Below are 57,671 nucleotides of genomic sequence, written 5' to 3'. Positions count from 1 at the left end.
CACCAAGGCACATCAGGTCCACGGCTACGGCCAACCCAAGGACGCTTGGAAGCAGCTCATCTCCCACGAGGACTACCCCCGGGAAGCCACGCTCCCTGCGGCCCCCACCCACCCCGCCCCGCTCCCAACCGAGAACTGGGAGTACTGCGCTCCGCTCCGCCGTGCCGACCGCGAGGCGGAAATGCGTGCGGCTCACGCCGAGTTCACCCGTCGCTTGCGGGCCGCCGGCTGGGAGCCCGGGATGTCGCAGGCGCCCGGTACCGTCGGCAGTGACGACACCAGCACGGACACCGCACCCCAGGAGGGCACCCCCGCATCATGAGGCCGACTCTCGCCGCGCAGGCCCTCCAGGAGACGCTGGTCCAGTACCTCGGCACCACCTTCGCGCTCGCGGACGACCGTACCCGCGAGGCGTTGGAAGGGTTCTTGAACGACCCGGCCGACGGGCTGTTCCGCGGTCCGTACCTGCGCATCCGTCGGCCGTTCAAGGCGGCGAACGATGGTTGGCAGCAACATCTCGACTGGTGGCCGGCGGGCTTCCGACCCTACGCCCACCAGGCTGAGGCATTCGCGCGGTTGAGTACCAAGACGGGCCCGGCCGAGCCGACAATGGTCACCACCGGTACCGGCTCCGGCAAGACCGAGTCCTTCCTCATCCCGGTGCTCGACCACTGCCGCCGGGCACGACTCGCGGGCCGCCCCGGGGTCAAGGCCGTCCTGCTCTACCCGATGAACGCCCTCGCCGGTGACCAGGCCGACCGTATCGGCAAGCTCCTGGCGGACGACCGGGTGTCGGAGGTCACCGCCGGCCTGTACATCGGTGACAAGCCAGGTGGCGGCAGCAAGGCATCGCCGTACGGCCGGGTGATGACCAATCGTCAGGAGATCCGCCGCAACCCCCCGGATATCCTGATCACCAACTACAAGATGTTGGATATCCTGCTGCAGCGTCAGCTGGACGCCCCGCTTTGGCAGGACGCGGATCTCGCCTACATCGTCATCGACGAGTTCCATACCTATGACGGCGCTCAGGGCACCGACGTCGCCATGCTGCTGCGCCGCCTCGCCTCCGTCGTCGGCGCCTCGAAGGACGGTCGGCCGCTGGGCGCGATCTGCCCAGTCGCCACCTCAGCGACCCTCGGTGCTTCGTTGTCACAATCCGGGGAGATTCCGCAGGCGGATGGCACAGCTACGGCGCCCGGCGCCGACCCTGCTAGGTCCATGCTTCACGTCGCCTCACAGGTCTTCGGTACGCGCTTCCCCGCCGACTCGGTGATCGGCGAGGATCGTCGTGACCTGAATGCGTTTCTCCAGCCCGAGGACCTGACCCTTCCGCTCCCCGGTCCCCAGGAGCTTGCCGCCCTGCCCGACCCGTCCAGGAGTCCTGAGGGGTTGGCCGCCGTCGCTGTGGCCGTTCTCGGTTGCGATCTGACGGACAAGCAAGAGATTGCCCGCCGGCTCCTTCGCCACCCGATCACCCACGCGCTGTTGCGGAGGGAGATTGACGCCCCTCTGACCTCGCCCCAGGTGCTGGCGGCATTCGATTCCACGTCCCTCTGGCGCAACGCCGCCGAGCAGTCTCCCGAAGTTGCAGCGACAGCCTTGGCGCGGTTCATCGCGCTGATCTCGGTTGCTCGGGACCCGGACGCTCCAGAGCATGAAAAGCGGCCATTGCTGCAGGTGGAGACCCATCTGTGGGTACGAGCGCTGTCCCGTGTGCTCCGTACGGTCTCGACCGTTCCCGACTTCGCCTGGAGCGACGCGGACCGGGCCACGCCGACGGCCAGGGCATCGGCCGCCATCGGCCGCAGGACTGCTGCCTCGCGGGGCCCGGGAGGCGCGCGTCTGCCTGCGATCTACTGCCGCCACTGCGGGCGGTCCGGCTGGTCCGCGATCTCGCCCGAGCGCAATCCCGGGGCACTGGTCACGGCTTCGGACGAGATCTACCGCCGTAGCGCGGCAGGTGGCACCAACAAGGCGCGGGTGCGTGCGCTGATCGCGGCCAGTGCGGCCGAGGCGGCGGACCAGGCTCGTTTGATAAGGGACAGCCGGGCCCGTCGCGGCCGTCGAGCAGCCGACGCCGAGGCCACTGTTCGCCTGCTTGAATCCTCGGGCGCGGAACTCTCGAAGTTGGACCCTGACGAGATGCTGGCCACAGACGGTACCGCCCTGCCGGCCCCGCGCGGCGGCGTCTACGTCAAAGTCAAGTTCGAGGGCGCAGAAGCCGACGCGGCCGCCAAGGATGACCAGTGCCCGGCCTGCGGGCAGGCCCAGGGCATTCGCTTTCTCGGTGCCGGTGTGGCTCCGCTGACCTCGGTCGTGGTCACCCAGCTGTTCACCGGCGGCGAGTTGCCCAAGAAGGACCCGAAGGACCCGGAGAGCACTGACCGCCGCAAGACCCTGATCTTCAACGACTCCGTCCAGGACGCCGCGCAGCGCGCGGGCTTCGTCGCCAGCCGGGCCTGGAAGTTCTCGCTGCGCTCGCTCATCACCGAGCAGCTGCTGCAACCTCGCGCCACCGGAGCGCAGCCGGACGATCCGCTGCAGCTGGACACCGGCGATCCAGACGGTGTGCCGCTGAACCACCTGATCGCTGCGCTGGTACGCCGGGCCGCTGCGCCGCAGGAGCACTTGCTGGCCTCGGTGATTCCGCCGGACCTGCATGACCTCGACCGGGTCGGAGCCCTGCTGCGAGGCAACAAGCGTATCCCGTACCCCACGTGGTCGCTCGTAGGTGAGCGGCTGGCGCTCAACACGCTGCTGGAGTTCGGGCTGTACTCCCGGCAGGGCCGCACGCTGGAACTGACCCGCACGGTTGCCGCGGAGGTCCACCTGACCGACGCCCGCAAGGCGGCGGAGACCGCCCGAGCCATCTACCAGAGACAGCTGCTCGACCTCCTGCCGCAGGATGTGGACGACAAGGACACTGCCTCGCCGATTCCTGCGGGAGACCAGGACGCTCTGCGGCACTTCGAGGGCTTCGTCCGGGGACTGCTCGAGCACCTGCGTGAAGGAGGTGGCATCCACCACCGCTGGCTGGACCAGTTCATCGAGGGCGAAGGCCGGAATCGCCACTCGGTGTGGTCGGGCCGCCCTGAAGGCATGCAGGCCTTCGGGAAGAACGCCAACGCTCCCGCCTTTCTTGTGCTCGGGGCCCGACCCGGCCCGACGGACTTCGACCGGGTCGACTCCAAGGACAGTTGGTATGCAGACTGGACGCACCGGTGCCTGGGCCTGGACCGGACGGCGGCGGCGACTTACCTGGCCGAGCTGATCCCGGCGCTGGCGAACGAGAGCATCGGTGCGATCGCCGCCCACAGGCCCAAGGGCGGCCAGGCAGTTCGCGCCCCTGGTGCGGCGGCCGGCGTCTACGGACTGACCGCCGGCCATGTACGGGTGCGACTGCTCACGGATGCTCAGGTGGGCAGGGCTGGTGTGGGCTGCCCTGAGTGTGGGTGGACCCAGACGGTACACCCGGACCGGATCGAGATCTGGATCGGCCTGCCGTGCCCGCTGAAGCGCTGCAGTGGCTACCTCATCGGCTCGTTGGGCCAGTCGCAGGAGGCTGATGCCGGAGCGCCTTCGCCCGCATCGCCCGCCGGCCGCACGGCCCGAGACCACCGCGAGGACTACTACCGCACCCTCTACCGCAAGGGCGGCGCATACAGCGTGGTGGCCGCTGAGCACACCGGTGTGCTGACCCGCGCAGAGCGCGAGGCCGTGGAGAGGGGTTTCCGCGAGGGCCTGCGACACACCGACCCCAATGTCCTGTCCTGCACGCCGACTCTTGAGTTGGGCATCGACATCGGCGACCTGGAGGCGGTGATCCTTGCCTCGCTGCCGCCCGGCACCGCCAACTACGTCCAGCGGGTCGGCCGAGCCGGCCGCAGCACCGGCAACGCGCTGTTGGTCAGCATCGCGGACAACAGTCCCCGTGCGCTCTATCATCTGTCCGACCCCACGCAGTTGATTGCGGGTCGGATTCTTCCCCCCGGTTGCTTCCTGTCCGCAGTGGAACTGCTGCGCCGCCAGTACACGGCTCACCTGGTCGACCTGGCCGCGCGCGTCCAACTAGGCGATCTGCTCCCGATGCCGGAACGGGCCTCGCAACTGACCGGCCGCACCGGTTGGCTGAAGGCCTTCGCCAAGGCGGCCACAGAACGGCACGAGCTCGTTGAGACGTTCATCGGGCTGTTCCCCGCGCTCGACGGCGTCCTCGACTCGGGAGTGTCACCCGAGGCGGCGGACGCGCTGCGGAAGTACGCCGCAGAGGAGTTGGCCGAGCGCTGTGCCGACGCCGAGGAGGCGTGGGAGGCTCAGCGGCGTCAGCTGATCGAACGCAAACAAGTCATTGATGACGCGGCGGAGGCTCTTCTCGACCAAGTGGAGGACCAGGCACGGGAGAAGCGTGGACTGCAGCGCGAGGCCAGCGCTGTCGCGGGGCGCATCACTGAGCTGGGTAAGGCCAGTGCCCAGGCATTCCTCGTCGAGCAGGGCCTGCTGCCCAACTACAGCCTCGTCGACAACGCTGTGGCCCTGGAGGCGGTGCTCACCCGCAAGGAGCCGTCAAAAAAGCAGCAGGCAGTGCAGGGGATGCCGGATGGCGGGAAGCCCCGGGTCACCTACCGCTCCGAGTTGCGCACCTACGAGCGTCCGGCTGCGATGGCCCTGGCCGAGCTGGCGCCCGGCAACTCGTACTACGTCAACGGCTACCGGCACGAGATCGATGGCATCGACCTCGGTCTTCGAAGCAAGTCTGACAACAGCAGCTCCGACGCTGTGCAGACCTGGAGAGTCTGTCCGGAGTGCGGGCATGTCCGTACGGAGCGCGCCGCCGAGGATAGAAGCGCATGCCCACGGTGCAGCGGCTCGGGTATCGGGGGCCGTTCCGCCGCGATGGACGTTATCGTGCCCCGCAAGGTGACCGCCCGCGACAAGCGTGACGATGCCCGTATCGTTGACGACCAGGAGAATCGCAAGATCGGCCGCTACACGTTTGCCGCAGCCGTGGACGTCGACCCGGACGAGATCAAGGACTCTTGGCGGCACAGCCACGCGACCTTCGGCGTCGAGCACATCCGCGAGGCCGTCATCCGCCGCTTCAACCTCGGCCCCACTCGTTACGGCCGCCGCGCTGACCGCTACCTCGCAGGTCAGGCCGTCCATGTCACCGGCTTCACCCTCTGCCCCGACTGCGGTGGAGCCTCCGACCGCGAGCCCGGAAACGGGCCCGTGCAGGAGGAGCTCAGCGAGTCGCTGGCCGGCCGGCCGGAGCTCGCGCACCACCGGCCCTGGTGTCCCACCCGCCGCCCCGGACGCCCGAAGACCCCGGATGACCGACGAGTCGTCACGGCTCACGAACACCACACCGAGGCACTGCGCATCCTGCTGCCCGCGGCCACGTTCCAGGTCGAGGAGCGGCTCGCCTCGTTCTCCGCCGCCCTGCACCTCGGCCTCGCGCTGAGCTACGGCGGCGATCCGGCCCACATCAGCTCCACGACCTCCACCCGCCCCGACCGGGAGACCGGCCTGACCCAGCATTTCTTGGTCCTCTACGACGCGTTGGTCGGCGGAACCGGCTACCTGCAGCGCTTGGTCGACCGTGAGGGTGAGGAACTGCGCGCCGTCCTCGCACAAGCACAGGCCGCACTGAATGCCTGCCCCTGCGCGAAAGAGCCCCGTAAGGCTTGCCATCTCTGCCTGCTGAGCTATGTCGACCAGCGTGACTTCAAGCTGGTGGATCGTCAGGAAGCCCTGTGGATGCTCAATGAGCTGCTCGGCCGGGACGGCTCCAGCGGCTGGTCCGTCAGTCATGAGCCGAGCTCCGCGGCCCGCTTCGCCGAGCAGGCGGAGAGCGACCTGGAACGTCGATTCCTGCACACCCTGGACCGCTGGCTGGAGAGTACGGCCGTCAAGGCGGGCGAGGTTCTGCACGAGGAAACCCCGACCGGCCGGCTGGGAAAGCAGTTCGACCTGCTGCGCCATGACGGCGCTCGGGTGCCGTGGGAGGTCGTCGCGCAGAAGGACCTGCCTGAGCACCGCACTCGCCCCGATCTGTTGTTCCGCCCCCGGGCCGGCTCCGGAGACGGTGAGACTCCGGCCGTGGCGGTCTATCTCGATGGCTACCGCTGGCACGCCAGCGAGCGCACCAACCGGATAGCGGGCGACGCCGCCAGGCGGGCTCGCGTGCGGGCCGACGGTACGCTCGTCTGGCAGATCACCTGGGATGACGTTGTCGCCTGGGACAAGCAACTCAAAACGGACGAGGGCGTCCAGGCCGCGGACCCCGACGCGGAACCGCGGCCGGATCCGCTTGCGGCCACCCTCGCCGGACCCGCTGCGGAGAAGGCCTGGCCGCCGTACGACATCGTCGGAGGCGCTGGGGCGCGCGTGCGTGCCCAGTGGCAGCAGCAAGGCCATCGTCCTGAGGACCTGGACTCCGTAGCCTTCGCCGGAGCGATCCCGAGCCTGCTCGACTTCCTGCGAAATCCTGATCCGCAGCACTGGCAACGGATCGCCAAGGCGGTGCTGTCCGGTCTTGTTCTGACTACCCCGCCCGACAAGCGGATCCAGGCCGCTCGTTCCGAGCTTCCTGGTCTGGTCGGCGCGGTACTCAGCGACCGGCAGCCACCCCTGACAACGGGTGGGGACATCCGTCTCTTCGCCGCTCGCGACAACTCCGGACTGCCCATCACGCTGATCGCCGACCCGACCGGGGGACCGGCCCAGTTGACTGCCCTCGCCGTTCTCGACGACCGAGCTGACGCGCTGGCCGGGGACAACGACCTGCACCGCCGGCGCTGGAAGGCGTGGCTATGCTGGGGCAACTTGATCCAGTTCCTCAACCCGTACGGCCTCGGGCGAGTCGACGGTCTGCTCCTAGCGCGGACCGCTCTTGACGGCTTCGACGTCCGTCTCCTCGCCGCGGCTGACGAAGTGGGCACCGGCGTGCTCGGCGCTGTGCGCGAGGCGGCGCCGGGCACGGGACTTGTCATCCCGTCGGACCTGGAGCTCCCAGCGGCTGATCCGGCCGCAGCTCCGGCCGAGAGCCCTGTGACGACGCAGGCCGCGGGCGTCGCCGCCTGGAAGACCGTTCTCGACGGGCTCGCGCGCGTCGGCGAAACCGCCCTGGAGGAGTTGGCGCGTCAGCTCTGCGAGCGTGGAGACGTCCCGGCCGGACACGCGGGGTACGACGCGATCGACATCAAGGGCGTGCCGATCGAACTGGCCTGGCCCGAGTCGCGTGTTGGTGTGGTCCCGGAGGAGGACGCAGCGGACGAGGATTTCATGAGGCGCTGCCGTCACGCCGGTTGGGAGGTTCGTGCCCCAGGGGGATGGTCCGTAACGGAACTCGCTGAGAGAATCAAGAACAGCAGTCCGCCCCGGACGGACTCCGTCCCGTCCTGAATCCTGCTCGCGGTGCCGCACCAGCGCCGTCCCGCACAACCTCTTGACGAAGCCTGAAGGAGCCGCACGTTGAGCAGTAAGACCGATGTCCAGGTCTCCCCACAGGCAGATGCGGACATGCGGCGGCTCGGGCGGGGCGCCAGAAACGCGGTACTCGACTTCGTCCGTCGAGTCCGGGAGGACCGGACCAATCGCTCTCTGCTGCTGAGGCCGCTGCGGAGGGTCGGCAGCAACGGCACGCTGTACACCGCAGTGGTGGACGAGCAGCTCATGGCCCTCCTGCTTGAGACCGAAGGCACCCACTTCGCTGTTCTCGCTATTCGGTATGGACCTCAGGTGTACGAGGTGCTGAAGGGCATCCAGGTCGAGGTCAACCAGGTTTCGGGTGGGATCGAACTCATTGATCCCACCCAGGTCACGGCCAACGTCGTCATCCTGGCCGAGCACTCCTCGAAGGCATCGGACGAGGCCTCGCAGGTGCCCGAGGATGCGCCTGCGAGGTCCGGGGCAGTGACGTTGTCATCCTTGGCATCGATCGAAGGCCAGGTGCCGCTCCGTCTCCCGGTACCCCTGTTCGCAAAGCACGATGACGAGACGCTGATCAGGCTCGGACTGATCGCCAGTCTACTCCCGTCGGTTCGACGGCTCACCAATGAGGACCAACTCCTCGCCCTGGTCGAGCAGAACATCCCCCAACTGTCTAAGGAGGTCCTGCTCTACCTCTACGACGGCAAGGATCCGGAGCAGGTACGTGAGCAGGTCACCAGACTCTGGGAAGCACCGGAGGCGGTGGACCCCGCGGACTGGGCCCGAGCCGCCCGGCGGCCGGTGTCCCAGGTCAGTACGGAAGATCCTGCTGTTCTGGCGGCGCTGGGCGAGGGTTTTGAGGCATGGCGGCTCTTCCTGCACCCTGAGCAGCAGCGCCTCGCGACCACGGATTTCAAGGGTTCGGCGAAAGTCACCGGCGGTCCCGGCACAGGCAAGACGGTGGTGGCACTGCATCGTGTCCGCCACCTGGTCAGCAAGCTACCGCCCGGACACACCAAGCCCGTGCTGTTGACTACGTTCAACCCGAACCTCGCGGCCGACCTTAAGCAGCGTCTGGACAGCCTTGGCGGGCGCGAGTTGCTCGCTCGAGTGGACATCAAGTCCGTGGATCAGCTGGCGAGGGAGGTTGTGGTTCAGGACCCGCATGCTCGCATCGGCAGGCCGATCGATGACAACGCCGTCCGCGACCACTGGTTCGCTGTCCGGATTGAGGCTGGGGAGGATGAGTTCGACCCCGAGTTCCTGGACGCCGAGTGGAAGCACGTGATCCTTGCCCAGGGCTTGGGCAACCTGCGGGCCTATCTGCGCGCCGACCGAGACGGGCGTGGCGGACAGCTCCAGCGACCCCAACGGATCCGGATCTGGAACCTCGTCGAGGCGCTCACCGAGCGCCTCGTACGAGTCGGACAGGTCACCTGGGCTCAGCTCGCGAGTCAGGCCGCGGACATCGAACACCACCGCATGGCGCGAGTTGAGGAGCAGGCGCACTACAAGGATGAGCACGGAGGCGTGGACCTGATCCACCGTGAGGCCAGTAGTGGGATGTGGCTCAAGCCCCGTTACCGCCACATCGTGGTCGATGAGGCTCAGGACCTGTCTGCCTCGCACTGGCGGATGCTGCGTGCGATGGTCGCGCCGCTGGCGAACGACATCTTCCTGGTGGGGGACGCCCATCAGAGGATCTACGCTCATCGCGTCGTCCTCGGACGGTACGGCATCCTGACCAAGGGGCGCAGTTCGAGGCGCCTGACGCTCAACTACCGGACCAGCCGTCAAATCCTCGGCAGTGCAAGGGGCCTCATCGAGGGCGAGCAGTTCGACGATCTCGACGAGGGAAGAGACAGCCTCGACGGTTACCGCTCGGTGCTCTCGGGTCTGGGCCCCCAGTACTACCGCTCACCGGATTGGGTAAGCGAGCAGCGAACGATCGCCGAGCTGCTCCGGGATCGATTCGAGCAGCACGGCACCCCCTGGGAGGCTATGGCGGTGAGCGTGCCTGACCGGGACTCCGTGACCCAGCTCGCCACTACCCTGAGCCGCTCCGGAATCCCCGCGACCGAGATCGGCCCTGACGGCCCGAAGGGCCGCGAAGGCGTGCGGATCGGGACGATGTTCCGCTTCAAGGGGCTGGAGTTCCAGCGAGTTTTCCTTGCCGGTGTAGCAGCTGGTCTGTTCCCTGACCAGCGGGTCGAGCAGTACCGACATGTGGACCCGAAGCGCTACCAGAGTGAACTCCAGCGCGCCCGGTCGTTGCTCTTCGTCGCCGCCACTCGGGCGCGGGACGAACTAATCATTAGCTGGAACGGCCGCCCGAGCTCCTTCCTGCCTCCGGATGCGGTAGCCCGGGCGATCACCCGCAGCCCGGGAGATCTCGCGGATGGTCCGTCGTCAAGCTCCGCGGCTTGATCAGGCGCTGGCTACTTGAGATCGGCTCGAGCCGGAGCTTTCAGCAGAAGGGGAGGGATCCCTGTTCGGAGGGCGTGAACCGGGGGGCGACTAATTGTGCGCTTCGGTTGCTGGCAGGCCAAGAAGAGGCTGTCTCTGTATGACGTTGGCCGTCCTCCGGCGCCAGATCGACGCAGTACGTCCACGACCCGTGCCCGGCCTCCTCCAACAACCGGACACACCACGCACCCAACTGCCGCCCGCCCTCGTCCTTGCACCCGCACCGTTGGTACGCCCTGCCCCGCTGCGCCCGCTGTCCCATGTGCTTCTCCTTTTTGAACGCGGTGACCCTGGTCCAAGGCTTGCCGTTCGGCCGGGCGTGGCGGCAGAGCGTGCGGGGCGGTGCGCGAGGCGCGTCAGAACCAGCCGGCGAGGACACGCTCAAGACGACACACCGCTCGGGAGATCACCATCCGTATCCGGCGGGTAGTCGACCTTGATCCGCCCGGGGCGCCCAGGCTGGTCAGTGGCAACGCATCATGGGTCACGGCTGCCTGCGAGCGGGCTCTTCTGAAGGGCCGACAGATTGCTGTTACTCGCGGTGACCAAGGCCGGTCCGGGGGCCTGGGGACCATTTGGGGACCAGTTCGGGACCGCGCCTGGTGAGCGCCCGTGAGCGCCCGTGGACGATAACGGGCATCTATGTACGAACTTGCACCCGACTGAGCATCGAGAGGGATCGAGTCCTGCCGACCATGGATCTCCGCCACGAGTCTCAACGTTCCTTGTTCTAAGCATAGTTGGGCAACAAAAGAGCCGAGGCCTCAAGGCGTCGGCTGCCGACAATAGTTGAATCCCTTGACTGGGGGTCAAGGGGTCGCAGGTTCAGATCCTGTCGTCCCGACTGTGAAGTCGGTTGTGGGAGCCGGTGCTTGGGAAGCCGAGCGCCGGTTCTTTTTGCTTCTGTGTCAGTTGGTGGTCGCACGGTGGTCACCGGGCCACATCGGCCAGGACGTCGCTGGCTCTGCTGTTCGGGTGTGCTGGTAGGCAGGCAGTTGCCGGTGAAGGCGCGGGCGCGATGTTCGCGGTCGTCGACAGGGCGCGGTGGCGCAGGGTCTTGGAGACGACGGGCAGGGGGACGCCTGCGGCCAGGGTGAAGCTGGCGGCGAGGTGGCGCAGGTCGTGCAGGGCGATGCGGGGGACGCCGGCCTTGTCGCAGAGCAGGTGGAAGCGGTCGAGGACGCTCTTGGGGTGCAGGGGGCGGCCGTGGCGATGGAAGACGTATCCGTCGGCAGGGGTGATCTCGCCGAAGGACCGTGAACCCGCGCGGTCTTCGAGGGTGTCGACGACGCGGGCCAGGCCCTCGTTGAAGCGCCGCAGCGCGATGTGGGCGCGGGGTTCGTCGGGGAAGCCGGCGCGGCGGACGGTGCGGTGGTGGCCGTCGACGGGCGGGGTGTCGACGGCGAAGGCCCAGGTGCCGTGGTGCGGGTCGGCACGGTGAGGCGGGGGCAGCGGGTGCCGAGCCGGCGGTGGTGGTCGTGGCGGCAGCCGCAGCGCCGGTAGACGCGGCCACGGTCGTCCGAGGGGGTGGGTGAGCAGCGCCTGGTGATCGTCTCGGGAGGATCGTGCGCGAGTCGTTCGTGCTTCCAGTGTGGGCCCGCGGGGCACACCGTGCGATCACGAGACAGTGAAAAGAGCCGCTGACCTGCTGATCTCCCTTGACCGGAGGCCAAGGGAGATCAGCCCCGGGGAAGGGTGCAGATGAGTGGTTCGCGGTGGGCGGCGGTCTCACGGACGGGCCGGGCGAAGCGCTCACGGCTGCGCTTCGGGTGCAGGGCGGCCGTTCGGGTGCCGGCGTCGGGCGGGCTCCGGTCGGTCATTCGTCGTCCGGCGCCCCTGTTGGTGTGCCGCCGGTGAGGCCGGCGATCATCCGGGCGTAGGCGTGTTCGGCGCGTTCGTCGAGCTCGTCGAGGGGGATGCCGGTGTCGCGGGCGTACGCCTCGCGGAAGATGACGTAGCCGACCAGGGCGGATGCCGCCATGACGTGGGCCGCCACCGCGTCGGCGTCGGGCGGCAGTGCGCCTTCGCGCTGGTCGCGCTCCAGGCTGCGGCGGGTCCGGGCGAACCGGGGCAGCGCGTTGACGCCCTCGTCGCCGTCGAGGGCCAGCAGGGCCTCCAGCCGGACGACCTCGGGCTCGGCCAGCCGGTGCCGGAACATCGCGGCCCTGCGCTCGGCGAACGGCAGGTCCCAGAACTGCGGCTCCTTGTCCGCTGCCTGACGGTCGACCAGGTCTGCGACCGAGGCCCGCAGCAGGGCCTGCCGGCTGCCGAAGTACTGGTAGATCTGCCCGTGGTTGACCCCGGCCTCGGTCGCGATCTCCCGCAGGTTCACGCCCGCGAGGACGCCGTCGCGCTGGAGCAGGCGGCGCGCGGCGTTGAGCAGGTCGGCCTCGGTCTCCTGCCGGCTGCGGCGCCGTCGCCGTGGCCGGCCGGTGTCGTTCGCGTCCGGTTTCTCGTCCATGGGCCGGGCTGTCTCCATTCGCCGCGATGTGCTTCCGGGGTCTTGCCCCCGCGCGGGTCCTAGCCTAGGGTCCCGCTAACAACGTTCCGTTAATAACGGAACGTTACGTAAAGCTTAGGGGCATCGCATGGCGACTCTTCCACTCGCGGGCATCCGCGTGCTCGACCTGTCCACCGTTCTCGCGGCGCCGGTCACCGCGACCTTCCTGGGCGACTTCGGGGCCGAGGTGATCAAGGTCGAGGAGCCCGGGCACGGCGACTTCACCCGGGGCGGCGCCGGCGGCGGCCGCACCCCGTACTGGGCCCAGGAAGCCCGCAACAAGAAGTCCGTCACGCTCGACCTGCGCACCGCCCGCGGGCAGGAAATGGCACGCGGGCTGGTCCCGCACTTCGACGTGGTCATCACCAACTACCGGCCCTCGACCCTGGAGAAGTGGGGCCTGGACCCGGACTCCCTGAGCGTCCTCGCGCCGGACGCGATCCTCGTGTACGTCACGGGTTACGGCCTGACCGGCCCGTACCGCGACCGCGGCTCCTTCGACCGGATCGCCAGCGCCTTCGCCGGGTTGACCCACGTCACCGGCGACCCCGACCGCCCGCCGGTGCGCAGCGGGTACTCGACGATCGACTACATGGCCGCCTACCTCGGCGCCTTCTCGGTGGTCACCGCCCTCTACCACCGCGACACGGCGGGCGGCGGCGGCCAGGTCGTCGACCTGGCGCTCTACGAGGCCGGGTTCCGCGCCTCTGAGGACGCCCTGGCGGCGTACGCCACCACCGGCCGGGTCCGTGAGCGGCTCGGCAACCGCAACCCGCTGATCGTCCCCGCCTCCGACTTCACCACCGCGGACGGCCGCCGGCTGTCGCTGCACGCGGGGACCGATCCGCTGTTCCGCCGGCTGACCGCCGTCATGGGCCGCCCGGAGCTGGCCGACGCGCCCGAGTACGCCACCCGCCTCGCGCGCAGCGAGCACGCCGACGGCCTCTACGCGATCATCGCCGAGTGGGTCGCCGGCCACACCGCCGACGACCTCGCGCGGCTGCTCAACGACGCTGGCGTGCCGGCCTCGCCGCTCATGAGCATCGCCGACATCGCGGCCGACCCGCACTACCGGGAGCGCGGCAGTGTGGTCCAGGTCGAGGACGCCGAGTTCGGTGAGCTCCCCATGCCCGCCCCCTTCCCACGCCTGTCGCGGACCCCCGGCAGCATCCGCAGCACCGGGCCGGCGCTCGGTGAGCACAACGCGGAGGTCTACCGGGACCTGCTCGGCCTCGGCCCCTCCGACCTCGCGGCCCTGCGGGCCGGGGGAGTGATCTGATGAGAGCGGTCGAACCGGCGGCCTTCGGCGCCCGCCTCGACCGGCTCCCGCTCAGCGCGTTCCACCGGCGGCTCGTCCTGGCCCTGGCCGGCATGATCCTCTTCGAGTGGGTCGAGACCTACTCCTTCGCGTTCGTCGCCCCCGCGCTTCGCTCTCAGTGGGGCCTGTCCCTGGGGGACATCGCCGCTGTCGCCGGCGTCGCCTCGCTCGGCGCGTTCGCCGGCGGCATCCTCGCGGGCCGGCTCGCCGACCGTGCCGGGCGCCGCCGCACGATGCTCGTCTTCGTCACGGTCTACTGCGCGGCGACCGTGCTGTGCGTGCTGGCGCAGAATCCCTGGCAGCTCGTGGTGGCGCGCTTCGCCGCCCACTTCGGCACCCAGGGCATGGCGGTGGTGGCCATCGTCGTCCTGACCGAGTTCGTCCCGGCGGCCCACCGGGGACGGTTGCAGACCTACAAGGTGGTCATCGGCTCGCTCGGCATTCCCGTCGCCGGATGGTCGGGCTACCTGCTCGTGCCGTACGCGGACTGGGGATGGCGGGCGGTCTTCGCGCTCGGGCTTCTCGGGAGCGTCTTCGCCTGGCTGATCCGCCGGTGGGTGCCCGAGAGCCCGCGCTGGCTGGCCGCCCGGGGCGACCTCGTGCGCGCGGAGACGATCGTCCGCCAGATCGAGCGCCAGTGCGGGGTGGACACGGCGGAACACGGGCCCGCGGCCCAGGCCGCGACGGCGGCCGGGTCCCCGCCCGCCGCGCCCGCGCCCGCGCGCCTGCGGGACCTGCTGGCCGGCACCCGCCGCCATACCTTCCTCACCGTGTCGGCGATGTGGACGGCCGGGCTGCTCGCCTATTCGGCCTTCCAGACCTGGACGCCCACCCTCCTCTCGGAGAACGGTCTCGAACTCGACGACACCCTCCTCCTGTCGGCCGTCCTCGCCACCGCGGCTCCGCTCGGCGCGCTGCTCGCCGCACCGCTCATCGACCGCTGGGACCGGCGCGTCAGCCAGTTCGTCCTCGGCCTGCTGACCGCGTTCGCCCTGGTGCTCTTCGCGCTCGTCCGGTCCCCGGCCGCCGTCCTGGTCCTCGGCTGCGCCGTCAACCTGCTCTTCCAGATGGCCATTCCGTTCCTCCAGGTGTACTCCGCCGAGGTCTTCCCCACCCGGATCCGCGCGCTCGGCTCCGGCACGGCCAACGCGCTGTCCCGGGTGGTCAACCTCGCGGCGCCCGCGCTGATCGCCTTCCTCTACACCGGTGTCGGCTACACGGCCGTCTTCGTCTTCCTGGCCTGCCTCGCCGCCGCGGGAGGCGTCATCGCCGTCACCGTCGGACCCCGGACGACCGGACTCAGCCTCGAAGCCGCCGCCCACGACGAACCCCACACCCCGTCCGCCGGCACCCCGCACTCCGCGCCCCATCCGCACCCAGGAGCACCCCGCCCATGACCGTCACCGACCTCTCCTACGCCTCGGCCACCGAACTCCTCGCCCTCATGCGACGCCGCGCCCTGTCGCCCGTCGAGCTGATGCACCACACCCTCGACCGGATCCGCACCCACGACGGCGCGCTGAACAGCGTCGTCCGACTCGACGCCGAACGCGCGCTCGCCGAGGCCGCCGACGCCACCGAGCGGATCGCCCGCGACGACGCCGCACTCGGGGCGCTCACCGGACTGCCCGTCCTCGTCAAGGACGGTGAGGACGCCGCCGGCCTGCCAACCAGCCACGGCACCCGCGCCTTCCGCGACAACCCGCCCGCCGCACACGACAACCTGCACGTCGCCAGGCTCCGCGCGGCCGGCGCCATCATCGTCGGCAAGACCAACATGCCGCCCATGGGCGCGGGCGTCCACACCGCCAACGAGGCGTTCGGCACCACCCGCAACCCCTGGGACACCACCCTCTCCCCAGGCGGCTCCAGCGGCGGTTCGGCCGCGGCCGTCGCCGCCGGACTCGTCGCCCTCGCCACCGCCGGCGACGGCGGCGGCTCCACCCGCATCCCCGCCGCCCTGTGCGGGGTCGTCGGCCTCAAGCCGAGCCGCGGTCGCATCCCGCAGGGGCCGGCCCGCACCACCCACTGGCCCCGCAACACCGTCCTCGGCTGCGTCACCCGCACCGTGCGGGACACCGCACTCCACCTCGACGTCGCCGCCGGACACCACCCGGCGGACCCGTACTCGCTGCCCGCGCCCGCCGCCCCCTACCTCGACGCCCTCGACCGGCCCGTCCGGCGCCCGCAGGAACTGCGCGTCCGCGTCATGCGCACCTTCGGCGTCGCCGAACCCGCCCAGCCGCAGCTCGCCGCCCTCGAACGGACCGTCGACACCCTGTGGGCCCTGGGCTTCCGCGTCGTGGACGAGGACGCCCCGCTGCCCGGTGCCGACGACTTCCCGTTGTTCGCCCAGCTCCGGCAGAAGGTCCTCGCCCGCGCCCGGCTCACCAGCGTCCTGGACACCTACACCACCCGCCCGCAGGACTTCGAGCCGTGGTTCGCCGCCGCCCTCGACCAGGGCCGCGCGGTCACGATCGAGGAACTCGCCCGGTACTGGGAGCACCGAACCCGCCTCGACCGATGGGCGGCCGCCCTGTTCACCGACCACGACCTCCTGCTCACCCCCACCGTCCCGACCACCGCCTGGCCGGCCGAAGGCCCCGACATCGAAAAGGCCCTGCGCGAGCGGACCATCCCGATCGCCTACACGTCCGTCTTCAACGACACCGGACACCCGGCGATCAGCGTGCCTTCCGGGCCCGCCCCCGGCGCCGCGGGGCCGCCCTGCGCCGTCCAGCTCGTCGCACCCCACCACCGCGAGGACCTGCTGCTCGCCGCAGCGGCCCTGCTGGAAGAGGCCAACGGGGTCCGCCACCCCTGAGCGCCACCGGAAGGACCACCTTGTCGGGCCGGCTCGATCCCGCTCGCGGAGACCGGCCACCAGGGCCTCCCGCTCACCGGCCCGCCCTGGCGGCGGGCCCTGCAGCTCGGCACCCTGCTCAACGCCGCAGCCTGACCGAACTGATCGTCCTCAACCGGCCCGAGACGGTGACGGGCAACTCGGCGGTGACCGGGCCCTCGGTGATGACGGCCACCGCCAACTCGACCAGCGCCGAGGGCACCCCGACGGCGGCGCCGGCTACGACGACGGGCGTGGCCCCGGTCAGTCCCGGGAGGAACGAGGCTTGTGGCCAGCGGGTTTGGAGAGCAGACCGGGGCCCTGCGCATGGGGGACGGCGAGAGGAAGCGGGGATGCGCCAAGCAGCGCTCCGGCAGGCGGGGACGGGTGTTCATTCCGTCCAGCGCCTTCGGTTGCTACTCGTCGTGCCGTTCTTCCTCGCCGCCGTGCCGGCGCAGGCCGCCGGCGGCTCGCTGAACGTGTCGGTGGAGGCGGTCCCGGGGACCGTGAAGTCCGGTGAGGGCGCGTCATTCCGGGTGCAGTGGACGTGCAGCGGCAGCGGAACGTGTGACGACGCGAAGATCTCGGTTCCGGTACCGACGGCGCTGGCGTCGTCGAACGCGTTCCCCACGCCCACCCCGTCACCGCCGGTGACGGGCTCACCGTGACCGGACCGGCCGACGGCACCCTGCTCATCAAGGGGACCGTCGCACCCGGTCAGACCGCGACCGTGACGTATCAGGTCAAGGTCAAGGCCCACGGTGGCCAGGGCGACCACCGCCTCGGGAACTTCCTCGCCCCGGCCGGCCGGGAGCCGCCGACCGCGTGCGTCCCGCAGAACCCCCTGTGCACCGAGAACCCGACCCGCCCGTCGGCCACGCCGGGGTCCGAGGGGCCGGGTGGGATCCTGCCCAGGACCGGTGCCCAGATCTCGGCCGCCGCACTCGCCGCAGCCCTGCTGCTCGGGTTCGGCGGCTGGATGGTCGTGCGCAGCCGACGCCGCCACCCCGGCGAGGGCGCCGACGAGTCCTGACACGCGGCCCCGGGCCCCAACCCTTGTCGGGTTGGGGCCCGGGGCCGGGGTTCCCGCGTGCCGTCCCACGCGCCGCGTGGCTACCGGCGCTTCGCGGTGGGGGCGCGGCGCGCGGGGTGTTCGAGCTCCTTTCGGCGGTGGAGGCCGAGGGGGTTCGTGGCGGTGCCGCTCGGAGGGGGATCCGAGCGGCACCGGTGGCGAGGGGGTGTCGAGGCCCTGGCTCAGAGGACCTCGTAGTTGGCCATCATGGCCATGTCCTCGTGTTCGAGGTTGTGGCAGTGGAGCATGTAGCGGCCTCGGTAGCCGTCGAAGCGGACGAGGACCTCGACGACCTCGTAGGGGCGGACGTCGACGGTGTCCTTCCAGCCGGCGTCCGTGGGGGCCGGGGGCCTGCCGCCGCGGGAGAGGACCAGGAAGTGGGCGAGGTGGAGGTGGACCGGGTGGTGGAAGTCGCTGCTGAAGCGCCATCGCTCGACGGTTCCCAGGCGGGGGTTCGCCAGGGACTCCGAGCTGTTGAAGGGCTTGCCGTTGATCGTCCACATCGCGTGTCCGTCGTCCCCGCCGCTGCGGCGGAAGTCGAACCGGCGGGTCTTCGTGGCGGTCCTGGGGTCGGGCGAGGCGGGGGTTCCGGAGAGCTGGGTGGGGATCCGGCTGGTGTCGTTCTCCTTGCGGGTGACGCGGAAGCGCATCACCTGGCGCATCCTCCCGTCGGCCAGGGTGTTGACCAGGGTGACGTGGCTGCCGACGGGGCAGGCGGCGAAGTCGACGACGACGTCGAAGCGTTCGGCGGGTGCGACGGGTATCGCGCTGAGGGTCCGCGGCGCCGGCAGGAGGCCCGCATCGCTGCCGACCTGGACGAACGGCAGGTCGTCCCCGTGTTCCCGCTCCAGTGCCAGGCGGTAGCGGCGGGCGTTGGAGGCGTTGAGCAGCCGGAGCCGGTAGCGGGTGGCCGAGACCTCCAGGACGGGCCAGGGGGCGCCGTTGACGAGCTGGACGTCGCCGAGTACTCCGTCCATGTACGCCTCGTCCACGCCGGGTGTTCCGACGCAGCCCGGTGAGACGGCGGGGTAGCGGAACGAGCCGTCCTCCTCGAAGGCCCGGTCGCACAGGAGGAGGGGAAGGTCCTTCTCGCCCTTGGGCAGGGGGAGGGCGTCCTCCTCGTCGTCGTGGACGAGGAACATGCCGGCCAGTCCGCGCCATACCTGCGGTGCGCTGAAGTCCATGCGGTGATCGTGGTACCAGAGCGTCGCCGCGCGTTGGTTCAGCGGGTATTCGTAGGACTTGTAACCCTCCATGACGTTCCAGTCGGAGGCCGCCACGTTCATGCCGTGGTCCGCCTGGTGCGACTTGTAGCTTCCGTTGCGCAACTCGGCGCCGCACTGCGCGGGGAGGAGCAGGTCGGTGGGGTAGCCGTCCGAGTCCGGTGGTGTGACACCCCCGTGGAGGTGCATGGAGGTGGGGACGGACAGCTTGTTGGCCAGTTGGACGACCATCGGCCGCCCCGACCGGCCGACGAACGTCGGACCGGGGAAGATGCCGTCGTACCCCCACACGGTCGTCTTCGTGCCGGGCACGATCTCGACGGCGGCCTCGCGTTGGGTGAGGTCGTAGTAGTCCGTGCCGTTGACGGTGCGGACCGGGGTCGCGACGGGCGGCAGGGCCAGCGGCACGGTGAAGGCCTCGGGCGGTCGCAGTGCGCTGGTCAGCACCTTGCCGGTCTTCTCGCCCGTCACCGCGGCGTACGTGGCCGCGCCGAGGGGGACGGCCAGGCCCGCGCCGGCGCCGGCCGCGAGGGTGAGGAACCGTCGGCGGGAGGTCACCGGCCGTCCTCCCACGCGGGCTTCCGGGGCCCGGGCCGGCCCGGGCGGAAGGTGAAGGCCCAGTACGTCAGCGCCGCGCCGAGCCCGAAGATGGCCATGCCCAGGGGGAGGTGGCCTCCGAGCATCCGGGCTGCGCCCAGCCCCTGCTGGGCGCTGAGCAGGCCGAGCAGGCCCACCGCGCCGAGCAGGGGCCACAGCGGTCCGCGCAGCGCCCGCCACACGGCGGCGGCGGCGAGGGCCTCGACGACGACCAGCGCGCTCAGGAGCTGCGCGTTGGCCGCGTGCCAGGCGAGGAACTCGACGTCGCCGGTGACGAAGAGACCAGCCAGGGCCGCCTGGAAGAGCGTGTCGAGGAGAAACAGGACGGAGACGGCTCTGAACAGGGTGACTGCCCGGATCCACGGTGACCGGGGTGCGTCGGTCACCAGGAGGGCCTGTCGGGCGAGAGACTCGGCTCGGGCCGGAACGGATGCCGGCGCGGCATCGCGTGTGTGGGCCATCTGCGTTTCTCCGATCTTCGTGGTCCGGCCCCGTCCTGTCACGGGGACGCTAGTGCTGTGGTGCGGGCGCGGCTGCTCGGGCCGGGTCCGCACGGAGTTGGCGGGAGGCGAGGAGCGTGAGGGCTCCGGCCGCCGCCAGGACCCCGAAGGCCAGCCGGTAGGACGCGCTTTGGGCCTCCGCGCCTCCGAGGTGTTCGGCGGCGTTCAGCTGGATGGTCGCGATCAGGTTCACGCCGACGGCGGCACCGACGTTGCGGCACAGCGTCACGGCGCCGGTGTAGGAGCCCAGCTGTTCGGCGGGGGCCGTGTTCTGGACCTGGACCAGGCAGGTGGCGGTGGTGAAGCCGGTGCCGAGCCCGACGCAGAGCTGGGTGACGACCGCGAGCGGCAGCGACGGGTGCGTCGTTGTGATGAACAGCAAGGGGCCCAGAGCCAGCAGCACGGCTCCGGAGGTGGCGACCGTCCGGGCGCCGAACCTGCTGATCAGGCCTCCGCAGACGGCGGCGCCGCCGACCCAGCCGAGCGCGCCGACCATGACCACGAGACCGCTCGCGGTCTCCCCGGTCGCGCCGCTCCGGGTGAGTGCCAGCGGGAGCTGGGTGACCGAGGCGTAGAGCACGACGGAGGCGCCGATCGACACGACCGCCGCGGCCCGGATCTCCCGCCGGCGCACGAACGCCACCGGGACCAGGGAGGCCGCCGGGTTGCGCCGTACCTGGGCGATCTGGAGCGCGGCAGCACCGATCAGGACCACACCGGCCAGGACCAGGGCGGGCAGGGCCGGGGAGACCAGGAGCGTCAGCAGTGCGGTCAGGCCTGCGGAGAAGGTCACCAGGATCGGGACGTTCAGCCGCGCCCGGGCCCGCGTGCCACGGCTCGCGCCCGGTGCCAGGCGTGCGACGACCAGGGCGGTGCCGAGCGCGATCGGCAGGTTGAGGGCGAAGACCCAGCGCCAGCCGACCGTGGCCTGCGCCGCCGACCCGAGGGCCGGCCCGACGACGGCGGCCAGCCCCCACACGCCGGACAGCAGCCCCTGCATCCGGGCGCGCCCGGCGGCGTCGAAGAGCTGGCCGACCAGGACGTAGGACAGGGTGACGACGGCTCCGGCCCCGAGCCCCTGCAGGGCCCGGGCGGCGATCAGCAACGGCATGTCCGGGGCGGCGGCCACGCCGGCCGAGCCGGCGGCGAAGAGCAGCAGGGCGACGCTCATGGTCGCCTTCGACCCGAACCGGTCGGCGGCGGCGCCGGCCACCGCGGTGGCCAGCACGCTGCACAGCAGGAAGCCGGACACCAGCCACGGGTAGAGCTCTTCGTGGCCGAGCGTGCGGGCCATGGTCGGCAGCAGCGAGCCGACGACGGTCGAGTCCGCGGCGGCGAGGAAGAGCGCCAGGAGCGCGCCGGCGATCAGGGCGCGGCGCCCCGCCGGGGCGCCGCCTCCCGTCTTCGCCGTCTCCGGCGCCTCGTCGAGGAGGGTCACCGGGCCCCGCCGTCGGACTTGAGGCTGCGCTCGAACTCCTGGAACCCGTCCTCGATGCCGATGTGGATGTCGTTGAGCACGAGGTAGCCCTGGGCGACGAGCGGGGAGTCCCGCAGTTCCTCGACCAGGAAGTAGTACGCCTTGAGGTCCTCGGTCTCCAGGAGCGCGAAGTCGGTGAAGGTGGTGTGGAACGCCTCGGCGTCGAAGAAGCGGGCCTTCACCCGGTCCGCGTACTTGCCGAAGACGGGGTGGATGTGGGCGGCCTCCAGGGCTCCGCGCTCCTCGCGGGGCAGGTTCAGCCAGGCCGGCGTGAACGAGTACTTCAGGATGACGGCGTACTTCATCAGGGGATCCTTCGCTTGTGGGGCTTCAGCGGACTTCAGCGGACTTCAGGGGACTGCAGAGGACTGCAGCGGGCTTCAGGGGTCTTCGGGGTCTTGCGGGTGGGGCCACGGCTCCGGGACCCGTCGGGGGACACGGGCCCCGGAGCCGTGGAGCTCTGTCAGACGTGGATCGAGGTGGCGCCGCTGAACCTCTCCAGGAGGGCGCGCGTCTCCTCGTCGATCGCATCGTCGAGCTTGGTGATCGGCCCGGACAGGGCGTGCTTCGAGAAGGCGATCCCCAGCTGGGTCTGCATCTCGTGGATCAGGTTGCCCTCGGTGTAGTCCAGGCCGAAGACCGTCTTCGCCTGCTGCTCGAACAGCCCGGCCAGGCGGAAGTTCAGCTCCTCCGTCGCGGTGATGATGCGTCGCATCGCCGCGTGCTCCTCGGCGTCGAAGGACGGGATGAGCTGGTCGATCACCCAGTGGTCGGTCCGGATGTGACGTTCCTCGTCCAGGTTGTGCAGGTGGAGCAGCTTGGACAGGAAGTACTGCATCTGCGGGTCGTGGGACCGCGTGCGGCGCTCGATGACGGTGATCAGCGACTCGCCGATGTACGCCGTGCAGCAGAGCGCCGCGAGCTTGACGTACGGGGACTCGTCGCCCAGGAACAGCGCGAGGCGCTCGGCGAAGAGGTTGTCGGGCAGGGTGAAGTCGGTGCCGCCGAGCTCGCGCACGTACCGGTAGAAGGCGTTGGCGTGGTTGAGCTCCTCCGAGGCGAAGCAGGAGAGCGCGTCGTGGAGGCCGCGCCCCTCGGTGAACGGGTCCTCCTTGCCCTGGACCTCGGACAGCACGATGGACATGACCGCCGAGACGTGCCGCTCGATCTCCGCGAGCTGGGCGAGCTCCTTGACCGCGTAGGCGACGGCGGCCTGCTCGTGGCCCTCCTCGGCGAAGCAGACCCGGGACAGGAAGGCCAGTTCGGCCTCGCCCCGCGCCTTCTCCCAGGGGAGGGCGTTGGGGTGGAAGGTGTTGATGTGGGCGAGTTCGTTGACCCGCTCCAGCGCCTGGGCGGTCACGCGGCCTCCACCTCGATGTAGCTGAGCGCGTTGTAGATCGTGCGGGCGGTGTCGACGATCTCCCGACGGCCGTGCATCACCCGGGTGTTGTCGATGAGGGCGACGTCGCCGTCCTGCCATTCGAGGTTCTCGGTGAGCCGCTCGGTGACCTCCTCCACCTCCGCCAGCAGGGCGGGGGCGAACTCGGTGCCGTCGGCGAACGTGATGCGGGGCTTCTCGTAGTTGGTGGAGGGCCCGAGGATCGAGTTCGCGAAGGCGATCCGGTCGCCGAACAGGGTGGACGCCGCGGCCGGCGTGCGGAACGCGTAGGTGATCCCGCCGTCCTGCTGGAGGGCGACCTCGGTGCCCGGGGCGGCGGCCGCGAGGCTCAGGAGGTGGTCGAAGGTGATCTCCTCCTGCGGCACCCGCTGCTGGAGCATGTGGAAGGCCATGGCCCGCCACTGCTTCTCGCCGACGTACCGGGAGTAGACGATGTCCTGGGCCGAGAAGGCGGCCCTGGCCTCGTCGGAGAGCGCCTCCCACACCCGGTGGCCGTCGCAGACGGTGGTCTGCGAGCCCTCCCGGGCGGCCTTCTCGGAGAAGAACCAGGCGAGGTGGGAACGGAACGGGTTGTTGCCGTTCTCGGTGTGCAGGCCGATCGGGCCCGTCCCGGCGTCGACCTTCTGGGCGACCTCCGAGTAGAAGTCCCGCGCCGGGTCGATGGTGGTGGAGACGCTGGTGTTCTTCACCAGTGCGGTGAACGACTCCATGTCGGCGCCGAACCCGCGCAGCAGGAGGAAGCCGGACTCGGCGAGCAGCTTCAGCAGGTGGTCCCGGTCGATGTCGGCGATCGAGCCGGGGCCGGCCGGCGTGATCACGAGGCCCCGGCCGTGGCCGTAGGGCGCGGTCAGCAGTGCGGTGGTCATGCGTGCTCCTCGATCAGGTCCTGCTGCAGCAGGAACTCGCGGACGGCCGGCCGCTTCGGGCGGCCGGTGACGGTGAAGCAGGTGAGGTAGCGGGGGTCGGACTCCCGCATCAGACGGATCTCGGTGACCCGTTCGACGTCGGACAGGTGCTCCTGCCCGAAGGCGGCGATCCGGTCACGGATCTCGTCGTGGTCGCCGTCGTCGTCCACGACGAACAGGCCCCGGACGGTGTCCAGACCGTCCGCCAGGACGACGGCCTCCCGGACGAACCCGAGCTGCCGGTACTGGCCCTCGACCCACTCCGGCGAGATGTTGCGGCCGCCGGCGGTGATGATGATGTTCTTCTTGCGGCCGACGATCCGGATGTAGCCGTCCTCGTCGATCTCCGCCAGGTCGCCGGTGTGCAGCCAGCCGTCCTCGTCGACCGCACAGCTGGACGGGTCCTCGACGGTGTACCCGGCGAACAGCGAACTGCTGCGGACGTACAGCTCGCCGTCCTCGGCGAGGCGTACCGAGACGTGGTCGAGCGGCTTGCCGACGGTGCCGGGGCGTACGTTCCCGGGGAAGTTCCACGCCACCACCGAGCTGTTCTCGCTCAGGCCGTAGCCCTCGTAGAGCGGGAGCCCGTACTCCTGCAGCCGGACGAGCACCTCCGGCGGCACCGGGGCGCCCCCGCAGGCGATGAAGACGCTGTCCGGGTGGCCGAACAGCCGCTCGCGTCGCTGCGCCAGGCTCTCGTCGGGTCGGGCGTCGCACACGGCGAGCAGCAGGGCCGCCATCGTCGGCGGGACCACCATGGCGGTGGGCCGGGCCGAGCGCAGCAGCGCGAGCATGCGCGGCGCGGCGTCGCCCGAGGTGCCGACCAGGGCGGTGCCCGGCGGCAGGAACGCCACCGATCCGCCCGCCAGGAAGGGCATGTACAGACCGGTGACCTGCTCCACGAGCAGGCTGAGCGGCACGATGGACAGGTACCGGTGGAACACCTGGGGGTCCGTGCGGGCGGCCAGCGAGGCCAGGAGCGACTCGACCCCGTGACGCCTGATCATCACACCCTTGGGGACCGAGGTGGTCCCCGAGGTGTGGATGATCTTGAAGACGGCGTCCTCGTCCTCGGAGGGCGGGGCGGCGGGCCCGCGCTCGCCGCGGTCGGCGGCGGACAGGAGTTCCGGCAGGTCGACCGGGAGGACCGGGCAGTCCCGCGTGAACACGTTCTCCGCGCCCCACTGCGCCAGCCGTTCGCGGCCTCGCCCGTCGACCAGGCAGGCGTCGGCCGTGGCCAGCAGCGAGGCGGCCTGCTCCGCGGAGAACGCGGTCGGGACGGGGACCTCGACCGCACCGGAGAAGAGCAGCCCGAGGTCGGCGACGACCCATTCGGCCGAGTTCTCGGCCAGCAGGCCCACCCGAGGGGCGCGACCGATGCGGGCGGCCAGGGCGGACAGTTCGGCGGCGAGCTCCCGTGCGGCCCCGATGATCTGACGGTACGTCCAGGTCTGCGAGGCGCCGCCGGTGGCGGAGAGCACCTCCACCATGGTCCGGTCGCTCTCGGCGCGGGCCAGCAGCCCGCCGATGAGGGAGGCGCGGGGCTCAGACACCGGCGAGCTCCCTGCGGCTCGGGATCAGCTTCATGTCGATGGAGTTGAAGTGGTAGCGGCCGACGCCGTTGACGAAGGACGAGGTCTGGTCGGCGATCACCGCGTAGACGACCAGGGGCTTCTGGTCGTAGAAGGTCCCCCAGTTCTTCAGCTCCTCCGGGTCGAGGCGCCCCGGGTCGGCCTCGCCGACCGGGTTGAAGATGATGCCGAGCCGGCGCTGGAGGGCCAGCGAGCGCTGCGTCGAGGTCATGACGGCGTACCGGCAGCCCCGGCTCCACAGGACGACGGCGAGTGCCTTGAAGAGTTCGGCTCCGGCCGTGGCGCGGACCGAGGCCACGGACCCCAGCTGGATGATCTCGCCACGGTTGACCGGGACCTGCCGGTGCGAGGAGATCAGGCTCTCGACCGGGACGTCCAGGTACGTCTCCAGGAAGAGCGGGTCGGCGCCGGCGACGGTGATCCCGGTGCAGGCCAGAACCTCTTCGGCACCGGACTCGGAATCCTTCTCCAGATAGGAGAGGAAGAATTCGGGGTTCACTTCGACATTTGCGCCGAAGCTGTCGGAATAGACCTTCTGGACGAGCTTGGCGGATTCCATCCACCATTTTGATCCGCGTTCAGACAGAAGAATTCTCATGAGATTCTATCTCCCCGTTGATGTGCGCGTTTCTTGATGCGGCAGCGAGGATCTCTCCGGGTCGCTGCCGGGTGAGCCGCCGCCGACCATCACTGGAGAGCGGCGACAGTGATGTCGTCGAGACCGTGCTCGGTGGCGTTGACGTGCTGATTCGCCGGCCACCCGGCCAGTGGCCCACGTGGCCCACGTGGCCCGCGCGGTGCGGCGGAAGCGGCGAAGAGGCCCAGGGCCAGCGTGGCCGGCGACAGGAACTCTGCGGATTCGATGGGTTCCGCGAACATTTCTCACCCCCCAGGGAAATGTCGTGACGCGCCTGGGGTCTGCACTCTCGCCCCCCCTGGCGATGAGGAAACCATACCGCACCAAGCGGAAGGTCCCAAGCGATTTACGGGTGGATCTCCGTGCACGCAGCAGCCGTTGAAAAATTGACTTCCCGAGCCCCGTCGGGTGCCTTCTCCATTGCCCTTTTTCGGACGATTGGCCGCGCCGCTTCCCCGATGCCTACACGCCGGCGCGGACGCGCTCGCCGACGGACGCGGACGGGGGCTCCGCGTCCTCGCTCTCGCGCACGCCGTGCCGCTGCCACCACCGGGCCATCGGGGCCGGGGCCCACCAGGCGGCGCGCCCCAGCAGGCGCAGGACGGCGGGCATCAGCAGCAGCCGCACGATCGTGACGTCGAGGACGATCGCGACCGCCATGCCGACACCGATCATCTTCACGAAGCTGATGCCGGAGGTGGAGAAGGCGGCGACCACCACGACGAGGAGCAGCGCGGCACTGGTGATGATGCGGGCACTGCGCTGGACGCCGGAGGCGACGGCCTCGACGGGGTCCCCGGTGCGGTCCCACTGCTCGCGCATCCGGGCGAGCAGGAACACCTCGTAGTCCATCGACAGCCCGAACAGCACCGCGAGCATCAGGATCGGCTGGCTGGCGTCGATCGTCCCGGTCGCGGTGAAGCCGAGCAGGGAGTCCCCGTGCCCCTGCTGGAACACCCAGACCACGACACCGAAGGCGGCGAACAGCGACAGCGCGTTCATCAGCACCGCCTTCGCCGGCAGGACGACCGAGCCGAAGGCGAGGAAGAGCAGCAGCATCGTGGCGAGTGCGGCGGTCAGCGCCATCCACGGGAGGTGGGATCCCAAACTGTCGAGCTGGTCGACGAGTTCGGCGCTGGTCCCACCGACCAGCGTGGCGGAGTCCGCCGGCGGCTGCACACCGCGGATCGCGGTGACCAGGCCCCGGGCCTCCTTGCTCATCGGGTACTGCGAGTATCCGACCCGGACGAGGGCCGAGGAGCCCGCGGCGGAGACCACCCGCGCGTCGTCGACACCGGGGACCTGGGCGACCCGCTGGGCGAACGCCGCCAGCTCCGCCCGGGACTCCGGCCGGTCGGCCGGCCGGTCGCCGTTCAGCGTCACCACGACGGACATCGGCGAGGTCAGGTTGCGGGCGAAGTCGCGGTCGAGCTTCTCGCTCGTCACCCGGCTCCCGGTGCCCTCGGGCAGCACCTTCTCGGTGACGCCGCCCCAGTTGGCCTGCAACAGCGGGAGACCGACCGCGAGCAGGAGCGCGACCACCGGCACGGCGACCAGCACCGGCTTCGCCATGACCGCGCGTGCGGCGCGGTACCAACGGCCCTGCTGGGAGCGCTCGCCGGCGTGGGAGCGCCCCCCGGCGCGGCCGGAGCCCGGCAGGGGGATCCGCAGCGCGTTGACCCGTGTCCCCAGGGCGGCGAGCAGCGCCGGAAGGACGGTCAGCGACGCCGCCATGGCGATCGCGACAGCCGCGACGCCGCCGTAGCCCATGGACCGCAGGAAGCCCTGCGGGAAGATCACCAGACTGCCCACCGAGACGGCGACGGTGACACCGGAGAAGGCGACGGTCCGCCCGGCCGTCGCCATGGTGTTGCGCACGGCGGCGGCGACCTCGCGCCCCGCGTCCAGCTCCTCCTTGAACCGGCCCACCATGAACAGCGCGTAGTCGATGGCCAGGCCGAGGCCCAGCATCGTCACGATGTTCAGCGAGAAGACCGAGACGTCGGTGACCCAGGTCAGCATCCGCAGGACCGTGAAGGACCCGAGCACGGCCACGGCCCCGATCACCAGGGGCATGGAGGCGGCGGCGAGACCCCCGAAGATCAGCACCAGGAGGAGGAGCAGCAGCGGCGCGGAGAGCGTCTCGGCGCGCGACGTGTCCTCCTTGGTCAGCGCGCTCACATCGTCGAAGACCACCGCACGGCCGGTCAGGCCGAGGGTCACGCCCTCCGCCGCGAAGGAGCCCTTGATCCGGCCGAAGAGCTCCTTCGCCCCGTCGGCGTCGGGGGCGTTGAGCCGGAGCGAGGCGAAGGTCGCGTGCTGGTCGTGGGAGACGAACGCCGGCGAGCCCGTCGTCCAGAACGTGCGGACCGCGGCCACGTCGCTGCCGGACAGCCTGCGCAGCGAGTCCTCGACGGCCGTACGGAACTCCGGGTCCTGCACGGTGCGCCCCGGGTCGCTGAACAGCGCGATCACGTCGGTGCGTTCCCCCGGGAACCGCTGCTCGATCCGTTGCGCGGCCCGCTGCGACTCGCTGCCGGGAGTGTCCCAGCCCCCGCCGCTCAGCCGACTGCCGACCTGCCCGCCCCAGACCACTCCCACGGCGACGACGACGAGGCCCAGTACGAGCACGAGCCGCCTTCGCCGGACGACCAGGTCCCCCCAGCGCGAAAACACGACACCCCCATCCCCCGGCACTGAACGCAGCGCCGGGAAAGCGCAGTTAACAGTGTTCGCAAACGCCGTTAGCTAAAGCTATCTGCGTTAATCTTGTCAAGTGCGGGCACGCGCCGGTGCCCGTCCGGAGAACAGGAGCCACATGACCGCCCAGAGCGCCGCACTGCAGGACCGGAGGGCCCGGTTGCGCGAGGAGACCATGGCCGAGATCCTCCGCACGGCGAGGAAGCTGCTGGTGAACGAGGGCCCGAACGCCGTGTCGCTGCGGGCCATCGCCCGCGAGATGGGCATGACCGCCCCGAGCCTCTACCGCTACTACGGGCATCACCGTGACCTCGTGCAGGCCCTGACGGCCACCCTCTACGACGATCTGGCGGCCCATCTCATCCAGGCCAGGGACCAGTCCGAGGACTCCACGCCCGCGGGGCGGTTCCTTGCCTCCTCCCGCGCCATGCGGGACTGGATCCTCGGGCACAAGGCCGAGTTCACCCTGATCTTCGGCAAGCCGGTCAGTGATGCGGACTGCAGCCCCGGCGATCCCTGTCATGAGGCCAGCTGGCGCTTCGGGGGTGTCTTCGTCGGCCTGATGATGGAGTTCTGGAGGGCGGGAACGATCCCGACGCCCGCCCCCGGCACGCTCGACCCGCAGTGGTTGAGTCAGCTGGAGGAGGTCCGCGAGCACGTGGGCGCGGAGCCTCCCCTGGAGGTCCTCTGCGTCTTCGTCCAGGCCTGGGCCCGGCTGTTCGGGATGGTCTCCATGGAGGCCCTCGGCCACCTGGCCTTCGCCCTGTCCGACCCGGAGCCGATGTTCGAGCACACCCTGCGCGAGATCCTCGCCATGCTCCACCCGGCTCCGGCCGGTGCGGGCTCGGAGTTCGAGGCCGGGGTGGTCACCGTTCCCGCCTGATGTTCCCGCGAGCCGCCGGCGGCCTCGGCCCCGTCCGGACCGTCGTCCTGGCAGGTTGCGGCGGCAGGCCGGCGTGCAGGCTGAACCCGACGGGCACCGCACGGCGGACGGCGGACAGCGGGGCCCCGGTGGTGCCGGGGCCCCGCTGTGGTTGCGGGCGTGGTCACGGGCGGGGGCGGCGGCGGGGTGGCGGGGGGAGGGCGGTGCGGTCGGCCTTGCCGTGGGCGGTGGTGGGGATCGCGGCGAGCGGGACGATGCGGGAGGGCACCATGTGCTCGGGCAGGTGGTCGGCGAGGTGACCGCGCAGGGCGGTCTCGTCGAGCTGGTCCGGGGCGCCGTCGGCGGGGACGGCGTACGCGACCAGGGTCCGGCCGTCGCGGAGGACCGCGACCGCGTTGCGGACCCGGGGGTGGCGGCGCAGGGTGGCCTCGATCTCGCCGAGTTCGACGCGCTGGCCGCGGATCTTCACCTGGGTGTCGATCCGGCCGAGGTAGTCGAGGTGGCCGTCGGGCGACCAGCGGGCCAGGTCCCCGGTGCGGTAGACCCGTTCGGTGCGGCCGGCGATCGGCAGTTCGACGAAGCGTTCGGCGGTGAGGTCCGGGCGGCCCGCGTAGCCGCGGGCCAGGGAGGGGCCGGCGAGCAGGAGTTCACCGGGGACGCCGACGGGGGCGAGGTCACCGGACTCGTCGACGACGTAGGCGCGGACGTTGGAGAGCGGGCGGCCGATCGGGACCAGGTCCCCGTCCTCGTGCGGGCGGCAGGCCCAGCCGGTGACGTCGATGGTGGCCTCGGCGGGTCCGTACATGTTGTGCGCGGCGGCCTGCGGCAGGGTGGCGGTCAGGGTGTTGGCGAGCCCGGGCGGCAGGGCTTCGCCGCCGCACAGCACCGTGCGGAGGGTGGTGCAGCGCTCGACGCCGGGCTCGGTGACGAACAGCCCGAGCATCGACGGCACGAAGTGCACCATGGTGACCCCGTGCCGCTGGATCAGCTCGACCAGGGCCTGCGGGTCGCGGTGGGCGTCCGGCGGTGCGACGGCCAGGGTGCCGCCCGCCAGGAAGGCGAGCAGGAGTTCCCAGAGGGAGACGTCGAAGGTGTACGGGGTCTTCTGCAGGAGGACGTCGGCGGGGCCGAGGCGGTGGCGGTCGAGCATCCCGGCGAGCCGGTTGGCGAGGGCGGCGTGGGTCAGTTCGACGCCCTTGGGCTCGCCGGTGGAACCGGAGGTGAAGATGACGCAGCAGAGGCCGTCGACGACGGCGGGCTCCGCGCGGTGGCGCTGCCAGTCGAAGGGGGCCGGGGCGGGGGCGGTGGCGGACGGTACGCCGGTCAGCGGGAGGACCGGGACCGGGTGCCCGTCCGGCAGAGGTGGCGCGGTGGCGTCGGTGAGGAGCAGCGCCGCCCGGGTGGAGTCCAGCATGGCGCGCAGCCGGGCCGGCGGGTGTTGCGGGTCCAGCGGGACGTACGCGGCGCCGGAGAGCAGGATGCCGAGGACGGCGGTGACCAGGTCGGGGCCGCGGCGGGCGGAGAGGCCGACCACAGCGCCGGGGCCGATGCCCCGGGCGATCAGCCGGCCGGCCAGGGCGGCGGCGTCGTCGAGGAGTTGGCGGTAGGTGAGGGTGTCGTCCCCGTACCGCAGGGCGATCGCGTCGGGGGTGCGTGCGGCCCGCCGGCAGATCGCCTCGTGGACGGGGGTGCGCGGGGCGGGTGTCGGGTCGGGGTTGAAGCCGAGCAGGGTCGGCAGGTCGGTGCGGTCGCTCATCCGGCCACCGCCTGGGCGGCGATCGCGCGCGGGGTCGGGGACCCGGCGAGGGCGGCGATGTCGATCGGGGTGGCGAGTGCGCGCTGGACCTGGGAGATCATCCGGATGAAGAGCAGGGACTCCCCGCCGAGGGCGAAGAAGTCGGAGTCGGCGCCGATGTCGGGGACGCCCAGCAGGGTGCGCCAGATGTCGAGGACCCGGCCGAGCGGTGCGTCGACGGAGGCGACGGGGGAGGCGACGGCGGCGGCGGCGGCGGCGGAGGGGGAGGGGGAGGGGGAGGGGGAGGCGTCGAGCCAGTGCCGGGTGGCGGCGAACGGGTGGGTGGGCAGGGCGGCCCGGTGGGCGGGGGCGCCGGCCCGGACGGCGGGCCAGTCCAGGTCGACGCCGTGCGCCCAGAGCTGCCCGAGGCCGCCGAGCAGGTCGGCGCGCCGGGGCTGCAGGGCGACCATGGCGGTGTGCCGGGCCGCGGGGATCTGCCGGGCGCTGCCGATCAGTCCGGTGCCGGGACCGACCTCGACCAGCACCAGCCGGGCGCGGTCCGCGACGGCCTCCACCGCGGCCTGGTAGCGGACCGGGCTGCGCAGCTGCTCGGCCCAGTAGCCGGCCCGGCGGACGCCGCCCACCGGCAGCAGGCCGCCGTCGACGCTGCTGACCACCGGGACGGTGGCGGGGCGGGCCGGGACGCCCGCGGCGACGGTGCCGAGGGCGGTGGCGGCGTCGGCCATCATCCGGGAGTGGAAGGCGCGGCGGGCGGGCAGCGGCCGGTGCGGCACGCCGTCGGCTTCGAGCCGTTCGCGCAGTCGGTCGATCGGGGCGACGGGGCCGGAGACCACCACCACCTCGGGGGCGTTGAGCGAGGCGAGGTCCAGCTCGTCGAGGTCGGCGAGGTGGCGGCGGACCGTCGCTTCGTCGGAGAGGACGACGAGCATCCGGCCCTCGGGGGCGCGCTGCATCAGCGCCCCGCGTTCGACCACCAGCCGCAGCATCTCCTCCGGGGTGAGTTCCCCGGCGAGCGCGGCGGCGGCGAACTCGCCGACCGAGTGGCCGATCAGCGCGGCGGGCTTCACCCCGAGGGAGAGCAGCAGCCGGCCGAGCGCGTACTCGTGCAGGACCAGGGCGGGCTGGGTGAGGTCGGTGCGGTGGACCAGTCCGTCCGGGTCGCTGCCGAGCAGCAGGTCGCGCAGGTCGACGCCGAGCAGGCCGTGGACGTGGTCGGCGCCCCGGTCGAGGTCGGCGGCGAACCCCGGGAAGCGGCGGTACGGCCAGGCGGCCATGCCGGGGGCCTCGGCGCCCTGGCCGGGGAAGAGCAGGACCACCTCGGGTCGGCGCAGCGCGGTGCGGCGGGGAGCGACGGCCAGCGCCCGGGCGGCGGAGGCCGGGTCCTCGGCGACCACGGCGAGGCGGTGCGGGAAGTGCCGGCGGTGTTCGCGGCCGGTGGCGGCGGCGTCGCGCAGCGGCAGCTCGGGCCGCGCGTCCAGGTGTGCGGCGAGTCGTTCGGCGGCGGTCCGCAGGGCGTCGTCGCCGCGGGCGGAGAGCACCAGCAGCTCGGGGCCTTCGGCCGGGGGCGCCGGTGCGGCGGCGGGCGGGGCCTCGGTGAGGATCACATGGACGTTGGTGCCGCCGAGGCCGAAGGAACTGACGGCGGCACGGCGGGGCGTCCCGGGGACGGCGGGCCAGTCGCGGGCGACCGTGTCCACGGTGAACGGGCTTGCCGGGTCAAGCAGTTCGGCGCGCGGTTGGCTCACCCCGGCGAGTGGCGGGAGCTGCCGGGTGCGCAGTGCGAGCACGGCCTTGATCAGCCCGGCCACCCCGGCGGCGGCCGACAGGTGCCCGATGTTCGCCTTGACCGAGCCGAGCGAGCAGCGGGCCCCGCCGGCCTTGAACACCTCCTGCAGGGCAGCGAGTTCGATCGCGTCGCCGACCTCGGTGGCGGTGCCGTGCGCCTCCAGGTAGCCGACGGTCGCCGGGTCGACACCGGCCCCGGCGTAGGCGCGGGCCAGGACGTCGACCTGGCCGGCCACGCCGGGAGCCGTGTAACCGACCTTGGCGGCGCCGTCGTTGTTGATCGCGGAGCCGGAGATCAGCGCGTGGATCAGGTCGCCGTCCCGGCGGGCGTCCTCGGCGCGTTTGAGCGCGACCACGCCGACGCCGCTGCCGGGCACCGTCCCGTTGGCGCCGGCGTCGAACGGCCGGCAGCTGCCGTCCGGCGACATGATGCCCTTGGGCTCGTACTGGTAGCCGGACTGCTGGGGGAGCGCGAGGTAGGCGCCGCCGGCCAGGGCGAGATCGCAGTCGCCGGTGCGCAGGCTCTGGCAGGCCAGGTGGACGGCGGTCAGCGAGGTGGAGCAGGCGCTCTGGACGGTGATCGCCGGGCCGCCGAGGCCCAGCCGGTACGCGATCCTGGTCGCCAGGTGGTCCTTCTCGTTGGCGAGCACCACGGAGAGCAGACCGTCCGTCTCCAGCACGGCCGGGTCGGCGAGCACGTGCTGCTGGAGGTAGTAGTTGTAGCCGGTGCCGGCGAACACGCCGACCCGGCCCGGCGGAGCGTCGGTGATCAGGCCGCCGGACTCCAGGGCCTGCCAGGCGGTCTGCAGCAGCAGCCGGTGCTGCGGGTCCATCAGGTCCGCCTCGCGCGGCGGGATGCCGAAGAAGGCGGAGTCGAACAGCTCCGGGTCGGCGAGGGTGCCGCGCACCGGGACGTAGCCGGGCTCGTCCAGCCGCTCGGCGGGGACGCCGGCCGCGAGCAGCTCGGCGCGGTCGAGCCGGCTGACGCTGATCCGGCCGGCCACCAGGTTCGACCAGTACTCGTCCAGGTCGGCGGCGCCGGGGAACCGGCCGGCCATGCCGACGACGGCGATCTCCTGGCTCATCTGGGTCCTCCCGTGGTCGTCGCGCGCAGGTGTGCGGCCATGGTCTGCACGGTGGGGAAGCGGTAGAGGTCGGTCAGCGGGATCGGGCGGCCGCCCAGCTGCTCCTGGAGCCGGCGGCGGACCAGGGCGACGCCCAGTGAGTCGCCGCCGACGTCGAAGAAGCCCTCGTCGGTGTCGAAGTCATCGGTGCCGAGCACTCCGGCCCAGACCTTGGAGATCAGCTCCTCCAGGTCGCCGGCCAGGACGGCGGAGGGGGTGGCGGCGGCGGTGGCCGGGGCGGAGGGGCCGGCGGGAGCGGACAGCGCCCCGAGGGCGCGCAGGTCGACCTTGCCGTTGCGGTCCAGCGGGAAGGCGTCCACCGCGAGCCAGCGCTGCGGGCGCTCGTACGGGGCGAGCCCGGGTTCGACGGCGGCGCGGATCCCGGCGAGCAGGTCGGCGGGCGCCTTGACGGCCGCGCACAGCCGCTCGGCGGCGACGAACACCACGGCGTCCAGGACGCCGGGCCGCTCGCGGATCCGGCGCTCCACGTCGACCGGTTCGACCCGGTGGCCGGCGATCTTCACCTGCCGGTCGGCGCGGCCGAGGAAGCGCAGCCGCCCGTCGGCGCCCCAGCGGACCAGGTCGCCGGTGCGGTACTCGCGTTCGCCGGAGCGCTCACCGGGGCGTTCGACGAACGCCGCGGCGGTGCGCTCCGGGTCGCCGAGGTAACCGTCGGCGAGGCCGGCGCCGGTGGTGCGCAGTTCGCCGACGGCGCCGGGCGGTACGGGGCGGCCGGCGTCGTCGGTGATCCGCACGCCGGTGCCGAACACCGGTGAGCCGATCGGGAACGGGTCGGGCACCTCGTGGGCGCCGTCGGCGTGGAAGACGGTGGTGAAGGTGGTGTTCTCGGTCGGCCCGTAGCCGTTGGTGATCCGCAGCCCGCCGCACTGCCGCAGCACCCGGCGGACGTGGTCGGGCGAGACCACGCCGCCGCCGGTGAACAGCTGGCGCAGGCCCGCGAAGGCCTCCGGCCGGTGGTCGGCGACCAGGTGGAACAGGCCGGAGGTGAGCCAGGCGTGGGTGGTGCGGGAGGCGGGGAGGAAGTCGGCCAGGCCGCCGGGGGTGGGCTCCCCGGGCGGGTGCACGACCACCGTGCCGCCGGCGGCGAGCGGTACCAGCAGCTCCAGGGTGGAGGCGTCGAACGCCAGCGGGGAGAGCCGCAGCATCCGGGCCCCGGCCGGGCGGGCGAACAGCTGACCGTCGTCGGCCAGCCGCAGCACCGCCCGGTGCGGGACCACGATGCCCTTGGGCTCGCCGGTGGTGCCGGAGGTGAAGGAGATGTACGCGGCCGCGCCGGGCCCGGCCGGTGCGCCGGTCCGCGGCGGGGCGGGCGCGGTGTCCGCCGCGAGGTCGGCCGGCGGGCACCGGGGGACGGCGGCGAGGGCCGGGTCGTCCGGGGCGCCGCCGATGCGGGCGGTCGGGGCCACGGTCTCGGCGATGCGGGTGCGGCGGTCGGCGGGAACGCCGGGGTCGACGGCGACATAGGTGGCGGGCAGGCTCAGGACACCGAGCACGGCGACGGCCTCGGCGGCCGAGCGGGGCAGCTCCAGCACCACCCGGTCGCCGGGTCGGACGCCGAGGGCGCGCAGCCGGTCGGCCTGGGCGAGGGCGCGGTCGAGGAGTTGGCGGTACGTCAGAACGGTTCCGCCGTGCGGATCGTCGACGGCCACCGCGTCGGGCTGCCGCTCGGCCTGCCGCTCGAAGCGGGTCCACAGGTCGTCCTCTCCGGTGAACTCGCCGCCCCCGCCGAGCTGGTGGAGCCTGAGCAGCTGCCCGTCGGAGATTCCGGTGACCTCGCCGAGCGGGGCGTCCGGCCGGGCGGCGAGTTCGGCGAGGACGGTCCGGAAGGACTCGGCGAGTTCGCCGGCGTCGGCCGCGTCCTGCGCCGAACTCGCGTACTCCAGGGCCAGCCTGGGCCGCCGCGACCAGTCCTGGACGAACAGCACGGCGTCGAAGACGGAGCCGTGGCAGTGGCCCTCGTGCACCCGCCACTCGCCCTCGGCGGTGTCGAAGCGGTCCGGGACCAGGTCGTGGTGGGCGGCGAAGCCGAGCTGGGCGACCGGGTTGCGGGCGGCGTCGACCTCGCCGGCGAGCGCGTCGACCACCCGGGCGAAGGGCAGGTCGGCGTCGCTGACGGCGTCGGCGAGCGCGGCCGCGGTGGCGCGCACGTAGGCGGTGCCCGGCTGCCGGTCGTCGATCCGGCAGCGGACCGGGACGATCCGGGTGCACAGGCCGATGAGGTCGGCCATGCCGGCCTCGGACCGGCCGGCGGCGGCCACGCCGAGCAGCAGGTCCGAGGTCCGGGCGCGGCGGGCGGCGGCCAGGGCCCAGGCGGCGAGCAGGACGGCGGTGACGGTGGTCCGGGCGCGGCGGGCGAGCCCGTCCACGCCCTCGGCGACGGCGGGCTCCAGTGCGAAGACCAGTCGTTCGCCGCGTCCGTCGGCCTCCTCCGCGCGGGGGCGGTCGGTGGGCAGGGTGGCGACCAGCGGGGCGCCGGCCAGCCGGGCGGTCACCCGCTCGGTGGCGGCGGTGAGCTCACCGGCGGCGTCCTTGGCGGCGAGCCGGGTGGCGGTCCACTCGGGGGACGGCGCGGCGGCGGGCAGCGCGCCGGGTCCGTCCTGGTAGAGGCGGGCGAACTCGCGCCAGAGCACGCCGATGCTCCAGCCGTCGGCCAGCGCGTGGTGCAGCAGCACGGTGAGCAGGGTCCGGTCCCCGGCGTCGGTGCGCACGAACACCACCGGCGGCTGCTCGAAGGGGCGCAGCAGTTCGGCGGCGCGCCGCCCGTACAGCTCGTGCACGGCCCGGACCGGGTCCGTGCCGGCGGGCAGGCGCTGGTGCAGCAGCCGCGGGCCGTGCTCGGGGGGCAGGACGCTCCGGCGGGCGCCCCGGCCGTGTTCGCTGAACAGGGTGCGCAGCGACTCGTGCCGGGCGGTGAGCGCGCGCAGGGCGGCCTCGGTGCGGGCGGGGTCCAGCCCGCCCGGCGGCTGCAGCGTGAACATCAGGTGGTACGACTGGTCATGGCCGGCCAGATGGGCGGCCAGCATGGCCTTCTGGCCGGGCAGCAGTTCCCGGTCGAGCGCCTCGGCGGCCGGCTCGCGCGGCGCGGGCTCGGTGCGGACGTAGTCCGTCGCCCCGGCCAGTGCCTCGGCCAGCGGGAGCGCCCCGAGCAGCCGGGCGACCTCGACGTCCTTGGCCAGTGCGCGCTGGCCGCCCGCGGTGAGCGCGATCGCCTGCAGCGAGGTGCCGCCCAGGGCGGTGAAGGACTCCCGGGGCGACCGGGCCGCCACCTCCTCGGCCGGAAGGCCGAGGAGGTGGGCGATCAGGGGCGTCCACTCGGCGAGCGGGCCGACCTGCAGGGTCATGCCCGGCCGCCTTCGGACACCCGCTCCGGCCCGACCTTCTCCGCGACGGCCAGCAGGTCGCCGAAGCGCGGGTTCTCCAGCACGTGGTTGAGCTCGACGGCGATGCCGAGCTCCTGGCGGGCCAGCATGGACAGCCGCAGGGCGCTGAGCGAGTGTCCGCCGAGGTCGAAGAAGTCGTCGTCCCGGTCGACGGCGTCCACGCCCAGGACCTCCATCCAGATCCGTTCGAACTCGGTGGCCAACGCGGTGTCCCGGTGCTCGCTCATCACAGGTGCCTCTCCTTGGCCGTGGGCGGGATGTCGAGGTAGTGGCGGGTGGGGGCGAAGGGGTAGCCGGGGGCGGGGACCCGGCGCAGGCCCCGGTCCAGTTCGGGGTCCCAGGGGCCGCCGATGCCGATCTCCCAGAGCAGGCCGACCGAGGCGAGCAGCTGGTCGTAGCCGTTGGACAGCGGTGGCGGCTCGACGTCGAGACGGGGCAGCACCTGGGTGCCGATCTCCAGCCAGGCGGCCGGGTCCGGTCCGGTGGCGGGCGGGGCGAAGCTCCGGTCGTGCTCCTCGTGCAGCCGGGCCGCCCAGTAGCCGGGGTCGACGGCCTGCTCGGCACCGACCGGGGTACCGTCCGGGGTGTACAGCGGGACGGTCGGCGCGGCGCAGCGCAGGCCGTCGGCGGGCCGGCCCAGCGTCAGGCCGATCGCGTCGGTGAAGTCCAGCACACCGGCGGCGCAGGCCGCGGCGAGGGCGCCGACGCCCTGGCCGACCAGGGCGGACGGGCGCACCCCGCGCCGCCGCAGCGCGTCGATCCAGGCCTGGGCGACAGCGAAGCGACCGGCCAGCTCCCGGGTCTCCAGGTCCGGATCGCCGTCCACGGTGCGCAGTTCGGCGTAGCCCCGGTCGACGATCTGCCGGAAGTGCGGGTCCAGGTAGTAGGTGTGCGTGCTTCCGGGCAGGCGTCCGCCGCCGGTGAGGAAGTAGCCGACGCCGCGCTCGGCCTGCCGCGCGGTGGCGCGGCGCACCGGGCGCAGTGGTTTGAACTCCTCGTCGGGCGTGCGGATCAGGCAGCCGCGCCAGGGCAGCTCGGCCCGGCCGGTGCGCAGGGTGTACCCGAGGTCGGGCAGGTCCGCGGCCGGAACGCCGGCCAGGTGCTCGTTGACCCGGGCGAGGCTCTGCGTGGCGGCCTCCTCGGTCTTGGCGGAGACCAGCAGCAGTTCGCTGCCCTCCCGGCGCCTCGGCCCGCCGCCGCGGACGGGCGGGGCCTCCTCCAGCACGACGTGGGTGTTGGTGCCGCCGATGCCGAAGGAGCTGACACCGGCCCGGCGCACGCCGTCGATGGCCGGCCACGCGTGCGCCTCGGTGGGCACGTACAGCACCGACTTGTCGAGCCCCAGCGCGGGATTGGCCTCGGTGAACCGGGCGACCGGCGGGATGGTGCGGTTCTTCAGGGCGAGCACGGTCTTGACCACGCCGACCACGCCGGCCGCGGTGTCCAGGTGGCCCATGATCGACTTGAGCGCGCCGAGGGCGACGGGTTGCCGGTCCGGGCGGTCGGTGTCGAAGACGGTGCGCAGCGCGGAGACCTCGATGGGGTCGCCCAGGACGGTGCCGGTGCCGTGCGCCTCGACCAGGCCGATGGAGTCCGGTTCGAGCCCGGCGACGGCCAGCGCCGAGCGGACCGCGGTGGCCTGGCCCTCCGGTCCGGGGGCGGTGAAGCCCGCCTTGCGGGCGCCGTCGTTGACGGCCGCGGTGCCGGCGATCACCGCGTGCACGGTGTCGTTGTCCCGGATCGCGTCCTCCAGCCGCTTGAGCACCAGGATGGCGCCGCCGTCGGCGTCCACGGTGCCCTGGGCCTGGCTGTCGAAGGTCCGGCAGCGGCCGTCGGGGGAGAAGATCCCGCCGGGCTCGTGGAAGTGGCCCCGCCGGGTGGGCGGCCCCACCGAGGCGGCGCCGGCCAGCGCGATGTCGGCCTCGTGGGTGAGCAGGCTCTGCACCGCCAGGTGGACCGCGACCAGCGAGGTGGAGCAGGCGGTCTGCACGGTGAACGCGGTGCCCTGCAGGTTGAGCTTGTAGGCGATCCGGGTGGCGGCGAAGTCCTTGTCGCTGGAGACCAGGATCTGCAGGCCGCCGGCGGACTTCACCGCGCGGGCGTTGGGCCACAGGATGTCCAGCAGGTACACGTTCAGGCCGGTGCCGACGTGCACGGCGATCCGGTTGCCGTCCGGGGCGATCGGTGGGTAGCCGGCGTGCTCCAGGGCGCTCCAGGCGCACTCCAGCAGCACCCGCTGTTGCGGGTCCATCAGGACGCAGTCCTGCGGGGAGTAGCCGAACAGCCGGCCGTCGAAGCAGTCGTAGTCGTCCAGCACCGAGCGGGCCGGGACGAAGTCCGGGTGGTCGATCACCTCGTCCGGGTAGCCCCAGCTGCTCAGCTGCTCGCGGTCGAAGAAGCTCATCGCCTCCACGCCGTGCTCGATGTTGTGCCAGAAGCGGTCCAGGTCCCGGCCGGCGCCGGGTAGCCGGATCCCCATCCCGATGATGGCGATCCGGTCCTGCCCCAGGTCGTCAGGCATGCTCGTCCCCTCTCATCAGTCGACGCCGGCGGGCGAGCTGTTCGCGGCCCTGCCGGCGCTGTGCGAGCCGTTGGTCGACGACGGGTGCGGTCGCCTCCGGCCGGAAGTGGGCGGCGCAGGCCGCCGCCGTGCTGAAGCGGAAGAGGTCGGTCACCGAGATCTCCAGGCCGATCTCCGCCATCCGTTGCTGCACCGTGATCAGGGCGAAGCTGTGCCCGCCCACGTCGAAGAAGTTGTCGCCGGGCTCCAGGTCGGGCCGGCGCAGCACCTCGGCCCAGAGCGCCCGGATCCGCTCGGTCAGCGAGTCGTCGCCGGACCGCACCGGGGCGGGCGCGGGCGACGGCGCGGTGCGCTCGGCCAGCAGCCGGCGGGTGTCGACCTTGCCGTTGGCGTTCAGCGGGATCCGCTCCACCGGAACGATCCGGGAGGGCACCATGTAGCCGGGCAGCTCCTCGCGGACCAGGGCGCGCAGCTCGCGCTCGCCGCCGGCGCCGGGGTCGGCGACCACGAAGGCGAGCAGTTCGTCGCCCTCGGCGGTGGCCACGCAGGAGCGCACACCGGGTTGGCGCAGGAACGCGGCTTCCACGTCGGCCAGTTCGACCCGGTAGCCGCGGACCTTGACCTGGTCGTCCTCCCGGCCGAGGTAGACCAGCCGGCCGTCGGGTGCCCACTTGGCGAGGTCCCCGGTCCGGTACAGGGTGCCGGGGGCGTACGGGTCGGGGCCGAAGCGCTCGGCGGTCAGCTCGGGCCTGCCGAGGTACCCGGCGGCGACCAGGTCGCCGCCGACGTACAGCTCGCCGGGCACGTTGACCCCGGTCGGGCGCCCGCGGGCGTCCAGGACGTAGCAGCGGGCGGAGGGCAGCGGCACGCCGATGTCGCCCTCCCGCACCTCGCCGAGCCCGGCGGCCGGGACCTGGGCGACGGTCACGTGGATGGTGCCCTCGGTGATCCCGTACATGTTGACGAAGACCGCGGCCAGCCGCTCCGGGTCGACCAGCGAGGCCAGCCGGGACCAGCTGAGCGCCTCGCCCGCCAGCACCACGTACCGCACCGGGGACTTGCCCGGGCCGAGGGTGTCGAAGAACGGCGGCAGCACCCGGTACAGGGCGCCGGGGGTGAGGCTGAGCACCGTCACCTGCTCGGCGTGCACCAGCCGGGCCAGCCGCGGCGGGTCGACCAGGTCGGCCTGGTCGGCGATCACCAGCCGGGCGCCGGAGGAGAGCGCGCCCCACATCTCCCAGACCGAGACGTCGAAGGAGAAGGAGTGGGCGCCCAGCCAGCGGTCCTCGGGGCCGGTCTCCAGGCCGGCCGGGGTCGGGTCGCAGAGCGCGTCGAGGCCGCGGTGGCGGACCATCACGCCCTTGGGCACGCCGGTCGAGCCGGAGGTGTGGATGAGGTACGCGAGGTCGTCCGGGTCGGGCAGGACCTCGGGCGCGGGCCGCGGGCCGTCCAGCGTGCGGGCGTCCAGCAGGGTCCGCCGCCCGGCCAGCTCGCCGGCCGGGCCGAGGGTGTCCGGCTCGACCAGCAGGACGGCGGGCTCGGCGCTCGCCAGGATCAGCTCCAGCCGCTGCTTCGGGTACTCGGGGTCGAGGGGTACGTACACCCCGCCGGCCTTCCACACGCCGAGGATCGCGGCGACCACGGCCGGCGAGCGGCCCAGCAGCAGGCCCACCCGCTCGCCGCGGGCGAGGCCGGTGCCGGCCAGCCCGGCGGCGATCCGGTCGGACCAGCGCTCCAGCTCGCCGTACGTCACCCGGTCGCCCCGGTGCACCAGTGCCACCGCGTCCGGGGTGCGGGCGGCATGGCCGCGGAACGCGCCCAGCACGGAGGGGTGTTCGGCGCGCCGCTCGGGAACGGGCGGGTTCCACCCGAGGGTGAGCAGGTGGTGCTCCTGTGCGGAGACCGGGCCGGGCTCGCCGTCGCCGACCACCGCGGCCAGCAGGGTGTGGTACTGCTCCAACAGCCTTTCGGCGGTGACCGGTTCGAACAGTTCGGTGGAGAACTCGGCGCGCAGGAACGGCGCCCGGGTGGAGACGTCCACGGTCAGTGCGAGGTCGAACTTGGCGGCCTCGATCTCGACGTCCACCTCGGTGGTCCGCAGCGCGGCGAACTCCGGCACGGTGAAGCTGAAGTTCTGCACCGTCAGCATGGTCTGGAACAGTGGGGCGTGGCTGAGCTGCCGCTCCTCCCCGACGGCCTGCACGATCTGCTCGAACGGCACGTCCTGGTTGCCGAGCGCGGCCAGCGCGGTGCGCCAGGTGCGGGCGGTCAGCTCGGCGAAGTCCGGGTCGCCGGACAGGTCGACCCTGATCGGCAGGGTGTTGACCAGGCAGCCGACCAGCCGCTCCTCGGCCTCGTCCAGCCGGTTGGCCACCGGGACGCCGATCACTACCTCCTGCTGGCGGGCGTAACCGGCCAGCAGCTTGGCGTACGCCGTGAGCGTCACGCCGAACAGGGTGGTGCCGCGCTCCTTGGCCCAGGCGGTGAGCCGGGCGACCAGCTCCGGGGCGAGGGGGCGGCGCAGCACCGCGCCGGCGAAGCTCAGCACGCTGGGTCGGGGATGATCCGTGTGCAGGGTCAACTGCGGTGCACCAGCGAGTAGTTGGCGCCAGTTTTCGAGCCGGCGGGTGTGCTTCGACCAGAGCGCTCGCTGCGCCTCGGCGTAGTCCAGGTAGCTGGGGCCGGCCGGCGCGCCCGCGCCGGTGTTGTACTCCTCGGCCAGGTCGTCCAGCAGCAGGCCGACCGCCCAGCCGTCGCAGGCGATGTGGTGCACCAGCACCACCAGCGCGTGCCGTTCCCGGTCCCAGGAGACGAGGTGGGCGCGCAGCACCCGGCCGCCGGCCAGGTCGAACGGGCGGGCGGCCTCGGCGGCCACCAGCTCGCGCAGCTGGGCGTCCTGCCCGGCGCGCTCGGCGGGGCCGCCGTCCAGCAGGGTGATCTCCGGCTCGGCGTCCTCGATCACGCGCTGGACCAACTCGCCGTCCCGCAGAGCGAACCCGGTGCGCAGGACCTCGTGCTTGGCGGCCACCCGGCGCAGCGCGTCGCCCAGGGCCGCGCGGTCGAGCTCGCCCTCCATGCGCAGGGCGAACGCCACCACGTAGGCGGGGTTGCCCGGCTGGAGCTCGTTGAGGAAGTAGAAGCGCTCCTGGGCGAAGGACGCGCGTGCGGTGCGGGTCATACCGGTTCCTCCGTCTCGACGGCGGTGTCGTGCACGGCGGCGAGGCCGGCCATCGCCTTGGCGCTGCGCCGGGCGGCCGGTCCGATCAGCAGCGCGGCGGCGCCCACCAGCGCGGCGACCGCCGCCCAGCCCCAGAAGCCCTGGGCGATGACCAGGCCGGAGAGCAGCACCGGGCCGGCCACGTTCTGGCTCGCCACATGCAGGTCGAAGGTGCCCAGGTACTCGCCCTCGGCGTGTTTGGGGGCGAGGCCCAGGGCCAGGCCCCAGGCGGAGGCGGACTGCATCACCTCGGCCACCGACAGGGCCAGGACGGCGGCGACGATCGCGGCCACCGCCAGCGCGGTGTGGTGCCAGACGGCGGTCAGCGACACCGCGAGGCAGCCCGCCGCGATCCACAGGCCGGCCCTGCGGCCGATGGCGGCGGCGCCGGCCAGGGTCTCGGCGCCCTTGCTGGCCCGGACCTGGAAGAGGATCACGAAGCCGGTGTTGATCACCAGCAGCAGCGGGACCAGGAAGGGCCGCACCTCGGTCCGGTTGATCGTCCACAGCGGCAGCACCACCATCAGCAGGCTGATGTGCGAGGCGAGCAGCGCGGACAGTCCGACGACGCTCAGGTAGCGCAGGTCGCGGATCGCGCCGAACCTGCGCGGGCGGCGGGCGGCGGGGCTGGGCGCGCCGGCCGGCAGCCCGGTCGCCAGGGCGGCCGCGGCGCCGAGCAGTACGGCCGAGACGACCGGGATCAGCACCAGCAGCCGCGAACTGAGCGCGGCGAGCGCGGCGATCCCGATGCCGACGCTGAAGCCGATGTTGAGCATCGAACGCATCATGGCGTTCAGCCGGACCCGCTCCCCGTCCGGGATGAGCGTGGCGACCATGGCGCTCTCGGTCGGGCCGGTGCCGTAGTCGAGGAAGGCGATCAGGACCACCAGGACGTAGAACTCCGCCGCGTTGGAGACCGCCGAGTACAGGCCGAACCCGACCGCGACCGCCGCGAACAGCGCGCACAGCAGGGTGCGCTTGGGCACCCGGTCGGCGATCATGCCGAACAGCACCGAGGAGACCAGCCCCGCGAAGCCGGCCGCGGACAGGCCGATGCCGACCTGGCCGGCGGACAGTCCGACGTGCAGGGTGAAGTAGACGACGCTGCCGCTGAGGAACACGCCCTTGCCGGCGGCTCCGGCGAAGCGGATGGCCAGCAGGCGGCGGCGCAGCGGGTCGGCGGGGATCAGCCGGGCGAGGCGGCCGGCGGGCACCGTGTCGTTCCCGCTCACGTCAGTACTCACCGCGGGCGAAGGCGAGCAGTTCGGAGACCCGCTCGGGGATCTTGGAGCGGGACGCGCCGAGCGGGGCCAGCGCCCGGCACCAGGCGTCCAGCCGGTCGGCGTCCAGCCCTGCCGCGTCGGCGAGTTCGTCGCGCCGCCGCACCATGACGGTCCGGTCCCAGCCCTCCAGGACGTAGTCGGCGGCGTCGAAGCAGCGCTCGCCGACGCAGGCGATCGGGCTGCGGGCGATCAGGCCCCGGGTGTCGGAGGCCAGGACGTTGCCCAGGTGCAGGTCGCCGTGGAGCAGCACCTGCTCGGCCGGGTCGGCGAGCAGTTCGGCGGAGATCCGGCGGGAGGAGGCGCAGTCCAGGCCGCCGCGCTCGCTCCAGCCGTACAGCACCTGCAGCCAGTCGGCGATCCGGCGCGGCGCGGCCGCCGGGTCACCGACCGCGTGCAGCTCGTTGAGGAAGCGGGCGTACTCGGCCGGGGCGGGCTGCTCGGGCAGCGGTTCCACCGAGGTGCCGGGGACGACGGCCTCCAGCAGGGCGGCGCCGCGGGCGGCCGCGAGCACGCCCGGCACCCGGCCGCTGGGTGCGAACTGCCGGAGCATCGCGACCTCTTCGGCGAGCGCGTGGGAGTCGGCGGCGAGCTTCAGGCTCGCCGCGCCGCGCGGTCCGGTGCAGGGCAGCAGCACGGCGGAGACCCTTGCGGTGAAGTCGGTCCCGATGCCCGAGCCGATCTCCAGTTCCCACTCCCGGGCCAGGGCCGCCACCTGCTCGGGCAGGGCGCCCAGCCAGCGGTGGTTGACCTTGCCGGTGCTGGCGTAGTCGGCGGTCGCTTGGAATTTCGCGGTTATCTCGTCCAGATCAAGCAACGTGGATCATCACCAATCAGCAAGCGGCGGACGATCTTTGAGGCGATCAACGGCGACAGCCTGGCGGACCCGCGTTCAAGCCGGATGGAAGCCGCGTGCAAATTCCGTTCAAGGGATGGTCCTTATGCGTCACTCCTTGACTCGAAGTGTTCAAGATAGGTTCAATCGCAGCCATAACCGTGCAGTAACTGGGGAGATACGGTGGGTGGAACGATCTGGTTCGGCCTTCTGGGGCCCCTGGAGATCCGCGTCGCCGGAGCGGCGGTCATGGTGCCGGCCCGCGTCCGGATCCTGCTGGCGAGCCTGCTGTGCCGCGCCAACCAGACGGTCGGCGTGGACGAACTGGCCGACGCCGTCTGGAGCAACCAGCCGCCGCGCGCCGCCGTCACCACCCTGCGCAGCCACGTGCTGAGGCTGCGCCGACTGCTCGGGGAGGCGGCCGGACGGGTCGAGACCACCGGATCGGGCTACCGGATCGGCCTGGACCCGCACACCGAACTGGACGCCACCATCTTCACCGCGCGCGGCGAGTCCGCCCGCGCCGCCGCCCGGCGCGACGACTGGCAGACCGTCTCCCGCTCGGCCGCCGCCGCCCTGGAACTGTGGCGCGGATCGCCGCTGTCCGACGTGCCCTCGGATCCGCTGCACCGGGACGAGGTGCCGGGCTGGCTGGAGGCCCGCATCGAGCTCGCCGAACTCGCCGCCTGCGCCGACCTGCGGCTCGGCCGCACCACCGAGGCGATCCGGGTGCTCCGGCGGCTGGCCGCCGAGGAGCCGCACCGGGAGGGCGTGCACGCGCTGCTGATCGAGGCGCTGGCCGCCGCCGGGCGGCGCGCCGAGGCCCTGGCGGTCTACCGCCGGGTGCGCGCGGCACTCGCCGCCGACCTCGGCATCGAACCCGGCCCGCAGATCGCCGCCGTGCACCAACGGGTGCTCGGGCCGGGCGGCGCCGCGCCCCCGCGGGACACCCGCGGTGCGCCCGCCTCCGCCGAACCGGCCGAACCGGCCCGCCGGCCCCCGCCCTTCCCGGTCACCGTGCTCCGCCAACTCCCAGCCGACCTACCGACGTTCACCGGACGGAGCGCCGAACTCGGGGTCCTGCTGGACTCGGCCACCGCACCGGTCGGATCACCCGCCACCGTCCAGGTCATCGCGATCGAGGGGATGGCCGGCGTCGGCAAGACCCGGCTCGCCGTCCGCGCGGCCCACGAACTCGCCCGGGCCGGCCGGTTCAGCCAGCTCCAGCTCTACGTCAACCTGCGCGGCTTCGACCCGGACCACCGCCCGCTCGACCCGTCCGACGTCCTGGACGGGCTGCTGCGCGCCCTCGGCGTGGACGAGTCCCGGGTCCCGGCCGGACTGGACGCCCGCGCCGCGCTGTTCCGTGACCGCCTGCACGGCCGCGAGGCGTTGCTGCTGCTCGACAACGCCGCCGGAGAACCGCAGGTCCGCCCGCTCGTACCGGCCGGGCCCGGCTGCCTGGTCCTGGTCACCAGCCGCCGCCGGCTGGCCGGCCTGGAGGGCGCGAGCGCCCTGCCGCTCGACCCGCTCAGCCCGCCGGAGGCCGTCTCGCTCCTGGCCGCCGCCGCCGGGCCCGACCGGGTCGCCGCCGCCCAGGAGGCCGCGGAGCGCATCACCCGGCTCTGCGGCCGTCTCCCGCTCGCCCTCGCCCTGGCCGCCTCCCGGCTGCGCGCCCGCCCCGCTTGGGGCCTGGCCGACCTGGCCGAACACCTCGAACACGGCGGCATCCGGGCGATCGTGGCGGGCGACCGCTCGCTCTGCACCGCCTTCGACCTCTCCTACCGGGGCCTTCCGGAACCCGCCCGGCGGTTCTTCCGGCTGCTCGCCGACCACCCCGGCCGCGACTACACCGCCCGCTCCACCGCCGAACTCGCCGCCCTCGAACCGGCCTCCGCGCGCGAGGCGCTGGAGTCGCTGGTCGACGAGAACCTGCTGATCCAGGAGCGGGCCGAGCAGTACCGGCTGCACGACCTGCTGCACGCCTTCGCCGTCGAGGCCGCCGCGGCGCACCGGGAGGCCGGTGGAACGGCCCTGAGGGTTCGATGAAGTGACGAATCATCAGAAGAATGGTCGATCAGGTGGTTCCGGATGGCGGCGTCGAGCGGGACCGGCACCGTGAACCGCCGTCCCCGCGGCGGGATCACCTGGGAGATCGCCGGACCGGGCGGGTGGCGCGGATCGCCGGGCCGGCCGAGGACCGCGGGCCGGGGGGCGCCGCCGCCCCTCCCGGCGGGGGCGGATCCCCGGTCAGGACGGTCCGGTAGAGGGTCTGGAGCTCCTTGCCGGGACCGGCGCCCAGCTCCTCGGCCAGCCGCCGCCGGACGGCGCCGTAGCGGTCCAGGGCCTCCGCGCCCCGCCCGGCCGCGTGCAGCGCCTGGATCAGCACGTACTCCAGGGGCTCGGCCAGCGGATACTCGATGGTGAGGTCGGGCACCGCGGAGATGACCGCGGTGGGCCGGCCGAGCCGGAACTCCGCCTGCGCCCACCGCATCACCGCGTCCAGCCGCCGCCGGTGCCAGCTCGCCCGGACCTGCGCGGCCCATTCGCCCGCGAGGCCGGCCAGTGGCTCCCCCCGCCACAGGCCCAGGGCCTCGGCGAGCGTCGCGGCCCGGGCCTCGTCGTCGCGCTGCCGGTCGTCGCCCTGCTCGACCAGCCGGCGGAACCGGTGGAGGTCCACCAGCTCGGGGTCGATGTCCAGTACGTAGCCGGCGTGCCGGCGCTCGATCCGCGCCGCCGTCCCGCTGCCGGGGGCGGCCGCCTGTCTCAGCAGCCCCCGGATCCTGCTCAGGTGCGCGTAGAGCACGGACCGGGGGTCGGCGGGCGGGTTGTGGCCCCAGACCCGGTCGATGAGCGCCTCCATCGCGATCGGTCTTCGGGCGTCGACGGTCAGCGCGGCCAGGACCACCTGCTGCCGAGGCGTCCCCACGTCGAGTGGCCGGCCCGCCGAGCGCAGCTCGATCTCGCCCAACAGCCGGAAGTCCACATGTACCCCCCGCGTGATCAACGGCGCCCGCGACACGTCCCCGGCGTCCCATGCTGGCTGGCCCGCAAGGTGACCGCAAGGTCGGTGCACAGGACGTGCCGCCAGGGTGTGGGGCGTCCGGGCCGCGACGAACGCCGGCCACCCGAGACCCCTGGAGGAAAGCACCATGCGGATACCCCTTCGCCGACGCTCCGACCGCTCCCGGCTCACTCCGGCCGCCGTGGTGGCGGCCGTGGCGTTCGCCGTCTTCACGGCCCTCGGCGCCACGCCCGCCCAGGCGGCGGGACCCGTCCACCACGAGCTGGTGAACGTCCGGACCGGGCTTCGCGCCGACGTCATGTGGGCGTCGACCGACGCGTACACCGGTGTCTTCCTGTGGCCGGACAACACCAGCGCCTCCCAGGAGTTCGAGCTGCTCGACAGCGGCAACGGGTACTTCCGGATCAAGGCCCGCCACTCCGGCCAGTGCCTCATGCTCGACTGGCGGGCGGGGACCTACTCGAACGGCACCGGCGTCATCCAGTACCCGTACTGCGACGCCGGCTACGCGCCGGCCGAGTGGACCACCGCCTGGGTGGGGCACACCTGTATGTGCTTCCCCACGACCATGATCCTGAAGAACCGGGCCACCGGCCGCTGCCTGGACGCGGACGGCCCGAGCGGCACGCCCGGCGTGCAGTCCCGCCTGATGCAGTGGGACTGCATCACCACCGACGAGGCGTGGAACACGGCGAACCAGAGCTGGAGCCTCCCGTAGCCGAGCCGAATGACAGCTCGGAAGGGCGGGCGGCCGGGTGGCCGCCCGCCCTTCCGTCGTACCCGGCGCATTTCCGGAGGGGGGTCATCCGATCTTGGCCATTTCTTCACGGCAGCAGGTGGCGGGTGCATGTCAGGAGGATATTTCCGGCAATCGAAGGAAAGGGTTCGGGAATACGGCTCTGGTATTCTGATGAGCAGTCAGACGGATCGCTGCGGGCGCATGATTGCCATCATCCACAGAGAAGAGTCGACCTTGAAGAAGTCCGTCATCATCACCGGTGCCTCCTCGGGACTGGGGCTGGCCACCACGCGCGAACTCGCCGCTGCCGGAAGCCATGTGATCATGGCCTGCCGAAGCGTGCCGAAGGGGGAGGCCGCCGCGGCGGAGATCCGCGCGGCGATTCCCGACGCGAGTCTGGAGGTGGTCGAACTCGACCTTTCCGCGCTCTCGTCGGTTCGCGCCGGTGCCCGGGAAATCCTCGCGAAGTCCGACCGGCCGCCACTGCACGTGCTGATCTGCAATGCCGGAATCCAGGTGGTGAACGGTGTCCAGCGATCCAGTGACGGTTATGAACTGACGTTTGCGACGAACCACCTCGGGCATTTCCTGCTGACCCAACTCCTGGTCGACCACATCGTCGAGCCGGGCCGGGTGATCCTGGTTTCCAGCGAGGTCCACCAGGGGCCCCGGAAGTCGATGGGATTCCCGGCCCCGCGCTGGGAGGACCCGCAGGCGCTGGTCGATCCGGACCGCTCCGTGCTGGGCGATTCGGCCAAGTCCGGCCGGATCCGTTACGCGACCTCCAAGCTGGCGAACCTGTACGCCACCTACGAGCTGGCCCGGCGGGTCGTGCCGCGCGAGATCACGGTGAACGCCTTCGACCCCGGGCTGATGCCCGGCACCTCGCTGGACCGCGACTGGCCGCCGCGCATCCAGCGGGTCTACGCCCAGCTGACCCCGTTGCTGGTCAAGACGCTGCCGGGGGCCCGCTCCGTCGAGCAGTCCTCCGCCGACCTGGCCTGGCTGGCGACCGCGCCGGAGCCGGCCGGCACCACCGGCGCCTACTTCTCCGGCCGGCAGCCGCGCGAGAGCTCCAAGGAGTCGCACGACCGCACCCGGGCCGCCGAACTCTGGACGGCCTCCGAGCGGCTGGTCGCCGCGCACGGCTGACCCGGGCGGCACGCCGAGGGCCGTTCCGGAGACCGACTGGTCTCCGGAACGGCCTTCATTGTTTCAACCCCCGTGCACCCGAAGGGTGTTCAGGAGAGCGCCAGTACCGTCCCGGGCGAGCCCGACGAGGTCAGCCGGTGCAGCGCCCGGTCGACGCAGCGGTCGGCCAGCGCCGTCACCGTCAGCGCCGGCGGCACCGCCCCGGTCGAGCCGGGTATCAGCGAACTGTCGATCGCGAACAGGTTGTCGTAGCCGAGGACGTCGCCCGCCGGGCCGGTGGCCTTCCCCAGGACCACCCCGCCCAGGCAGTGCGCGGTGAGCGCCGGCGTCACCACGTCCACCCTGATCCCGGGGTTCGCCCGGTCCAGCTTCGAGGTGGTCGCCGACATCGCGTCGGTGGCCCGCTGGATCCGCGGGTCCGACTTCGGCCAGGTCAGCCCGACCTTGCCGGTGGCCGGCCGGTAGTCGAACCGGCCGAGCGCCGGCGGCACGGACAGGCCCAGCATGGTGCTGGCGAGCGAGCCGAGCTCCGGGTAGCCGAGCGGGAATCCGAGGAAGGTCACCGGGGTCTCGGGGTCCGCCCAGTCGGTGGCCACGATGTGCGAGGGCCCGCCCTGCGCGGTGTCGCGCAGCGGCAGCCCGGCGCGGACGATGATGTGGTCCCCGCCCGTCCCCCAGTTGCGCCCCACCTGGTCGCCCAGCTTGGGGAGACCGCCCGTGGCCTTGGCCCGGACCAGCAGCCTCGTGGTGCCGAGCGAGCCGGCCGCCAGGAAGACGTAGCGGGCCGCGAACTGCGGACGGGCCGCGACCAGCCCCTGTTCGTCGATCCGCTCCGCCGAGATCAGGTACCGGTTGTCCACCGTGCTGATGTCCGTCACCTGGTGCAGCGGCAGTACCGAGACCCGTCCGGTGGCCTCGGCGGCCGCGAGGATCGAGCGGTCGACGCTGCGTTTGGCCCCGCTGTTGACGCCGAAGTCCGAGTGGCCGAGGATCGCCGACCGCACGGCGGTGCCGGCGATCTCGTTGCGGACGATCTGCCAGTCCACCGCCATGTCCGGGCGCAGTGTCGGCAGTCCGGCCCGTGCCGCCTCGGCCAGCAGGTCCCGCGCGTTGGCGTAGTACGGGGAGTTGAGCACGTCGTCCGGGATGGGGGCGACGCCGATCAGGCCGCGGGCCCGCGGGTACCAGACGTCCCGCATCTCGGCGTAGTCGAGCGAATCGCCGAAGCTGCGGCGGAAGAAGTCCTCCCGGGGCGCCATCATCACGGCGTTGTTCACCAGCGAGCCGCCGCCGACGCCCGCGCCGGCCAGGCCGATCACGCCGTCGCCCACGAAGGCCTCCAGCACCCCGGTGAACGGGTGGAAGCTCTGGTTGGTGAACGGCGAGGTGGTGGCGAGCCACGCGGCGCGGCCGTCCGGGGCCTGCGGGGTGCAGAAGGTGTCGCCCGCGGGCGTGATCGGCCAGCGGCGTCCGCGCTCCAGCAGCACGCTGCTGAAGCCGGCCTGGGCCAGCCGGAGCGCCGCCACCGAGCCGGCGTACCCGCTGCCGACGATGACCACGTCGACGGGCTCGGCGGCCCGGGCGACACCGCTCAGCAGGCCCCCCGACAGGGCGGCGGCGCCGGTGGCCGCCGCTCCGTAGCGGAGAATCTGCCGTCTGTTGAACACGGGTCCGTTCACTTCGTCCTCTCGAATGGCGCCGATGGCGGCGCCGGCGCTGGCGGTGCTGCTGGCGGTGCTGCTGGCGGTGGTGCTGGGGCGCGGACCGGGCCGGGGCTTCCTCAGGCCGTCACGCGGACGCCCATGCTCGCGATCCCGTACGAGCCCTGCGTGGTGCGCAGGCGCGGCGGGTCCTCCGGGTCCAGGGCGAGCCGGTCGAGGTGCGGGTAGAAGGAGCGGAACGCCGTCTCGGCGAGCAGCCGGGAGAGCGCGGCGCCCGGGCAGAAGTGCGGTCCGGCCCCGAAGCCCAGGTGGTCGCCCTTGGTGTCGCGGTCCAGGTCGAAGACGTCGGGGTTCTGGAACTTGCGCGGGTCGCGGTTGCCGGAGCCGATCAGCACGTGCACCAACTCGCCCGCGGGGATCGTGACATCGTGCAGGGTGACGTCCTCGGCGGCCCGGCGCAGCAGCCACTGGGTGGGGCTGTAGAGCCGCAGGTACTCCTCGATGAAGTCCCGGGTGAGGTCGGGCTCGGCGGTGAGCCGGTCGGCGAGCGCCTTGTCGGTCAGCAGCATGTGCACGCCGCCGCCGAGCAGGTTCATCGTGGTCTCGTGGCCGGCCGCGACGAACGACCAGGCCATGGTGACCAGTTCGTCGCGGGTCATGTCCCCGGCCTCCAGCTGCACGACCAGCTCGCCGAGGATGTCCTCCTGGTTGGGCTTGCCCTTGCGCTGGTGGGCGAGTTCGCCCATGTAGTTGCCGAATTCCACGATGTCCTCGAAGAATCCGGGCGCGAGGTCCGGGTCCATCCCGGCGGCGACCGCGAAGGACGCCATCACGGCCCCCGACCAGCGGCGCAGGTCCGCCTTGCGGTCGAGCGGGATGCCGAGCATCCCGCCGACCACCTTGAGCGGCAGCGCGGTGGTGAAGGCCTCGACGAACTCGACCTGCTCCTGCGCCAGGATCTCCTCGATCAGCTCGTCGACGATCTCCTGCACCCAGCCGCCGAGGGTGCGGACCAGTCGGGCGTTGAACGCCTTGTTGGCCATGTGGCGCAGCCGGGTGTGCTCGGGTGCGTCCCGGTTCACCAGCATCGGGAGGTTGAGGTAGTCGCCCTTGCGGATCTGCGAGGAGAAGAGCTTCTTGTCCTTCAGCGCGAGCGAGACGTCGTCGTAGCGGCTGAGGACGTAGAAGTCGGACCCGTCCCACATGCCGCCGGGGGCGTGGAACACCGGGTTCTCGTCCCGCAGCCGCACGTAGGTCGGCCAGGGGTTGAGGTGGTACTCGGGGTCACCCAGGTCGATCGTGATGGTCATGGTTGCCCTCTCTGTCAGGCATGGCTGTCCGGACTGCTGCGACGTGCGGGAACGTGCGGAGACGTGCGGGATCGTGCGGGGGAAGGCCGGCCCCGCCTGCCGCTGCAGGGTGGGCGGGGGCGGGGCCGGCGGCTCAGCCCGCCGTCGGGCTCTCCATGAAGCCGCTGGCGGTGAAGGACTCCAGGTAGGTGCGCACCAGCGCGGCGTCCAGCGGCGGGCAGCTGATGCCCGTCCCCTCCAGCGCCGCCCGGGTGTCCTCGGCGGCGGACTTCGGGAGCCGGACGTCGTCGACCGCGTCGTTGAGGAAGGGCACCAGACCGAGCAGCGCCATGGTGCCGGCCTCGCGCCCGGTCACCTTCTCCTTCCAGCGGGCGAACGTCATCCGCTCCATCGGGTAGCCGAACTCCTCGACCAGGTCGAAGAATTCGATCCAGGTCAGCTTGGTGTCATTGACCAGGTGGAAGGTCCGCCCGCTCAGCTCGGGCCGCCCGGCCAGCTCCACCACCGCGCGCGCCACGTAGTCGATCGGCGCGGGCTGCAGCGGCATCTCCACGTGGTCGGGCGCGATGCCGGCCTCGGCGCAGCCCTTGATCACCATGCTCAGGTGGTCCAGCCGGTTGAACGCCCCGGAGCTGCTGTGCGGGCCCGAGTTGATGCGGTGGATGGTGACCGGCACCCCGCGCTCGTGCGCGGTGCGGACCATGTGCTCGGCGACCCACTTCGACTGCGCGTAGCCGACCACCAGCGGGCCGCTGGTCAGCAGGTCCTGGCTCTCCGGCACGCTGTCGGCCTCGAACTCCTTGGAGGAGAACACCCCGACGGTGGAGATGAAGTGCACGGGCCTCGCCGCTCCGGCCGTCGCCAGCCGCAGCACCTCGCGGGTGCCGTCCACGTTGGCGGCCTCCAGACCGCTGTAGGGGTACGTCCACTTCACGGTCGCGCCGCAGTGGAAGATGTCGCCGATCCGCGCGTGCAGGCCGGTGAACTGCTCCTCGCCGAGGCCGAACCGGGGCTTGGAGAGGTCCCCGACGACCGGCACGATCCGGGTCGCGGCATCGCCGACGTCGACCCCGTAGGTGGTCAGGTTGGCGAGCACCCGGCGGAGGGCGTGCTGCTCGTTGTCGGCCCGGACCAGGCAGTGCACCGTGCCCGGGCGGCGCTCCAGCAGCTCGGCGAGCAGGAAGGCCCCGACGAAGCCGGTGGCACCGGTGAGCAGGACGTCCTGCGGGGCCGTCCCGGCCGGCTCGGACGGCACGGTGGCGGTGATCGACGCCTCCAGCTCCGCCTTCTCCACCATCTCCGCCACGGTCATCGAGCGCACCCGGCGGCTGCCGAGGCCGCGCGGGCGGGCCGCCGCCCGCGGCGCCGCGGGGGCGGGGGCGGGGGTGGCGGTTCCCGCGGCGGACGTCGCGGCGGGCGCGGACGCGGGGGCGCCCGGGGCGACGGCGGCGGCGGGAGCGCTGCCGGACGGCGGCTCCTCGCCCGCCGGGGCCGGTGTGGCAGGCTGCTCCAGCTCGTCCGCGACCCACTCCGCGAGGTCGGTCAGCCGGCCGCCGCTGAACACGATCTCCAGCGGCAGGCCCACCTCGAAGTCGCGGTCCACCTGGCTCTTCAGCTCGGCGAGCATCAGCGAGTCGGCGACCGTCGTGACCTCGGTCTCGGGGTCGACGTCCTCCGGCGCGGAGCCGAGCACGGCGGCCAGCAGCCGGACCAGGTGCCCGGTGACCGCCCGCTCCCGTTCGGCGGGCTCCGCCGCGCGGAGGGCGGCCAGGTCCACCGGGCCGACGGCTCCCGCCGCTCCCGCGGGCCGGCCGCTGGACACCATCCGCTCCAGCAGGGCCTCGCTGACCGGGCGGAACGACACCCCGCTCAGTTCGGCGACCAGCGAGCCGTCCGGCGCGGTCAGCCGCAGGTCCCCGGCCAGGGAGCCGTCGGCGGTCGCCCGGGTCACCACCGTGCACAGCACCTCGTCCGCCGCGACGGCGCCGTGCACGACCATCCGCTCGTAGCCGGTGCCCAGGTGGACCGGGCGCTCGGCCCAGTCGGCCGGCTGCGGGTGCCCCGCGATCGCGACCAGCTGCACGCAGGCGTCCAGCAGCAGCAGGTCGGCCCGGACGCCGGCCGCGACACCCTTGGTCCGCGCGTCCGGCGGCACCAGCCGCCCGACCGCGACGCCCGGTCCCCGCCGAGCGGACTCCACCAGCTGGAAGCTCGGGCCGAGCCGGAACGCGGGGTGCCAGGCCCGGCGGTAGAACTCCTCGCCGTCCAGGGTGTCCTGGCAGCGCGTCCCGGCGTCCTCGAAGAGCGCCGCGGGTGTCACCTCGGCCGGGTCCCCGCCGGCCGGCGCCGCCGGGACGACCAGCGCCCGCAGGTGCTGCTGCCAGCCGGCCACCGGGTCCTTGCTGTGCACCCGGACCTCGGTCTTGCCGTCCGTCAGCGGGCCCAGCACCACCTGGACCGTGCGGGTGTCCTGGTCGGAGAGGACCAGCGGACGGGAGATCGAGAGGTCCTCGATCCCGACCGGTCCGTCGAAGGCCCGCTCGGCGCAGCGCAGGACCAGCTCCAGGTAGACCACGCCGGGCACCACGAGCCGTCCGTGCACCCGGTGCTCGGCGAGGAACGGCAGGGCGGCGAGGGAGAGTTCGCTCTCGCCGATCACCTCGCCGTCCGCCGTCTCCAGGATGTGCGGGCGCAGTGCGCGGCCGCCGCGCGAGGCGGTGGCGGTGCCCGCGGAGGTGTTCTGCGGCCAGTACTCCTGGCGCTGGAAGGGGTAGGTGGGCAGCTTGGCCGGGGAGGCCGGCCGGGTCACCACGGCGGACCAGTCGACCTCCCGGCCGCGGGCCCACACCTGGGCGAGGGACTCCAGCAGCACCCGGTGGGCCGAGGGCCCGTCGGCCGCCGGGGCCAGTCGCAGGGCGTCCTGGTCCCCGCCGCTGAGGGCGAGGGCGCCGGTGCCCAGTTCGAGGATGATCCCGACCCCGCTGTCCAGGGCCGACGCCGGCGCCGCGTCGAGCGTCGCGGGCCGGTCCGGCGCGCTGTCCGCGGAGCGGTTCCAGTACTCGGCGGTGGCCACCTCGGGGCCGGCCGGACCGGCCCGGTGGTCGAGGACCAGGTCGACGGCCGGGATGCGCAGCCGGACGTCGGCCAGGTCGGCCGAGCGGCCGGCCAGGGCCAGCCGGGCACCGTCCGCGATGCTGAAGACGCCCGCGAGGGCCGCAGCGGCGTACGCGCCGGCGCCCTGGCCGACGATCACGTCCGGGTCGACACCGACCGAGCGCCACCAGGCCCCGAGCGCCACCGTCGCCGCGTAGCGCGAGGCCGGGCCGTCGGCGGCGGCCAGTTCCTCGCCGGGGACGCCGAGGGCGGCGGCCACCGCGTCCACGGTCTCGGTCACCACCGGCAGCTTCCCGTACAGGCCGTCGGCCCGGGCGCCGCCGTCGGTGGCCACGAAGGCCGCCTGCGGCACCGGCCCGGCACCGCGACGGCCGGTCACCACACCGGGGGCGTCGGCGCCCTCGGCCACGGCGCGCAGTCGCTCGGCCAGGTCGGCGGAGGTCTCGACCACCACGGCGGCGCGGTCGCTGAGGTCGGCCCGGCCGACACCGGCCGACCAGGCGAGCTCGGCGGGCGTGAAGGCGTCGGCGGTGGCGGTGAACTCGGCCAGCCGGGCGGCCGATGCGCGCAGGGCCACCGCGCCGGAGCCGGAGACCTTGACCACCACGGGCCCGTCCGGGACCGGTTCGGCGGCGGCTTCCCGGACCGGCGGGGACTCCAGCACGACGTGGGCGTTGGTGCCGCCGAACCCGAAGGCCGACACGCCCGCGATGCGCCGCTCCTGCTCCCAGCGGGTCAGCTCGGTCGGCACCGAGACCGGCAGATCCGCCCAGGCCACGTGGGGGTTGGGCTCGACCAGGTTCAGGTGCGGCGGGATCCAGCCGCGCTGGACCGTCAGCACCGCCTTGATGAAGCCGGCGATGCCCGCCGCCGCCTCCAGGTGGCCGATGTTGGTCTTCACCGACCCCAGCGCCACCGGGCTGTCTTGTGCCCGGCCCTCGCCCAGCACCCGGCCCAGCGCCCGCACCTCGATCGGGTCGCCGAGCGGCGTGCCCGTCCCGTGCGCCTCGACGAAGCCGACCTCGGCGGCGGCGATCCCGGCCACCGAGAGCGCCCGCCGCACGACCTCCTGCTGGGAGGAGGCGCGCGGGACGGTCAGGCCGGAGCTCTTGCCGTCCTGGTTCACGGCGGAGCCGCGGACGACGGCGAGGATGTCGTCACCGGCGGCGAGGGCGTCGGAGAGGCGCTTGAGCACGACCACGCCGG

Annotated in this window: 36 protein-coding genes (1 of these 36 running past the window's edge); 12 read left to right on the top strand and 24 right to left on the bottom strand. The window is 72.6% G+C overall.

Annotation, left to right across the window (positions count from 1 at the left end; all coding sequences use genetic code 11):
* The 3 genes from ACFVVU_RS26610 to ACFVVU_RS26600 form a co-directional block, all read left to right on the top strand.
* Positions 1 to 322, top strand: the 3' portion of a protein-coding gene (locus ACFVVU_RS26610; RefSeq protein ID WP_387792637.1) for an Eco57I restriction-modification methylase domain-containing protein. Its footprint begins 5,324 nt before the window's first position; 322 of the gene's 5,646 nt are visible here — the last part of the coding sequence; its start codon lies beyond the left edge, outside the window; it ends in the stop codon at positions 320 to 322.
* Positions 319 to 7,407 (top strand): DEAD/DEAH box helicase, encoded by a 7,089-nt coding sequence (locus ACFVVU_RS26605; protein ID WP_387792635.1) that lies wholly within the window; start codon positions 319 to 321, stop codon positions 7,405 to 7,407. Before ACFVVU_RS26610 ends, ACFVVU_RS26605 begins: the two co-directional genes overlap by 4 nt.
* 69 nt (positions 7,408 to 7,476) lie before the next feature.
* Positions 7,477 to 9,861, top strand: coding sequence for a UvrD-helicase domain-containing protein (locus tag ACFVVU_RS26600; protein ID WP_387792633.1), 2,385 nt, complete (start codon positions 7,477 to 7,479; stop codon positions 9,859 to 9,861).
* A 969-nt stretch (positions 9,862 to 10,830) separates the two neighbouring features.
* Here the strand turns inward: ACFVVU_RS26600 and ACFVVU_RS26595 are convergent.
* From ACFVVU_RS26595 to ACFVVU_RS26585, 3 genes are all read right to left on the bottom strand, one after another.
* The gene (locus ACFVVU_RS26595) at positions 10,831 to 11,508 is read right to left on the bottom strand and encodes a tyrosine-type recombinase/integrase (RefSeq protein ID WP_387792631.1); all 678 of its coding nucleotides are present in this window, start codon (positions 11,506 to 11,508) and stop codon (positions 10,831 to 10,833) included.
* A 71-nt stretch (positions 11,509 to 11,579) separates the two neighbouring features.
* Entirely contained in the window at positions 11,580 to 11,720 is a 141-nt protein-coding gene (locus ACFVVU_RS26590; RefSeq protein ID WP_387792629.1) for a hypothetical protein, read from the bottom strand.
* Positions 11,717 to 12,361 carry a TetR/AcrR family transcriptional regulator gene (locus ACFVVU_RS26585; protein ID WP_387792627.1) on the bottom strand — a complete coding sequence of 215 codons (645 nt, stop codon included), beginning with the start codon at positions 12,359 to 12,361 and terminating at the stop codon, positions 11,717 to 11,719. Before ACFVVU_RS26585 ends, ACFVVU_RS26590 begins: the two co-directional genes overlap by 4 nt.
* Before the next feature lie 127 nt (positions 12,362 to 12,488).
* Here ACFVVU_RS26585 and ACFVVU_RS26580 point away from each other — a divergent pair, with 127 nt between their 5' ends.
* The 5 genes from ACFVVU_RS26580 (at position 12,489) to ACFVVU_RS26560 (ending at position 17,593) form a co-directional block, all read left to right on the top strand.
* Complete coding sequence (locus ACFVVU_RS26580; RefSeq protein WP_387792625.1) at positions 12,489 to 13,679, top strand: CaiB/BaiF CoA transferase family protein; 1,191 nt, start codon at positions 12,489 to 12,491, stop codon at positions 13,677 to 13,679.
* Positions 13,679 to 15,115 (top strand): MFS transporter, encoded by a 1,437-nt coding sequence (locus ACFVVU_RS26575; protein ID WP_380687570.1) that lies wholly within the window; start codon positions 13,679 to 13,681, stop codon positions 15,113 to 15,115. The genes ACFVVU_RS26580 and ACFVVU_RS26575 overlap by 1 nt, the downstream gene beginning before the upstream one ends.
* Positions 15,112 to 16,542 carry an amidase gene (locus ACFVVU_RS26570; RefSeq protein WP_387792623.1) on the top strand — a complete coding sequence of 477 codons (1,431 nt, stop codon included), beginning with the start codon at positions 15,112 to 15,114 and terminating at the stop codon, positions 16,540 to 16,542. The genes ACFVVU_RS26575 and ACFVVU_RS26570 overlap by 4 nt, the downstream gene beginning before the upstream one ends.
* 371 nt (positions 16,543 to 16,913) lie before the next feature.
* On the top strand, positions 16,914 to 17,228 hold the full coding sequence (locus ACFVVU_RS26565; protein WP_387792622.1) for a hypothetical protein: 315 nt from the start codon (positions 16,914 to 16,916) through the stop codon (positions 17,226 to 17,228).
* On the top strand, positions 17,225 to 17,593 hold the full coding sequence (locus ACFVVU_RS26560) for an LPXTG cell wall anchor domain-containing protein (protein ID WP_387792620.1): 369 nt from the start codon (positions 17,225 to 17,227) through the stop codon (positions 17,591 to 17,593). The genes ACFVVU_RS26565 and ACFVVU_RS26560 overlap by 4 nt, the downstream gene beginning before the upstream one ends.
* Positions 17,594 to 17,814: 221 nt before the next feature.
* Here the strand turns inward: ACFVVU_RS26560 and ACFVVU_RS26555 are convergent, their stop codons facing one another.
* The 9 genes from ACFVVU_RS26555 to ACFVVU_RS26515 all read right to left on the bottom strand — a co-directional run bounded on the left by ACFVVU_RS26555 (position 17,815) and on the right by ACFVVU_RS26515 (position 28,593).
* A complete protein-coding gene (locus ACFVVU_RS26555) occupies positions 17,815 to 19,413 on the bottom strand; it encodes a multicopper oxidase family protein (RefSeq protein WP_387792619.1) in 1,599 nt (532 codons plus the stop codon).
* The gene (locus ACFVVU_RS26550) at positions 19,410 to 19,838 is read right to left on the bottom strand and encodes a hypothetical protein (RefSeq protein ID WP_387792617.1); all 429 of its coding nucleotides are present in this window, start codon (positions 19,836 to 19,838) and stop codon (positions 19,410 to 19,412) included. Before ACFVVU_RS26550 ends, ACFVVU_RS26555 begins: the two co-directional genes overlap by 4 nt.
* 124 nt (positions 19,839 to 19,962) lie before the next feature.
* On the bottom strand, positions 19,963 to 21,390 hold the full coding sequence (locus tag ACFVVU_RS26545) for an MFS transporter (RefSeq protein ID WP_387792616.1): 1,428 nt from the start codon (positions 21,388 to 21,390) through the stop codon (positions 19,963 to 19,965).
* Positions 21,387 to 21,734, bottom strand: a complete 348-nt coding sequence (locus ACFVVU_RS26540; RefSeq protein ID WP_380684667.1) for a darcynin family protein — start codon at positions 21,732 to 21,734, stop codon at positions 21,387 to 21,389. The genes ACFVVU_RS26545 and ACFVVU_RS26540 overlap by 4 nt, the downstream gene beginning before the upstream one ends.
* 158 nt (positions 21,735 to 21,892) lie before the next feature.
* Positions 21,893 to 22,789, bottom strand: coding sequence for a hypothetical protein (locus ACFVVU_RS26535; RefSeq protein ID WP_380684668.1), 897 nt, complete (start codon positions 22,787 to 22,789; stop codon positions 21,893 to 21,895).
* Positions 22,786 to 23,694 carry a TauD/TfdA family dioxygenase gene (locus ACFVVU_RS26530; RefSeq protein WP_380684669.1) on the bottom strand — a complete coding sequence of 303 codons (909 nt, stop codon included), beginning with the start codon at positions 23,692 to 23,694 and terminating at the stop codon, positions 22,786 to 22,788. The genes ACFVVU_RS26535 and ACFVVU_RS26530 overlap by 4 nt, the downstream gene beginning before the upstream one ends.
* A complete protein-coding gene (locus ACFVVU_RS26525) occupies positions 23,691 to 25,286 on the bottom strand; it encodes an AMP-binding protein (RefSeq protein WP_380684670.1) in 1,596 nt (531 codons plus the stop codon). Before ACFVVU_RS26525 ends, ACFVVU_RS26530 begins: the two co-directional genes overlap by 4 nt.
* Positions 25,279 to 25,923: a thermostable hemolysin gene (locus ACFVVU_RS26520; RefSeq protein WP_387792613.1), complete on the bottom strand. Its 645-nt coding sequence runs from the start codon at positions 25,921 to 25,923 to the stop codon at positions 25,279 to 25,281. Before ACFVVU_RS26520 ends, ACFVVU_RS26525 begins: the two co-directional genes overlap by 8 nt.
* Before the next feature lie 501 nt (positions 25,924 to 26,424).
* On the bottom strand, positions 26,425 to 28,593 hold the full coding sequence (locus ACFVVU_RS26515) for an MMPL family transporter (RefSeq protein ID WP_380684672.1): 2,169 nt from the start codon (positions 28,591 to 28,593) through the stop codon (positions 26,425 to 26,427).
* Positions 28,594 to 28,780: 187 nt separating this feature from the next.
* Between ACFVVU_RS26515 and ACFVVU_RS26510 the strand changes: the two genes are divergently transcribed.
* A complete protein-coding gene (locus ACFVVU_RS26510) occupies positions 28,781 to 29,545 on the top strand; it encodes a TetR/AcrR family transcriptional regulator (protein WP_387792611.1) in 765 nt (254 codons plus the stop codon).
* Between the two features lie 163 nt (positions 29,546 to 29,708).
* On the opposite strand, the gene ACFVVU_RS26505 is transcribed toward ACFVVU_RS26510, so the two are convergent.
* The 8 genes from ACFVVU_RS26505 to ACFVVU_RS26470 are packed head-to-tail and all read right to left on the bottom strand — an operon-like array spanning position 29,709 to position 45,446.
* The gene (locus ACFVVU_RS26505; RefSeq protein ID WP_387792609.1) at positions 29,709 to 31,301 is read right to left on the bottom strand and encodes an amino acid adenylation domain-containing protein; all 1,593 of its coding nucleotides are present in this window, start codon (positions 31,299 to 31,301) and stop codon (positions 29,709 to 29,711) included.
* Positions 31,298 to 34,171: a type I polyketide synthase gene (locus ACFVVU_RS26500; RefSeq protein WP_387792607.1), complete on the bottom strand. Its 2,874-nt coding sequence runs from the start codon at positions 34,169 to 34,171 to the stop codon at positions 31,298 to 31,300. The genes ACFVVU_RS26505 and ACFVVU_RS26500 overlap by 4 nt, the downstream gene beginning before the upstream one ends.
* Positions 34,168 to 37,572 carry an amino acid adenylation domain-containing protein gene (locus ACFVVU_RS26495; RefSeq protein WP_387792605.1) on the bottom strand — a complete coding sequence of 1,135 codons (3,405 nt, stop codon included), beginning with the start codon at positions 37,570 to 37,572 and terminating at the stop codon, positions 34,168 to 34,170. Before ACFVVU_RS26495 ends, ACFVVU_RS26500 begins: the two co-directional genes overlap by 4 nt.
* Positions 37,569 to 37,838 (bottom strand): phosphopantetheine-binding protein, encoded by a 270-nt coding sequence (locus tag ACFVVU_RS26490; RefSeq protein ID WP_380684742.1) that lies wholly within the window; start codon positions 37,836 to 37,838, stop codon positions 37,569 to 37,571. Before ACFVVU_RS26490 ends, ACFVVU_RS26495 begins: the two co-directional genes overlap by 4 nt.
* Positions 37,838 to 40,132, bottom strand: a complete 2,295-nt coding sequence (locus ACFVVU_RS26485) for a beta-ketoacyl synthase N-terminal-like domain-containing protein (protein ID WP_387792604.1) — start codon at positions 40,130 to 40,132, stop codon at positions 37,838 to 37,840. Before ACFVVU_RS26485 ends, ACFVVU_RS26490 begins: the two co-directional genes overlap by 1 nt.
* On the bottom strand, positions 40,125 to 43,310 hold the full coding sequence (locus ACFVVU_RS26480) for an amino acid adenylation domain-containing protein (protein WP_387792602.1): 3,186 nt from the start codon (positions 43,308 to 43,310) through the stop codon (positions 40,125 to 40,127). The genes ACFVVU_RS26485 and ACFVVU_RS26480 overlap by 8 nt, the downstream gene beginning before the upstream one ends.
* Positions 43,307 to 44,581 (bottom strand): MFS transporter, encoded by a 1,275-nt coding sequence (locus tag ACFVVU_RS26475; RefSeq protein ID WP_387792601.1) that lies wholly within the window; start codon positions 44,579 to 44,581, stop codon positions 43,307 to 43,309. The genes ACFVVU_RS26480 and ACFVVU_RS26475 overlap by 4 nt, the downstream gene beginning before the upstream one ends.
* A 1-nt stretch (position 44,582) precedes the next feature.
* A complete protein-coding gene (locus tag ACFVVU_RS26470) occupies positions 44,583 to 45,446 on the bottom strand; it encodes an aminoglycoside phosphotransferase family protein (RefSeq protein ID WP_387792599.1) in 864 nt (287 codons plus the stop codon).
* Between the two features lie 201 nt (positions 45,447 to 45,647).
* Here ACFVVU_RS26470 and ACFVVU_RS26465 point away from each other — a divergent pair, with 201 nt between their 5' ends.
* Positions 45,648 to 47,513 carry a BTAD domain-containing putative transcriptional regulator gene (locus ACFVVU_RS26465; RefSeq protein WP_387792598.1) on the top strand — a complete coding sequence of 622 codons (1,866 nt, stop codon included), beginning with the start codon at positions 45,648 to 45,650 and terminating at the stop codon, positions 47,511 to 47,513.
* 94 nt (positions 47,514 to 47,607) lie between these two features.
* Here ACFVVU_RS26465 and ACFVVU_RS26460 read toward each other — a convergent pair whose 3' ends face one another.
* A complete protein-coding gene (locus ACFVVU_RS26460; RefSeq protein WP_380684734.1) occupies positions 47,608 to 48,435 on the bottom strand; it encodes a BTAD domain-containing putative transcriptional regulator in 828 nt (275 codons plus the stop codon).
* 181 nt (positions 48,436 to 48,616) lie between these two features.
* On the opposite strand from ACFVVU_RS26460, the gene ACFVVU_RS26455 reads away from it, so the two are divergent.
* Together ACFVVU_RS26455 and ACFVVU_RS26450 are read left to right on the top strand one after the other, a co-directional pair.
* A complete protein-coding gene (locus ACFVVU_RS26455; protein ID WP_380684733.1) occupies positions 48,617 to 49,207 on the top strand; it encodes an RICIN domain-containing protein in 591 nt (196 codons plus the stop codon).
* 129 nt (positions 49,208 to 49,336) lie between these two features.
* Entirely contained in the window at positions 49,337 to 50,380 is a 1,044-nt protein-coding gene (locus tag ACFVVU_RS26450) for an SDR family NAD(P)-dependent oxidoreductase (protein ID WP_387792596.1), read from the top strand.
* An 89-nt stretch (positions 50,381 to 50,469) separates the two neighbouring features.
* On the opposite strand, the gene ACFVVU_RS26445 is transcribed toward ACFVVU_RS26450, so the two are convergent.
* The 3 genes from ACFVVU_RS26445 to ACFVVU_RS26435 all read right to left on the bottom strand — a co-directional run.
* Positions 50,470 to 52,047, bottom strand: a complete 1,578-nt coding sequence (locus ACFVVU_RS26445; RefSeq protein WP_387792594.1) for an FAD-binding protein — start codon at positions 52,045 to 52,047, stop codon at positions 50,470 to 50,472.
* Positions 52,048 to 52,160: 113 nt separating this feature from the next.
* Positions 52,161 to 53,351 (bottom strand): cytochrome P450, encoded by a 1,191-nt coding sequence (locus tag ACFVVU_RS26440; RefSeq protein ID WP_380688278.1) that lies wholly within the window; start codon positions 53,349 to 53,351, stop codon positions 52,161 to 52,163.
* A gap of 133 nt (positions 53,352 to 53,484) precedes the next feature.
* On the bottom strand, positions 53,485 to 57,671 hold a 4,187-nt coding region (locus ACFVVU_RS26435; RefSeq protein WP_387792592.1), incomplete at its 5' end, for a thioester reductase domain-containing protein.

The organism is Kitasatospora sp. NPDC057965, assembly GCF_042887135.1.
Lineage (GTDB): Bacteria > Actinomycetota > Actinomycetes > Streptomycetales > Streptomycetaceae > Kitasatospora.
This window is presented reverse-complemented; position numbering and strand designations above follow the sequence as displayed.

Excerpts from the sequence above, each read along its gene's own strand:
- ACFVVU_RS26450 (WP_387792596.1), top strand. The coding sequence starts at position 49,337 with ATGTCAGGAGGATATTTCCGGCAATCGAAGGAAAGGGTTCGGGAATAC.
- ACFVVU_RS26495 (WP_387792605.1), bottom strand. The coding sequence starts at position 37,572 with ATGACCCTGCAGGTCGGCCCGCTCGCCGAGTGGACGCCCCTGATCGCC.
- ACFVVU_RS26485 (WP_387792604.1), bottom strand. The coding sequence starts at position 40,132 with ATGCCTGACGACCTGGGGCAGGACCGGATCGCCATCATCGGGATGGGG.
- ACFVVU_RS26580 (WP_387792625.1), top strand. The coding sequence starts at position 12,489 with ATGGCGACTCTTCCACTCGCGGGCATCCGCGTGCTCGACCTGTCCACC.
- ACFVVU_RS26585 (WP_387792627.1), bottom strand. The coding sequence starts at position 12,361 with ATGGACGAGAAACCGGACGCGAACGACACCGGCCGGCCACGGCGACGG.
- ACFVVU_RS26520 (WP_387792613.1), bottom strand. The coding sequence starts at position 25,923 with ATGAGAATTCTTCTGTCTGAACGCGGATCAAAATGGTGGATGGAATCC.
- ACFVVU_RS26570 (WP_387792623.1), top strand. The coding sequence starts at position 15,112 with ATGACCGTCACCGACCTCTCCTACGCCTCGGCCACCGAACTCCTCGCC.
- ACFVVU_RS26590 (WP_387792629.1), bottom strand. The coding sequence starts at position 11,720 with ATGACCGACCGGAGCCCGCCCGACGCCGGCACCCGAACGGCCGCCCTG.
- ACFVVU_RS26505 (WP_387792609.1), bottom strand. The coding sequence starts at position 31,301 with ATGAGCGACCGCACCGACCTGCCGACCCTGCTCGGCTTCAACCCCGAC.
- ACFVVU_RS26530 (WP_380684669.1), bottom strand. The coding sequence starts at position 23,694 with ATGACCACCGCACTGCTGACCGCGCCCTACGGCCACGGCCGGGGCCTC.
- ACFVVU_RS26455 (WP_380684733.1), top strand. The coding sequence starts at position 48,617 with ATGCGGATACCCCTTCGCCGACGCTCCGACCGCTCCCGGCTCACTCCG.
- ACFVVU_RS26440 (WP_380688278.1), bottom strand. The coding sequence starts at position 53,351 with ATGACCATCACGATCGACCTGGGTGACCCCGAGTACCACCTCAACCCC.
- ACFVVU_RS26565 (WP_387792622.1), top strand. The coding sequence starts at position 16,914 with ATGCGCCAAGCAGCGCTCCGGCAGGCGGGGACGGGTGTTCATTCCGTC.
- ACFVVU_RS26480 (WP_387792602.1), bottom strand. The coding sequence starts at position 43,310 with ATGACCCGCACCGCACGCGCGTCCTTCGCCCAGGAGCGCTTCTACTTC.
- ACFVVU_RS26510 (WP_387792611.1), top strand. The coding sequence starts at position 28,781 with ATGACCGCCCAGAGCGCCGCACTGCAGGACCGGAGGGCCCGGTTGCGC.
- ACFVVU_RS26575 (WP_380687570.1), top strand. The coding sequence starts at position 13,679 with ATGAGAGCGGTCGAACCGGCGGCCTTCGGCGCCCGCCTCGACCGGCTC.
- ACFVVU_RS26605 (WP_387792635.1), top strand. The coding sequence starts at position 319 with ATGAGGCCGACTCTCGCCGCGCAGGCCCTCCAGGAGACGCTGGTCCAG.
- ACFVVU_RS26540 (WP_380684667.1), bottom strand. The coding sequence starts at position 21,734 with ATGAAGTACGCCGTCATCCTGAAGTACTCGTTCACGCCGGCCTGGCTG.
- ACFVVU_RS26500 (WP_387792607.1), bottom strand. The coding sequence starts at position 34,171 with ATGAGCCAGGAGATCGCCGTCGTCGGCATGGCCGGCCGGTTCCCCGGC.
- ACFVVU_RS26490 (WP_380684742.1), bottom strand. The coding sequence starts at position 37,838 with ATGAGCGAGCACCGGGACACCGCGTTGGCCACCGAGTTCGAACGGATC.